Raw genomic sequence first — 57671 nt, 5'->3', positions numbered from 1 at the left:
GCGCGCCGGGCCGTAGCTGATATACTTGGCCTGATCCGCCAGACGCTGCGTGTCCGTGGCGAAATAGAGATATTCCATCACCGTATCCAGATTCGGCCCGTCTGCGGGCACGACCCAGCCGTCCCATTCGACGATCTGGCCGTCCCAGATAATATCAGCGGCCATACCTTCTTCTTCGATCGCGGCGAACATCCGGCCGTTATAGCCCGTGGCGAATGCCACTTCACCATCGGCCAGAAGCTGAGGCGCCTGAGCCCCTTCGGTCCAGAAGATGATGTGATCCTTGATCGTGTCGAGCTTGGCGAAGGCGCGATCTACGCCCTCAGGGGTGGCCAGCACATCGTAGATGTCCTCAAGAGCGACGCCATCGGCATAGAGTGCCCATTCCAGATTGGTGCCCGGACGATCCTGCAGGGCGCGGCGACCGGGGAAATTATCGACATCGAACAGATCCGCGATGCTTGAGGGCTGCTTGTCATCGGGGAAAGCCGCCGGACGGTAGGTCAGAACCGTCGAATAGACGATCTGCGGGATAAAGCACTCACCCAGCGAGCCGGGCAGGAAATCCTCGCTCGCAGGCGTGCCATCGGGCGCAGCGGCGAGCATGGCATCATGATCGATCTGCATGATGATGCCTTCATCACAGGCAAGCTGCGCATCGGAGGGCAGCATGTCCACCAGATCCCAGGTCACGTTTCCGGCCTGAGCCTGCGCCCGCAGGCCCGCCAGCGCATTCGCCGAACCGTCATCATTGACGATCGTGACATGCGGATTGGCTTCCATGAAGGGCTCATGGTAGGCGCGTTGCTGGCTGGCGGTATAGGCCCCGCCCCACGACACGATCGTCAGCGAGACCGGATCATTCGCCGCAGCGCTTAGCGCCATGACGCTGACAGCCGAGCTCAGCGCGATCAGTTTGACTTTGGATGACATTCGTAACCTCCTTGGTTGGTTCTGACGGCGCATATTACGCATACACCGTATCTGGCAGTTCTGTCCCCCGAACGCCTCGCCGCATTGCGGAGTATTGTCACTGCGGACAATCGAGAGCGCGGCAGTCTTTCGGCAGCCAGCCGATTTCGATCATGTCCCCCGGCTTGTGACGCACCTGATCGGGCGCGTTGCGGGTTTTCATGATGAAATTCTCGTTCCCGGCCACTTTCAGCCGGGTGCGGAAGACATCGCCCATATAAATGAACTCCATCACTTCCGCGCGGATCAGATGAGCACCGGGATCAAGCCGGTCCTTGTTGGCCTCGACCCGCTCCGGGCGGATCGACACGCGGGTGCGCTCGCCAACCTTGCTCACATTCACGGGCTTGGCGTCGATCAACTCTCCGCCATCCAGTTTCACGACACAGGTTTCGCCCCGGATTTCCTTGATGACACCATCCAGCGTGTTGTTTTCGCCGATGAACTGGGCCACGAAGCTGTTGCGCGGCTCTTCATAGAGCACATCGGGCGGATCAAGCTGCTGGATGCGGCCATCCTCGAACACGGCCACATTGTCGGACATGGTAAGGGCTTCGGTCTGGTCATGGGTCACATAGACTGTGGTAATCCCCAGATCATGCGCCAGTCGAGTGATCTCGAACTGCATATGCTCGCGCAACTGCTTGTCGAGTGCGCCAAGCGGCTCGTCCATCAGGACCAGTTCCGGCTCGAACACCAGCGCGCGGGCCAGGGCGATCCGCTGTTGCTGCCCGCCTGAAAGCTGCGCAGGGCGGCGATTTACGAATCTGCCCATCTGCACCATGTCGAGCGCGCGCATGATCTTCTTCTCGCGATCGGACTTGCCCATGCCGCGCACTTCCAGCGGGAAGGACAGGTTCTCGCCCACGGTCATATGCGGGAACAGAGCATAGTTCTGAAACACCATGCCAATGCCGCGCTTATGCGGCGGGACCGAGTTGATCGGGCGCCCATCCAGCATGATCTCGCCATGAGTCGCGGTTTCAAACCCGGCCAGCATCATCAGGCAGGTGGTCTTGCCCGACCCGGACGGCCCGAGCATTGTCAGAAACTCACCCTTGCCGACCGAAAGGTTGAGGTCTTTGACGACCAGTGTTTCGCCATCATAGCTCTTTTGGACTCCGTCAAATACGACGAAGCCGTCGCGCGTGTTTGCTGCGACCACGATTATCTCCCCGTGTCTCGGCGGTAATCCGCTCTTGTCATAGGTTCAGTAAAACCAAGCGCACCCGGCAATGCAACAAATAAGTTGATTGCGGACGATAAGATGCAGATTACGCAAATATTTCCCGCACCGCTCCTGATTTGCGGCGTTTGATCCCGTGATTGCGACACATTCAGGCGATCCGACTGCAGGCGTTTTCCGAGCGAAAAATGGCGCATTGCCAGAGCAATGCGACACATGCATGACCAGATGAAAGGAGAATGGTGCGGTCGAGAAGACTCGAACTTCCACGGGAGTTACCCCACAGCGACCTCAACGCTGCGCGTCTACCAATTCCGCCACGACCGCACGTGCCAGATGCGGCGTCTTTACTCGCCCGGTTCGCGGTTGTGAAGGGGGAAATCACGAAAAAACGCAACGGGCTGAAAAAGACAGGGCGCGGGGCCCGAAGCTATGGCCATCCCGCGCCCGGAGAGGGTAAATACACTGACGGAGATAGTGAGAATGACGCGCCGATGAGCCCGCACCCGCAACACAGACCCGAATGGCGCATCCTGCCCGGATTGTCGGATTATGCCGAAACGCTGGCCGCGATGGAAACCACAGTCGCCGCCATCAGCCGTGGGGACGCGCCGGAAGCGATCTGGCTGCTGGAACACCCCCCGCTCTATACCGCCGGGACCAGCGCAAATCCGGCCGATCTGACCGCACCGGACCGCTTCCCGGTCCATGCTGCCGGACGCGGCGGGCAATACACCTATCACGGCCCCGGCCAGCGCGTCGTCTATGCGATGCTCGATCTGAACCGGCGCGGGCGCGATGTGCGCTGTTTCGTGCATCAGATGGAAGAGTGGGTCATCGCCACCCTTGCGGAATTCGGCATTCGCGGCGAGCGGCGCCAGGGTCGGGTGGGCGTCTGGGTCACGCGGCCCGACAAGCCCCCCCTGCCCGATGGCAGCCCGCGCGAGGACAAGATCGCCGCCATCGGCATCAAGCTGCGCCGTTGGGTCAGCTTTCACGGGCTCTCGATCAATGTCGAACCCGATCTGAGCCATTTCGAGGGAATCGTCCCCTGCGGGATCCGCGATCACGGCGTGACCTCGCTGGTGGATCTGGGGCTGCCCGTGACGATGGAGGACGTGGATCTTGCCCTATTGCGGGGATTCGAGATTGTTTTCGGTGAGCAGGCACGCCCTGACACGCCAACAGCCTGCGCGGGCAATGCGTCCTGCGAAAAATTACCTTGATCTGAATCAAAAAAATCGCTGCCTGCGACAACTGGAGCATTGCCCTGCAAAAAGACACATTCTAGAAGCTGAGTATACTGCGGAACACTGCTGCGTGAGCGCCACGCCACTTCCGCAGGCCGCATAGCCGGGCAGGTCAGCTGATTCCGGCGAACGACAAGAACAGTTGCAGCCATTGCAACGGGAACCGGGAACTGGAGTAGCCTATGGCCGACGCAGCCACCCATGATCACGGGCACGAGGACAAACGGTCCTTCTTTACCCGCTGGTTCATGTCCACGAACCACAAGGATATCGGGATCCTCTATCTTTTCACGGCCGGGATCGTCGGCTTCATCGCTGTGGCCTTCTCGGTCTATATGCGCATGGAGCTGATGGAACCGGGTGTGCAGTATATGTGCATGGAAGGTGCAAGCTTCACCGCACAGGACGATTGTACCCCCAACGGCCATATCTGGAACGTGCTCGTTACCGCGCATGGTATCCTGATGATGTTCTTCGTGCTGATCCCGGCGCTGTTCGGGGGCTTCGGCAACTATTTCATGCCGCTGCATATCGGCGCACCCGACATGGCTTTCCCGCGTCTGAACAACCTCAGCTACTGGCTGTTCGTGGCAGGTTCCTCGCTGGCTGTCGCCTCGGTCCTGTCGCCGGGCGGCAATGGCCAGCTTGGTTCGGGTGTGGGCTGGGTGCTCTACCCGCCGCTTTCGACCAATGAGGCCGGATATTCCATGGATCTCGCGATCTTCGCGGTCCATGTCTCGGGCGCCTCGTCGATTCTGGGGGCGATCAACATCATCACCACCTTCCTGAACATGCGCGCGCCGGGCATGACGCTGTTCAAGGTGCCGCTCTTTGCCTGGTCGGTCTTCATCACCGCCTGGATGATCCTTCTGGCGCTGCCGGTTCTGGCTGGGGCCATCACCATGCTGCTGACCGACCGCAATTTCGGCACGGCCTTCTTTGATCCGGCAGGGGGTGGGGATCCGATTCTCTACCAGCATATCCTGTGGTTCTTCGGCCATCCGGAAGTGTATATCATCATCGTTCCGGGTTTCGGGATCATCAGCCACATCATCGCGACCTTCTCGCGCAAACCGGTCTTCGGCTATCTGCCGATGGTCTGGGCGATGATCGCGATTGCCGCTCTGGGCTTCATCGTCTGGGCGCACCACATGTACACGGTGGGCATGTCGCTCACGCAGCAGACCTATTTCATGCTGGCCACGATGACGATTGCCGTGCCCACGGGTATCAAGATCTTCTCCTGGATCGCCACCATGTGGCGCGGCTCGGTCAGTTTCGAGACGCCCATGCTCTGGGCGTTCGGCTTCCTGTTCCTGTTCACTGTGGGCGGGGTTACGGGGATCGTGCTGTCGCAGGCGCCTATCGACCGGGTGTATCATGACACCTATTATGTTGTGGCGCATTTCCACTATGTGATGTCGCTCGGTGCGGTCTTTGCGCTCTTTGCGGGCATCTATTACTGGATCGGCAAGATGTCGGGGCGCCAATACCCGGAATGGGCCGGCAAGCTGCATTTCTGGGCCATGTTCATCGGTGCGAACATCACCTTCTTCCCGCAGCACTTCCTCGGCCGTCAGGGCATGCCGCGCCGCTATATCGACTATCCGGAAGCCTATGCGCTCTGGAACTACATCTCGTCGATCGGCGCGTTCATCAGCTTTGCGTCCTTCCTGTTCTTCCTCGGGGTCATGTATTACACGCTGCGCCACGGCGCGCGCATTACCGAGAAGAACTACTGGAACGAGCACGCGGACACACTGGAATGGACCCTTCCCACGCCCCCGCCCGAACATACGTTCGAGCAACTGCCCAAGCGCGAGGACTGGGACAGGCAGCACGCCCATTGATGTAAGACTGGCATAATTCATGCCCGCTTACTGGACCATCACACCAAAGGCCCCGGGCGTTCCGCCCGGGGCCTTTGCCTTGGCGAGGACTGAGGCTGCCGAATACCATCTTGCCCTGACCCCTAACCTGTCTATGGGAAACAGGGGCTTTGCGCGGGTTATCGCGATCAGCGCGGGGTTTCTTGCATTGCCGCTGCTGGCTGTGCTTGGCACGCCGATCCTGTGGGGGCTGCTGCCCTTTGCAGGGCTGGCGCTCTGGGGGCTGTGGTATGCGCTTCGGCGCAACAGCCGTGAACGCCGGATCCTGCGCGAAGACCTGCATCTGACCTGCGACAAGATCGAGCTCCGGCGGACCAATCCACGACAGCCAGCGCAACATTGGGAAGCCAATCCCTATTGGGTACGTCTGAAGCTGACGGAAAAAGGGGCGCAGGTCGAGAATTACCTGACATTGCAGGGCGCGGGGCGCGAGGTCGAATTGGGGGCCTTCCTGAGCCCCGAGGAGCGCGTGACGCTCTATGACGAGCTCTCGCTTGCCTTGCGGCATCTGACCTGAGCGCATGTCAGGACGCGCCCTCCCCCTCGTGCCGCTATCCGGGGCGGCGCGGAAATCAGGAAAGCTGCCTCATGGCGCGCGCAACGCAATCCGCGCGGCGGCGGTCGGTCTCGGTTTCCGGGCCCTGCCCGGCGGGCAGGAACCGGTAGCGGAAGGCTTGCAGGCGTTTCGCGGCCTCTGCAGGCGGATAGCCAATCGCGTCAAGACTGTCACCAAGCGGGGCATCCGCCCCGAAACCCTCGGGCCAGAGCGCCAGCCCCTGCCGCGCCAGGCGGGCCCAGTCGAAACGCGGGCCGGGATCTTCCTTGCGCTCGGGCGCCATGTCGGAATGCGCGATTACCCCATGGGCAGGGATCGACCAGCGCGCCATGACCGCGCGCAGCAGCTGCTCCAACACGCTGATCTGCGCTTCGGGAAAAGGCTGCGCACCGGTATTGACCAGCTCGATTCCGATCGAGCGGGAATTCACATCCGCCGCGCCCTGCCAGGCCCCCGCCCCCGCGTGCCAGGCGCGCATCTCTTCCGCAACAAGCTGCCAGAGCGTGCCACAGCTGCCGATCATGTAATGCGCCGAGACTTCCGCCGACGGATCACATAACCTGTCCAGCGCATCCGCAGCCCCCCGCATGCCGGTATAATGCAGGACAACGATCGAAGGAATAAGCCCCGCGCGGCGTGGGCCGAAATTCGGCGACGGATGCCAGAGCGGTTGCACCTTCGGGATTATTGGCGCGCGCGCACGGTCCGGGCGGCCTGACGGAAGGGCGCAGGATCCCACCAGCAGGCAAAACCATCACCATCCGGGTCAAGATGGTTGGGATCGTTCGCCGGCCCACCCGCCGCAAGAAAGGCTTCCTGAGCCAGATCCTGACTTGGATACTGCGCGCAGGCCGATTCCCAGCGCCGCCAGCGCAACGGGTGCGAGCGCTTGTACCGCGCCTCACCGACATTATGCTGGGTGGACAACGCATAAACAAAGAGGTTCGGACCGCTGCTTCCCTGCATCAGCTCCGATTCTGACACATGCACCTGCGGCACGAAATCGCGCTCGACAAGCCGGTTCTGCTGCGGAGTGCCAAAAGGCTGCGGCGTGAAAGTCTGCTCGCTCACGCCCGCGGCGCGCGGTGCGGGGGCATTCTGTTGCGGCGTCGCGCCAAGGGCGGCGGTCTGAACCGGGGCCATCGGCTGAGCCATTGACGCGGGCTGTTGCTGCCCGACCGGGAAAGGCTGCGGCGCGGTTTGCGGGGTGCCGCGCACGGCAGCGACCGCCTCCTGACCGATGGTGGCGGGTTGCGCAGCAGCCTGTGGGCCAAATTGCGGCGCCCCTTGCGGCGCGGCCTGAACACCGCGCGCCTGCGCCACTTCGGAACGCCGGATGCGCGAGAGTTCTTCCTGCGCGCGCAGATATTGGGCGTAATCGCTGAAACCGACCCCGCGCCCGGTGGTGTCGATGACGTTGGAATAGGGGGCAGATGTATCACAGGCGGTCAGCAGGGTCATCGACCCGGCCAGCGTCAGGGCAGTCACTACACGCATTTCACTCTCGGCCTCATGCCATTTTCCCGCGACATTACCACCATTTTGGAGGTTTGGAAACAAAGCCTGTCGCCGATTCAAGAACATGTGCTGTTCTGAGCAAGGCACCCTCTTCCCAGGGCCGCCCGATCAGTTGCAACCCCAGTGGCAGCCCCTTCGCATCCAGCCCGGCAGGCACCGAAATTCCGGGCAATCCCGCAAGATTGACGGTCACGGTAAAGACGTCATTGAGATACATCTGCACCGGATCGGCATCAAGCATCTCGCCCAGCCCGAAAGCGCTGGAGGGCGTGGCAGGGGTCAGGATCGCGTCGATCCCGGCGGCGAAAGCCTGTTCGAAATCACGCTTGATCAGCGTGCGCACCTTGCGGGCACGGTTGTAATAGGCGTCATAGAACCCAGCCGAGAGGACATAGGTGCCGATCATCACGCGGCGCTGCACTTCCGGCCCGAAGCCTTCGGCGCGGGTTTTCTCGTACATCTGCGTGATCCCGTCACCCGGCCCCAGCTTGGCGCGATGCCCGTAGCGCACTCCGTCATAGCGCGCGAGGTTTGACGAGGCTTCCGCCGGTGCAATCACATAATAGGCCGGCAGCGCGTATTTCGTATGCGGCAGCGAGATATCCACGATCTCGGCCCCCGCATCGCGCAGCATCTCGGCGCCCTTGTCCCACAGCGCCGTGATCTCGGGGTTCATGCCCTCCATCCGGTATTCGCGCGGGATGCCGATCTTTTGCCCGCGAATATCGCCCGTGAGCATGGCCTCAAAGTCCGGCACCGGCAGATCGGCGCTGGTCGAATCCTTCGCATCATGCCCGCACATGGCTTCCAGCATGATCGCCGCATCGCGCACGGTCTTGGTCATCGGCCCCGCCTGATCGAGCGAAGAGGCGAAAGCCACGATCCCCCAGCGCGAGCAGCGCCCATAGGTGGGCTTGATCCCCACAGTGCCGGTGAAGGCTGCGGGCTGGCGGATCGAGCCGCCGGTATCCGTGCCGGTCGCCGCCAGACAGAGATCCGCCGCAACCGCCGCCGCCGATCCGCCCGAAGAGCCGCCCGGCGTCAATTCGCGCGCGCCGTCTTTCCATGGGTTGACCGCATTGCCATAGACCGAGGATTCGTTGCTCGATCCCATGGCGAATTCGTCCATGTTCAGCTTGCCCAGCATCACCGCGCCCGCATCGCGCAACTGCGCGGAAACGGTCGATTCGTATTCCGGTTTGAACCCTTCCAGAATCCGGGACGCGGCTTGCGAGGCCACGCCTTCGGTGCAGAACAGATCCTTGATCCCCACGGGGATGCCGCACATCGACGGCGCATCGCCCGCCGTGATCCGTGCATCCGCAGCGCGCGCGCGCTCCAGCGCCAGATCGGGCGTGTGGTGCACAAAAGCATTCAGCTTGCCTGCGCCCTCAATCGCCGTCAGACAGGCTTCGGTCAGCGCCACTGATGTCACATCGCCCTGCCGCAGCAGGTCGCGTGCCTCGGCAATCGTCAGTTTGTTCAGATCGCTCATTCCACCACCTTCGGCACCGCAAAGAACCCCTCGCGCGCATCCGGCGCATTGGACAGGATTTTCGCCTGCATATCCCCGTCCGTCACCCCGTCCTTGCGCCGCTTCAGGCGCATCGGCGTGACCGAGGTCATCGGCTCCACGCCCTCGACATCAACCTCGTTCAGTTGCTCCATGAAGGTGAGCATCTGGCTCAACTCCTGCGCCAGAGCGGGCAGATGGGCATCGGGCACGGCAATACGGGCCAGATGGGCCACTTTGCGCGCGGTGTCTAAGTCGATCTCGGACATGGGCTCTCCGGTGACTGTCAGAGGATTTCCCTGCGCGTTTATCGGGATGGTCGGAAAGGTGCAAGCTTGCGCAGGGTTTCGCGCGCCTGGACTGCGCTCACGCAAGCGTCATGGGCAGTTTGTCCGATCCTGCGGCAAGGTAGAGGTCAATGTCTCAGGAGGGTGCGCATGCTACGGATTCTGGCGGTCTGCGGTGCAATGATGGGTGGCACGGCACTGGCTTGCAGCCCGCCGCCGCAGGTCGAACTGGATATCCACCTTGCCGCTGTGAATGCCGAACGCGCCAAGGCCGGGCGCCCAGCGCTGGCCCTTTCGCCAGAGCTGAATGCGCTGGCGCAGGCCCATGCCTGCGACATGGCGCGGCGGGGCTATTTCAGCCATACCACGCCCGAGGGGCGCAGCATGATGGATCGCGCACGCCGCGCAGGCGCCAGCGGCTACTGCACGATGGGCGAGAATATCGCACGCGCCCCGCGCGATGTGCCCTCAGCTGTTGCGGGCTGGATGCGCTCGCCCGGTCACAGACGCAATATTCTGGATGCGGATTTCCATCTGGTCGGCTTCGGGCGTGGACCGGGGCCGCATTGGGTGCAGGTCTTTGCAAGCCCCTGCTGATTGCCGCGCCGCGCTGACTGGTCTAGATCAGGGGCAGGACTGACCCAGAAGGAGTGCCCCATGCGCGACACCAGCCCGCAACCGATCCATCTGGCCGAATACCAACCCCCCGCCTATCTGGTGGATCAGGTGGATCTGACCTTTCGGCTGGCGCCACGAGCGACGCGGGTTCTGTCGCGGATCCACTTCCGGCCCAATCCCGGCATCCATGCCGGGCATGATCTGCGGCTCGACGGCGAAGGGCTGCGCCTGATCTCTGCCACGCTGGACGGGCAGCCGATTGAGGCGCAGCCCGATGCCACGGGCGTGACCATCCCCGCAACGGCCTTACCGGACGGGGCGTTCCTTTGGGAAGCGGAAGTCGAGATCGCGCCCGAGGGCAACACGGCGCTGGAAGGGCTTTACATGTCGCGCGGCATGTATTGCACCCAATGCGAGGCCGAGGGCTTTCGCAAGATCACCTTCTACCCCGACCGGCCCGATGTGATGGCCCCTTTCCGGGTGCGGATCGAGGCCGATCTGCCGGTGCTTTTGTCCAATGGCAATCTTTCGGCCAAGGGGCCGGGCTGGGCGGAATGGCATGACCCGCATCCGAAACCCAGCTACCTGTTTGCGCTGGTCGCGGGCGATCTGGTGGCCACGTCCGATCAGTTCCGCACGATGGAAGGGCGCGATGTGGCGCTCAATATCTGGGTGCGACCGGGCGATGAGGGCAAGACGGGCTATGCGATGGACGCGCTCAAACGCTCGATGATCTGGGATGAACAGGTTTATGGCCGCGCCTATGACTTGGAGATTTTCAACATCGTGGCCGTCGATGACTTCAATATGGGCGCGATGGAGAACAAGGGCTTGAACATTTTCAACTCTGCCTATGTTCTCGCCTCGCCCGAGACCGCGACGGATGGCAATTACGCCGCCATCGAACGGATCATCGCGCATGAGTATTTCCACAACTGGACCGGCAACCGCATCACCTGCCGCGACTGGTTCCAGCTTTCGCTGAAAGAGGGGCTGACGGTCTTTCGCGACCAGCAATTCATGGGCGACATGCGCAGCCATGCGGTGAAGCGCATTGAGGATGTGCTGACGCTGCGCGCGCGGCAGTTCCGCGAGGATGCAGGGCCGCTGGCCCATCCGGTGCGGCCCGAAAGCTATGTCGAGATCAACAATTTCTACACTGCGACCGTCTATGAAAAAGGCGCGGAACTGATCCGCATGTTGCAGCTTCTGGTGGGCGAGGATTGCTACAAAGCCGCGCTGGATCTCTATTTCACGCGCCATGACGGGCAGGCCTGCACCATCGAGGACTGGATCGCCGTTTTCGAGGAAAGCGCAGGCCGCGATCTGTCGCAATTCAAGCGCTGGTATGAACAGGCGGGCACCCCGCGCATTGATGTCACCGAGGATTGGCGGGACGGAAGCTACACGCTGACCCTGCGCCAGCACACGCCCCCTACCCCCGGCCAGCCGCTGAAAGAGCCGCTGCTGATCCCGGTCGCGATGGGGCTGATCGGCCCGGATGGTCAGGAGTTGCTCGCGACACAGGTACTGGAACTCGACAGAGCTGAGCAGAGCTTCACCTTTGAGGGGCTGGCTGCCAGGCCTGTGGCCTCGCTCCTGCGCGGGTTTTCGGCCCCGGTGATCCTGAACCATGCCCTCACCAGCGAGGAACGCGCGCTGCTTCTGGCCCATGACACCGACCCGGTGAACCGCTTTGAGGCCGGGCGCGCGCTGGCCCGCGATATCCTGCTCGCCATGATCCGCGAGGGTGCAAAGCCCGGCCCGGTCTATCTGGACGCCCTGCGCCAGATGCTGCGCGATGAGGCGCTTGACCCGGCCTTTCGCGCCCTCGCGCTTGGCCTGCCCTCGCAGGATGATCTGGCCAGCGCGCTTCATGACGCGGGCGACACGCCGGACCCGGATGCGATCTACCTTGCCCGACAGGAGGCGCTGCAGATCATCGCCGAGGCGCTTGCCCCGGATCTGGCCACGGTATTCGCCGGGATGCAGACCCCCGGCCCCTATAGCGCCGATGCCCGCGACGCCGGTCGCCGCGCGTTGCGGGTACAGGCCGTCAGCCTGCTTGCGCGTGTCGATCAGGGCGCAAAGGCGCGCGAGATGTTCGCCCGCGCCAACAACATGACCGAGCAACTGGGCGCCTGGGGGGCGCTGCTTGCGATCAACGCGGGTGAGGCAGAGACCGCGCAATTCTATCGCCAATGGTCCGGGGATCGGCTGGTGATGGACAAATGGTTCGCAGCACAGGTCTCACATGCGGAACCGGATCAGGCCGCCGGTCTTGCGCAAGACCTGACCGGGCACCCCGATTTCGACTGGAAGAACCCCAATCGCTTCCGCTCGGTCATTGGGGCATTGGGCATGAACCCGGCAGGTTTTCACGCGAAGGGCGGTGCAAGCTACCGGCTGGTGGCAGACTGGCTGATCCGGCTGGACGGCGCCAACCCGCAAGCGGCGGCGCGGGTCTCGACCCTGTTCGAGACATGGCGGCGCTATGACAGCACCCGCCAGAAGCTGATCCGCAGTGAGTTGGAACGCATCATGGCGCATCAGGGCCTGAGCCGCGATATGGGCGAAATGGTCGGCCGGATGCTGGAGTGAAATGCCCCGGCGCGCGGCCGGGGCAAATCTGGTTCAGTCAAAGGCCGCGTCGGTCACGACCGTCGTGGTCGCCCCTTCGGGCGCGGCGGTGATCACAGGGTCAGACCCACCGCCCAGAAGCGTGGCCACGGTGCGCTCGTAATCCTCCATATCCAGCGTGCCGTTCGAGCCTTCGATCAGCTTGGCCACTTCGCCCATCATGCGGATCTGATGCTCTTCGGTCTGCGCGCCGGTATCATCATATTCCAGAACGATCATCGCGGCCTCCTCGACATTCTCGGCGGCCCATTCCCAGCCGCGCATCGACGCACGCACGAAACGCGCCATCTTGTCGACGAAAGCTTCGTCCTCCAGATTGCTTTCCAGCACATAGAGCCCGTCTTCCAGCGTGGCGACGCCCTGATCTTCGTACTTGAAGGTCACGAGCTCATCCTCGCCAATGCCTGCATCAATGACCTGCCAGTATTCGTTATAGGTCATGGTCGAGATGCAATCGGCCTGACGCTGCAACAGCGGATCCACATTGAAGCCCTGACGCAGCACTTCCACACCATCCGCGCCGCCCTCGGTCGGGATGCCCAGCGTGCTCATCCAGGACAGGAACGGATATTCATTACCAAAGAACCACACGCCCAGCGTGCGGCCGGGGAAGTCATCGGGGCTGGTGATCCCGGTCTCGGCCAGACAGGTCAGCATCATGCCCGAGGATTTGAACGGCTGCGCGATATTCACCAGCGGCAGGCCATTCTCACGCGCGGCAAGGGCCGCAGGCATCCATTCGACGATCACATCGGCCCCGCCGCCCGCAATCACCTGCGGCGGCGCGATATCCGGGCCACCGGCGCGGATCGTGACATTCAGCCCCTCTTCTTCGTAGAAGCCGTTTTCCAGCGCGACGTAATAGCCTGCAAACTGCGCCTGCGTCACCCATTTGAGCTGCAGGGTCACATCATCCAGCGCCCATGCTGCGGGCGCGAAACCCAGACCAAGGGCCGCCACCGATCCGAATACTGTTTTCTTCATTTTCACCTCCATGTTGCCTGGCCCATGCTTGGGTCACAGGGGGTTATCGCCCGCGTTGCGACGGGTGCCAGAAGGTCACCCCGCGCTCTGCAAGCGCAATCACGCCGTAGAACAGCGACCCCGCAAGGGCTGCCACGGCAATTTCGGCCCAGACCATATCCAGTTGCAAGCGCCCGACCTCGGTCGAGATGCGAAACCCCATACCGCGTGTCGGAGAGCCGAAAAATTCAGCAACAATCGCCCCGATCAGCGCCAGCGTGGAGGCGATCTTCAACCCGTTGAAGATGAAGGGCATAGCGGCGGGCAGACGCAGCTTGATCAGTGACTGGCCCCAGCTTGCATTATAGGTGCGCATCAGATCGCGCTGCATCGCATCGGTTGCGGACAGCCCCTGCACCGTGTTCACCAGCATCGGAAAGAACACCATCGCGACCACAACCGCCGCCTTGGACGGCCAGTCAAACCCGAACCACATGACCATGATCGGCGCGGTGCCGATGATCGGCAAGGCGGCCAGAAAATTGCCCACCGGCAGCAAGCCCCGGCGCAGGAAATCGCTGCGGTCCACCAGCAGGGCAAAGACGAAAGCCGCTCCAACCCCAATGGCAAAGCCCGAGAGCGCGCCCTTGACGAAGGTCTGCACGAAATCCACCCAGAGCACATCGGTCGAGCGCAGGATGCGCCCCCAGATCAGCGATGGCGCAGGCAGGATCACGCGCGGCACATCGAGCGCGCGCACCCCGACTTCCCAGAGCCATAGCAGCGTGGCGCCGAAGGTGAGCGGTGCCAGCAGGGCCTGCAGGCTTCCCAGGGGACCGGCCATGCGCGGTGTCGCGGCCATCTGTGCAACCAGCATCCACGCCCCGAGCCAGATGGCCACCACTGCGCCCCAGACCGGCAGGCTTGCGCTTGCATAGGGCAGAAGCGTCCCGGCCGCGACCCCCAGCGCCAGCACAACCGCCAACATCCAGAGCCACCCCTTGCGGCGCTGTGGAATCCCTCCCAGCAACACCGCGGCAAGCAGCGCGAGCATGGTGGCAAAAGCCAGCTCCCCTGTCACCCCCAGACCCGCAGCGAGAAGAAACGCCAGAGCCATGCCAGCCCACTGCACCCCACCTGTTTCGCGCAGGATCATCATGCTGCCATCCCCATGCGCCGGAGTGTGACACGCTGGATCAACCCGATGATCGCCACCATGCTGGCGGCCAGAATGGCGGCGGCGAAAAGTGCCGACCATATCTGCACGGTCTGACCATAATAGCTGCCCGACAGCAGCCGCGCGCCAAGCCCCGCCACCGCCCCCGTGGGCAGTTCCGCCACAATCGCGCCCACCAGCGCCGCCGCAATCGCCACTTTCAGCGAGGCAAACAGATAGGGCATGGCCGACGGCCAACGCAGTTTCGCAAAAACCTGCCCCCCGGTCGCGCTATAGGTCTTCATCAGGTCAAGCTGCATCTGGTCCGGTGCGCGCAGCCCCTTGACCATGCCCACCACGACCGGGAAGAAGCTGAGATAGGTCGAGATGATCGCCTTGGGGATCAGCCCGGTGACGCCCACCGCATTCAGCACCACGATGATCATGGGCGCAATCGCGAGGATCGGGATGGTCTGGCTGGCAATAGCCCAGGGCATGACCGACGCATCCATCGCACGGTTATGCACGATGCCCACTGCCAGCGCGATACCAAGCGCCGAGCCGATGGCAAAGCCCAGAAGCGTGGCCGAGAGCGTCACCCAGCCATGATAGATCAGGCTGCGATTGGACAGGCTCCCTGTGTTCCACCAGCCCCGTCGCCCGGTCATTTCCTCGACCACAGTCGAGTTCCAGAGCTCCCCGGCGACCTGATGCGGCGCGGGCAGGCGCGGGCGCTGCTGGCGCATCGTATCGGCAACAAGCGCGCTGAAGGACAGATCCTGCCCAGCGCGACGGGCCTGATCCTGCGCCCATTGCGCATTCATCGGGATCACAGCGGCATACCAGAGCGCGATCAGGAAAGCCGTGACAATGAGAACGGGAAAGAGGTTGCGCATGCCTGTCACCGCTGTTGGGGGGGCGTTGCCCCCCGGTCCCTTCGGGCCCTCCCCCCGGAGTATTTTTCGCAAGAAAATGAAGGATCAGTCATCCAGATGCCCCGCCCTGAGCCCCTCGCGCACGCGATGGGAGATCTCGATGAATTCCGGGCTGTCGCGGATGTCCAGCGGGCGCTCGCGCGGCAGCGGGCTGTCGATGATATCCGTGATGCGACCGGGGCGCGGCGACATGACGACGATCTTGGTCGAGAGATAAACGGCCTCGGGGATGGAATGGGTGACAAAACCGATGGTCTTTTCGGTGCGTGCCCAGAGCGCAAGAAGCTGTTCATTCAGCCGGTCGCGCACAATCTCGTCCAACGCGCCGAAAGGTTCATCCATCAGCAGGATATCGGCGTCGAAAGCCAGCGCCCGCGCGATCGAGGCGCGCTGCTGCATTCCCCCGGAAAGCTGCCAGGGAAACTTGCGCGCAAAGCCCGAGAGTTCCACCAGCTCTAGCACTTTTTCAACACGGGCTTGCTGATCGGCTTTGGAATAGCCCATGATTTCAAGCGGAAGTTTCACATTTCCTGCAATCGTGCGCCAGGGATAGAGGCCCGCCGCCTGAAATACATAGCCATAGGCGCGCGCCTTGCGGGCGGCCTCTGGCGTCATACCATTGACGGTGATCGTGCCGGAGCTGGGCTGTTCCAGATCGGCGATCACGCGCAGGAAGGTGGTCTTGCCGCAGCCCGAGGGACCGATGAAGCTCACGAACTCACCCTTGGCAATATCTAGCGTCACGTCCTTGAGCGCGTGCACAGGGCCGTCATTGGTCTGGAAGGTCAGGTTCAGGCCCTGCGCCGAGATCACCGGCGCGGTCGTGGTATCGCGCATCACACCCCCGTCGCCGGGATGCCGGAGCGCTGCACCGGACGCGGCGCGGTCAGGTCTTTCCATTTCGAGAGCGCCTGATTGACCGGACCATTGGGGTCACGGGCCACGAATTCGCCATGCCCTTCCTGCCCGTCAAACGCGCCGTCCTTGACCATCACCCGCCCGCGCGAGAGCACATAGCGCGGCAGGCCCGTCACCTCGTGGCCCTCGAACACATTGTAATCAATCGCGGATTGCTGGTTGCTGGCGGTGATGGTCTTCGATTTTTCCGGATCCCAGACCACCAGATCGGCATCCGCCCCGACAGCCACCGCGCCCTTCTTCGGATACATGCCGAAAATCTTGGCGACATTGGTCGAGGTCACGGCGACAAATTCATTCATCGTGATCCGCCCCGTGCGCACGCCCTTGGTCCAGAGCATGGGCATCCGGTCCTCCAGCCCGCCGGTGCCATTGGGGATCTTGGTGAAATCGCCCAGACCGAACCGCTTCTGATCGGTGGTAAAGGCGCAATGATCTGTCGCCACCACCGAGAGCGTGCCCGAAGCCAGCCCCGCCCAGAGACTGTCCTGATGCGCCTTGTTGCGAAAGGGGGGCGACATGACACGGCGCGCGGCATGGTCCCAGTCGGGATGGAAATATTCGCTCTCATCGAGCGTCAGATGCTGGATCAGCGGCTCGCCCCAGACGCGCTTGCCCGCCTGTTTGGCGCGGCGGATCGCTTCATGCGCTTCCTCGCAGGAGGTATGCACCACATAAAGCGGCACGCCAGCCATATCGGCGATCATGATCGCGCGGTTGGTGGCCTCGCCTTCGACCTGAGAGGGGCGCGAATAGGCATGCGCCTCGGGCCCGCTATTGCCCTCGGCCAGAAGCCGCGCCGAAAGCTCGGCCACGACATCGCCATTCTCGGCATGGACCATCGCGATCGCGCCCAGTTCCCGCAGGCGCTGGAAAGAGGCGAACAACTCATCGTCATTGACCATCAGCGCGCCCTTATAGGCGAGGAAATGCTTGAAGCTGGTGATCCCGCGCTTCACCACCTCGGGCATCTCATCAAAGACCTGCTGCGACCACCATGTGACCGCCATGTGGTAGCTGTAATCGCAATGCGCGCGGCCAACCTTGTTGTCCCACATCTTCAGCGCATCGAGCAGACCCTGACCGGGCGAGGGCAGTGCGAAATCAATCACCATCGTCGTGCCGCCCGAGAGCGCCGCGCGGGTGCCGCTTTCGAAATCATCGCTGGAATAGGTGCCCATGAAGGGCATTTCCAGATGCGTATGCGGGTCGATCCCGCCGGGCATGATATAGCACCCGGTTGCATCCAGCGTGGTGTCGCCGGAGAGACTTGGGCCGATTTCGGTGATCCTGCCGCCCTCGACCCGGAGATCGGCCTTGTAGGTCAGGTCATGGGTGACGATGGTGCCGTTCTTGATGACGGTGGTCATGGTTCAACTCCCCGTTCTGCAAATCAGCCTTGCGCGGCTGCGTCATCCGTAGGGTGCGTGCTCATGCACGCACCACCTCTGCCGTTTCCAGCACCGCATGCAAGAGCACATTCGCCCCGGCCTCTGCCCATTCCGGGCTGATTTCCTCGGCCTCATTATGGCTCAGACCATCCACGCAGGGACACATGATCATCGCGGTCGGATAGAGCCGGTTGATCCAGCAGGCATCATGCCCCGCCCCCGAGACAATATCCATATGGCTGTAGCCCAGCCGGTCGGCAGCGTCGCGGATACGCCCCAGCAGGGTTTCGTCAAAGGCGGGCGGGTCGAACTGCCCCACCACTTTTGCTGCGAACTTCACCCCGATATCGGCGCAAATCCCCGGTGCGCGGGCGTTGAATTCCTCGACCATCGACAGCAGCACATCCAGCTTATGCGAACGGAAATCGACGGTGAACACCATCTTTTCCGGGATCACATTGCGCGAGTTCGGGAAGACATCAATATGCCCGATTGCGCCCACCGCATCGGGCTGGCGGGCCATGGCGATCTCATGCACCAGTTCCGTCACCCGCGCCAGACCCCGCCCGGCATTGCGCCGCAGATACATCGGCGTGGAGCCGGTATGCTGGCCCTTGCCGGTCACGGTGCATTCGATCCAGCGCAGCCCCTGCCCATGGGTGACGACGCCGATATCCTTGCCCTCGGCTTCCAGGATCGGCCCCTGTTCGATATGCAGTTCCAGAAAGGCATGCATCTTGCGCGCGCCCACAGGCTCGTCTCCCTTCCAGCCGATGCGCTCCAGCTCGTCGCCGAAGCGCTTGCCCTGAGCATCCACCCGGTCATAAGCCCAGTCGCGCTCCAGCACACCCGCGAAGACGCCCGAGGCCAGCATGGCCGGTGCAAAGCGCGTGCCCTCTTCATTCGTCCAGTTCGTCACCACTATCGGGCGACGGGTCTTTATGCCCAGATCGCGGATCGAGCGCATGACTTCCAGCCCCGCCAGAACCCCCAGCACCCCGTCATATTTGCCGCCCGTGGGCTGGGTGTCGAGATGACTGCCCACATAGACCGGCAGCGCGTCCGGGTCGGTGCCCTCGAACCGGGCGAACATCGTGCCCATCTCATCCACGCCCATCAAAGCCCCGGCCTGCAGGCACCAGGACTGGAACAGGTGGCGGCCTTCGCTGTCCTCATCCGTGACCGTCTGGCGATTGTTGCCGCCTGCAATACCAGGGCCGATCTTCGCCATCTCCATCAGGCTGTCCCACAGCCGTTCCCCGTTGACTTTCATATTCGGGCCCGGTGCCGACATCTTCTATCTCCCTGTCATGGCAGCGTTTCTCTGCTGCTCTTATTGGAACGGGACATGCTGCACCCCGCGCCAGTTTGCGCAGCAGCCTTGCACTCGTCCCGTCTCGACGCTATCAAGTTTGACCATCCAGTCAAGAACCAACTCAGCCCATGCCCGTGCCGAAAAAATCTGCTGCTGAAAAACCCGGCACGCCCCCGCGCGGCCCCCGCTCGCGCATCCAGAAGCGCAACCGGCAGATCATTCTCGACGCCGCGCTCGAAGTCTTCTCGACCCATGGGTTTCGCGGTGCGACGCTCGACCAGATCGCCGCCGAGGCGGGATTGTCCAAGCCCAATCTGCTCTATTATTTCGACAGCAAGGATGCCATTCATCGCGATCTGCTGACGCGGCTGCTGGACACCTGGCTCGACCCGCTGCGCATGCTGGATGCGCAGGGCGAGCCACAGGCCGAGATCATGGCCTATATGCGCCGCAAGCTGGAGATGGCCCGCGATTTTCCGCGCGAGAGTCGCCTGTTTGCCAATGAAATCCTGCAAGGTGCGCCGCGTATCGAACAGTTCATCCGCAACGATTTGCGCCAGCTTGTCGATGAGAAAGCGCAGCTTCTCGCGGATTGGTCCAGAACCGGGCGCCTTGCCCCTGTCGACCCCTATCATCTGATCTTCTCCATCTGGGCGCTGACCCAGCATTATGCGGATTTCGCGGCCCAGATCGGCATGATCCGGGGCGCGGGCCATGATCCGCTGGACGGGGCAGAGCCATTCCTTGAACAGCTCTACACCCGCCTGCTGGCGCCCTGACGGATCACTCCGCCGCCTTGGCCATCGGGTTATTGGGATGCGTCGTCCAATTGGCATAATCGCCGACTGTCTCGCCCGTGCGCGGATCGACACTACCCTTGGCCATCGGCTCCATGGTGATGCAATCGGCAACCGGGCAGACATTCACACATAGGTTGCAGGCGACGCATTCATCATCCATCACCTCGAACTTGCGGTCGGGGGACATGGAAATCGCCTGATGCGAGGTATCCTCGCAAGCCGCATAGCAGCGCCCGCAAGAGATGCAGAGATCCTGATTGATCTTTGCTTTCGCGACATAATTCAGGTTGAGATATTGCCAGTCAGTGATATTCGGCACCGCCCGGCCCACAAGCTGGTCAACCGAGGTAAAACCCTTCTCATCCATATATTGCGACAGGCCCGCGGTCAGTTCCTTGATGATCCCGAAACCATAGGTCATCGCCGCCGTGCAGACCTGCACCGTGCCCGCACCAAGGGTCATGAACTCGACCGCGTCGCGCCATGTGGTGACGCCGCCAATGCCGCTGATGGGCAGGCCATGCGTCTCGGGACTGCGTGCGATCTCGGCCACCATGTTCAGCGCGATGGGCTTGACGGCAGGACCGCAATAGCCGCCATGTGCGCCTTTTCCGTCGATCATCGGCTCGGGGCTGAACGTGTCGAGATTGACGCTCGTGATCGAATTGATCGTGTTGATCAGGCTGACCGCATCCGCCCCGCCCCGTTTCGCGGCCTCTGCCGGTTTGCGGATATCGGCGATATTGGGCGTGAGCTTCACGATGCAGGGCATGCGCGAGTGGCTCTTCACCCAGCGCGTGACCATCTCGATATATTCCGGCACCTGCCCCACGGCGGATCCCATCCCGCGTTCGGACATGCCATGCGGGCAGCCGAAATTCAGCTCTACCCCATCGGCTTCCGTATCCTCGACATGGCGCAGGATCGCTTTCCACGATTCCTCGTCGCAAGGCACCATCAGGCTGACGACCAGCGCCCGGTCGGGCCAGTCGCGCTTGACCTGCTTGATCTCGCGCAGGTTCACCTCCAGCGGGCGGTCGGTGATCAGCTCGATATTGTTCAGCCCCAGCAACCGCCGGTCCGCGCCCCAGACCGCGCCGTAGCGCGGGCCGTTCACATTCACCACCGGCGGGCCTTCGGCGCCCAGCGTTTTCCAGACGACCCCGCCCCAGCCCGCCTTGAAGGCGCGCACCACGTTATATTCCTTATCCGTGGGCGGGGCCGAGGCCAGCCAAAAGGGGTTGGGGGATTTGATGCCGATGAAATTCGTGGTCAGATTTGCCATTATGTTCACTCCGTAGGGTGCGTGCTTGTCACGCACCTGCCCCCGTCAACGCCGCATGGATGCTCTCGGCGGCATCGCGCCCCTGCGCCACAGCCGTCACCGTCAGATCCTCGCCGCCGCCCGTGCAATCGCCCCCGGCCCAGACGCCCGCAAGCGTGGTGCGCCCGTCCGCGCCCACCGATAGCTTGCGCCCGTCCAGCGCCAGCCCCTCCGGCACGCCCTCCAGCTTCTGCCCGATCGCCTTGAACAGATGATCGGCCTTCACGCGGAAGGTCTCGCCCGAGGGCTCCAGCCCGGTCGGCCCCTGACGGGTATAGGCGAATTCCACCTCGCGCAGTGCGCCATTGGCATGGATCGCCACCGGCATCGCATTGGTGATGATCTTCACCCCTTCATTGGCGGCATGGCTCAATTCATAATCGGATGCCCCCATCTCTTCGCGTCCGCGCCTATAGACCATCGTCACATGCTCGGCCCCCAGGAGGCGCGACTGCACCGCCGCATCCACCGCCGTCATGCCGCCCCCGATCACCACCACATGCCGCCCGATGGGCAGGGTGGAGAGATCCGTCGTCTGGCGCAGTTCGGCAATGAAATCGACCGCATCGCGCGCGCCCGGCGCATCCTCGCGTTCAAGGCCCAGCGCATTCACGCCCGCAAGCCCGATCCCGAGAAACACCGCATCATATTCCGCCTGCAGATCGGCAAGCGTGCCATCGGTGCCCAGTTTCCAGCCCTGCCGGAGCGTGATCCCGCCGATCTGCATCAGCCAGTCCACCTCGGCACGGGCGAAATCATGCGCCGCCTTATAGGCCGCAATCCCGTATTCATTCAGTCCACCGGGCTTTTCGCGCGCCTCGAATACCGTGACATCATGACCATGCAGTGCCAGCCTGTGCGCACAGGCAAGCCCGGCGGGCCCGGCGCCCACCACCGCCACGCGCTTGCCACTCGCGGCGGCGCGCGTGAAAGGATGGGCATTCCGCGCGATCAGCCGGTCCGTCGCATAGCGCTGCAGCCGCCCGATCTCGACCGGCTTGCCCTCTGCCGCCTCGCGCACGCAGGCGCCTTCGCAAAGCGTCTCGGTCGGGCAGACGCGCGCGCACATGCCGCCAAGGATATTCTGGCTGAAAATCGTCTTGCCTGCCGCTTCCGGCTGACCCGCCTGTATCTGGCGGATGAAGAGGGGAATGTCGATTTCCGTGGGGCAGGCCGTGATGCAGGGGGCATCATGGCAGAAATAGCAGCGATCCGCCGCGACCATCGCTTCATGCGGATCATAAGCGGGATAGAGATCGTCGAAATGGCGCGCATAGTCTTCGGCATGAAGACGGCTTGCCGCGATTCCGGGGGTGGTGGGGCTGTTGGACATCTGGCTGGCCTTTTGATGACTGGCTCTTGTGGCACTCAGGAAACCACGCTTCCGATTTTTTATCAATTAGTAAAATTTTTATCCGGGTGAAAAATCGCGCGCTGCTGAAATTTCGGACAATCCCCGATCTATTCCGCCGCTTCCGCCTGCGGGCTTGTCGGCTTGCGCCCCCCGGCATGGCGCGACAGCACGCGCGGGAAACTCACGCGGAACGCGGCACCACCCTGCCCCGGCACATAGGCAATATCGCCCCCGAGATTGTGCATGATCTCGCGGCAGATCGCGAGACCCAGGCCCGCCCCGCCCGCATGCATCGAATCCGTCAGTCGCGAGAATTTCTCGAAAATCAACGCCTGCTTGTCGCGCGGGATGCCCGCGCCATTATCGATGAAATCGACCTCGACCATCCCCTTGCGCTCGCGCACCTTGATCTGCATCTGCGGATCATCGGCGATGCAGTATTTGCGGGCATTGGACAGGATATTGATGAAAACCTGTGTCAGACGGCCCGCATCGGTCGCGATCTCGATCCCTTCGGGATCACGGCTGCGCAGGATACGGAACTTGCGATCCGCCTGCACCGATTCCGAAGAGCGGATCGCCTTGTCGATCAGATCGCGCAGTTGGACCGGCGCGATATTAAGCTGCACCTGCCCATGTTCCAGCACGCTCAGATCCAGCAGATCATCCAGCAGCCGGGTCAGCCGGATCGATTCGTCATGAATGATCTGGGCGAAATGGGTGCGCTCTTCGGGTGACATCGAATCGCTGTCCATCATGATCTCGGAAAACGCCCGGATCGAGGTCATGGGCGTGCGCAATTCATGGCTGATCTGGCTGAGAAACGCATCCTTCTGCACCGAAAGCTTCTGCAGCATCTCATTCGCTTCGCGCAGCTTGCGCGCGGTCCGGCTGAGTTCCTCGGATTTGGCCTCAAGCTGGGCGGAATATTCCATGATCTGCGCCGTCTCCGAGGCCACGGCCATCAGATCCTCGACCGAGACAACCGCCGTGCCCACGCTCTGCGCCAGCATCGCATGCGCGGTCGCAGCGCCCACCGAGCCGGAAAGCTTCAACTCCAGCGCTTCCAGAAATTCCGGCGTGATATCGGGCAGGAAACCCTGCTTGCCCTGCAGTGCAGCTTGGGCGCGAAAGAAATTCTGCCCTTCGCTGGCACCCAATATGCGCTGCGCGATGGGCAGCAGATCCTCGGCCTCGGCCACAGGCCGGGTCCAGCTGCGCGCGGGGCCGGTACGGTCATAAATATTCACGAAGAGCGCGCCCTGAACCCGCTCCATCGGACTGGGGAAGCTCAGGAAAGACCCCAGGCAGAAGATCAGCACATTCAGAAGCAGCGACCAGAACAGGGAGTGCAGGAGCGGATCAAGCGTGGTCAGACCGAACAGGCTGTAGGGGCGCAGCCAGGACTGGCCGAAGAGCCCTGCCTCCATCACCTGCGCCGACAGGAACACGCCGGGCCCGAAACTGGGCAGGAACAGCGTGTAGAACCACAGTGCCATCCCCGTGATCAGCCCCAGCGCGGCACCCGTGCGGCTTGCCCCGCGCCAGAAGAGCGCGCCCAGAAGCGCAGGCAGCATCTGCGCCACGCCCACAAAAGAAATCAACCCGATGGCCGCCAGTGCAGCCGACCCGCCGGTGATGACATAATAGAGATAGCCCAGCCCCAGCACGAGCGAGATCGACAGCCGCCGGACACTCAGGACCAGCAGTCGCATATCTCCCGAATCAAGATTGCGCGCGGCACGGAGCTTCAGCCAGAGAGGCACGACGATGTGGTTCGAGACCATCGTGGCCAAGGCAAGCGAGGCCACAATCACCATCGAGGTTGCCGCCGAAAACCCGCCGAGGAAGGACAGCAGCGCCAGCCCGTCCTGCCCGAGATGCAAGGGCAGTGTCAGCACGAACATGTCCGGGTTGCTGCCCGCAGGCATCAGCTCCATGCCGATCACCGCAATCGGCAGCACAAAAAGGCTGATCAGGAACAGATAGAGCGGAAAGGCCCAGCTCGCCGTGGCAAGATGCTGGTCATCGGTATTCTCGACCACCGTCACCTGAAACATGCGCGGCAGGCAGATGATGGCGATGGCCGACAGCAGGATCAGCCCGGTCCAGCGGCCCGGCTGGATCTCCCATTGCGGCAGCGCCTGCGCATCGATCCGTGACAGGATATCTGCGGGCCCGGCGGCCACGACCCAGACGACAAAGACCCCCACCGCCAGAAGCGCGACCAGCTTGACCACAGCCTCGACCGCAATGGCGGTCACAACACCGGGGTGCTGTTCATTGGCATCCAATGTCCGCGTGCCGAAAACAATGGTGAAAAAGGCCAGACCGATTGCCACCCAGAAGGCAATCAGCGTGGGATTGCCCGCAAGGCTCATACTGGCGGGATCGGTCACGAAAACCGTGAAGGATTGCGAGATGGATTGCAGTTGCAGCGCGATATAGGGAGCGCCTGCGGATATGCACAGCAGCGTCACGATCACGCCCAGCAGGTTCGACTTGCCATAGCGTGCCGAAATCATGTCGGCGATCGAGGTGACGCGGTTCTCGCGCCCGATCCGCACCAGCTTGCGCAAGAGCACCCACCAGCCCACAAAGACCAGCGTCGGGCCGAGATATATCGTCATGAATTCCAGACCAGAGCGCGCAGCAAAGCCGACCGCGCCGTAAAAGGTCCATGCAGTACAATAGACCGAGAGCGAGAGCGTGTAGATCATGGGAGAGCGCAGCCAGCCCGCGCGCCCCTCTGACGCCGCCCGCTCAGCCGCCGAGGCCACGACAAACAGCAAGATGACATAGGCCAGACAGGTCAGGACAAGCATATTGAAGGACATGGGCTCAGTCCTCCGGCGGTGTGATGCGCTCTTTGGACGAATCGAGCGCGCGACGCAGGCCCAGCGACATCAGGAAGGCGGCAAGTACGAGGCCGAACCAGACCAGAAAAAGATACACGCCCTCGCTGGCAGTCGGCGGCGCCTCGGTGTCAGAGCTGTGCCGCATCAGCGGCAGCAGCAGGAGCACGAAGCCGAAGACCGGCAGAAACCGCGCCGCATCCATCAGGCGGCGGACCCGGTAGCTGTCACGCGCCAGAAACTGCGGGCGTGGCGGGCGGCTCATGGCGCTGTCATTTCCCGCACCGCGGCAATCACTTCGGCATTCGCGAAGGGTTTGGTCATGAAGCGGGTCACGCCCAGACGTTCGGCCTCGACCCGGTCGGCAGACTGTCCCTTGGCGGTCAGCATCAGGACAGGCAATTCACGCGTTCCCTCGCCCGCGCGCAGGAATTTCAGGATATCGAAACCACTCAGATCCGGCAGCATCAGATCAAGGATCAGCAGATCCGGCGGATCGGCCTGCAAGGTGCCCAGCATGGATTTTCCGTTTGCCGATACATCCACCTTCCAGCCTTCGCGCGTCAGGATGAAGCGCAGGGCTTCCGAAATATTCGGCTCATCCTCGATCACAAGGACGCGCTTCTCCATCGCAAACCTCCTCCACCCTTGCGGGGATCGGGGCGCGCAAGCACTTTTGGCGCCAGGCGCCAATGGGCGCACCCCGACCGATATGCAAGGCGACCCAGTTCCTCCCGCCGCCTTACACGATTTGTTTACACAGCTTATCGCCCGCCTGTCAAAGCGCGTTTCATACAGCGGTCATCAGAATGGACGGTTCCCGGCGGGCCGCACAATCCAGTTGGGGGCAGGTCCGACAGCTTGCCCCGACCGCGAGCAAGGCGCGCTCGGCCTCTTCGGTCAGGTTTTCGGCCGGCAGGATCAGCATCGTGGCCTGCAGGACACTCGGCATCCCGAATCCAAGCTCTGCGCGTGTCGCAGCACAGGCATAGGTCACAAAACGCCGCCCTAGCCGCCCCGCCGTCGCCAGCGGCATGCGCAGCCGCACGAAAGGCCGCTGCAGCGCCTGATAGAGCGGCCAGAGCGGGCAGGCGCCACCAAAGCGCGGCAAGGCGAAACCATCAATCCCACGCCGGAACAGGATCGTGCCGGAATTGTCGCAGATCACCAGACCGGGAACCGGGAGCCCGCGCTCGACCAATATATCGCGTGGTAGCAACGCAAAGCGGCGCAGCACCTGATCGAAGGGGATACCGAACTCATCCGCAAGGATCTCGGGCGCGATACCCACCCGATCCAGCGCAGGCAGCAGACGCGCCAGCGGCAGCGCCCGGCTGTCGGCGTGAAATTGCGTGACCCATTGCAACGCAAGCGCGCGCGACGCTTCCGAGGATAATTCCACCTGCCCGGCGACAAGCCGCGCCGGGTCAAACGTCTCGGCCTCCAGCTCCGGCAGATGGAAATCGTGTTGCGCCAGCCAGGCCTCGACCTCTTCCTGCGGCGCGGCAAGCCCGGTCTCCTCGCTCTTGCCCGCATCCAGATAATTGACCAGCGCCACGGCACCTTCTGCCAGCCGCGCACTGTCCTGCAGGATATTCTGGTGAAACCGCGCCTGCCAGTCGGGCTCGATCTCCTGCGCATCGTTCAGGATGGTTGCTGTCGATTGCACCGAGGTCACGGCGGAAATGATCTCATGCAGCGCTTCGCCCATATAGGGGTCATGGGTCATGCGGTCATTCAGCTGTTCGACAACCCGCTCCAGCCGCTCCACCCGTGACTGGGTTTCGGCCAGAACCTTGGCCCAGCCCGGAAACCGCCCCGTGAACTCGTCGATCCGCTCCAGTTCCGCCGGATCGAGATTGCACCGTTCCGCTGCTGCGCGCGCGCCTTCAACCAGCCGGGAATCGCCATCCTCGATCAGCGCATCCACCGAGACCCCGAGCGCCTGAGCCAGCGCGCCCAGAAGATCGGGGCCGATATTGCGCCGGTTATGTTCGATCAGATTGAGGTATGACGCCGACACCCCCACTTCGCGCGCAAGTTCGGCCTGTCGCATCCCGCGCAGGTTGCGGCGCGCACGAATACGGGTTCCGGTCAAGGCGGGACGTACCATGGGAAACTCCTCTCGCGACGGAATTTACAGAAATTTACAGGCGCGCAAACCGGTTTCTTGCCGATACGAGCCAGAAAACAGAGGGACGAAAACGCGGCTTCACACCGAGGGCCCTCTCCAGTATAAGGCAGCGCCAAGGTTCAGGGCATAGGCTCTGGGCAGGAAGCAACCATAATAACGCCCCTGTGTTCGAGGAATGAGATGACGCAAAGCCGCAATGATGCCGATGTCGCTTTTATCAAAGCCCTTGCGGAACTTCTCAACGAGAACGACCTCTCCGAGCTGAGCGTGAAGCGCGACTATGGCGACAATGACAGCCTGAATGTGAAAGTCTCGAAACTCGGCAACCAGCCGGTTTTCCAGCAGGTCGCCGCGCCAGCCCCGGTCGCCGCAGCCCCTGCGCCTGCCACATCCGCCACCGCCACCACGAAAACCGAGACGCCTGCCGATCCCGCCCAGCACCCTGGCGCCGTGACCTCGCCCATGGTGGGCACGGTCTATCTTGCCGCCGAACCGGGCGCCGCGAATTTCGTGAGCGTGGGCGCGCAGGTGGCCGAGGGCGATACGCTTCTGATCATCGAAGCGATGAAGACGATGAACCACATCCCCGCCCCGCGAGCAGGCACGGTCAAGCGTATCCTGATCGGCGATGGCAGCCCGGTGGAATTCGGCGCCCCCCTGATGATCATCGAATAAGGCGGCGCAGGCATGTTCAACAAGATCCTGATTGCCAATCGCGGGGAAATCGCGCTGCGCGTGATCCGCGCCTGTCGCGAAATGGGGATCGGCTCGGTTGCCGTGCATTCGACCGCAGATGCGGACGCCATGCATGTGCGCATGGCCGATGAGGCGATCTGCATCGGCCCCGCCCCCTCTGGCCAAAGCTATCTGCATGTGCCCGCGATCATCTCGGCCTGCGAGATTTCGGGCGCCGAAGCGATCCATCCGGGTTACGGCTTCCTGTCGGAAAACGCGGCTTTCGTGCAGGTGGTCGAAGATCACGACATCACCTTCATCGGGCCGTCGGCGGAGCATATCCGCATGATGGGTGACAAGATCACCGCCAAGGACACGATGAAAGCCCTTGGCGTGCCCTGTGTGCCCGGATCGGCTGGCGGTGTCGCACATTTCGAGACCGCCCGCACCGTGGCCGCCGAAATCGGCTATCCGGTAATCATCAAGGCGACAGCAGGCGGCGGCGGGCGCGGCATGAAACTCGCGCGCTCGGCGGCCGAACTGGAAACCGCCTTCCGCACTGCGCGGGCCGAGGCCAAGGCCGCTTTCGGCAATGATGAGGTGTATATCGAGAAATATCTCGGTCAGCCGCGCCATATCGAGATTCAGGTCTTTGGCGATGGCAAGGGCAATGCGGTGCATCTGGGCGAACGTGACTGTTCACTCCAGCGCCGCCACCAGAAAGTTCTGGAAGAAGCCCCCGGCCCGGTGATCGATTCCGAGACCCGCGCCCGGATCGGCCAGACCTGCGCCGAGGCCGTGGCCCGGATCGGCTATCGCGGGGCCGGTACGATCGAGTTTCTCTATGAGAACGGCGAGTTCTATTTCATCGAGATGAACACCCGGCTTCAGGTCGAGCATCCCGTGACCGAGGCGATTTTCGGGGTCGATCTGGTGCGCGAGCAGATCCGTGTGGCAGCGGGCCAGCCGCTGTCTTTCACCCAGGATGAGCTGCAGGTGAACGGGCATGCGGTCGAAGTGCGCATCAATGCCGAGAAACTGCCGAATTTCACCCCCTGCCCCGGTCGCGTCGAGACCTATCACGCGCCCGGCGGGCTTGGGGTGCGCATGGATAGTGCGCTTTATTCCGGCTACACGATCCCGCCCTATTACGACAGCCTGATCGCCAAGCTGATCGTGCATGGCCGCGACCGCCCCGAGGCGCTTGCGCGCCTCAACCGTGCCTTGGGCGAATTGATCATCGACGGGGTGGACAGTTCCGTGCCGCTCTTCCGCGCGCTTCTGGCAGAGCCGGATGTGCAGGCCGGGAATTACGACATTCACTGGCTGGAGAAATTCCTCGCCCAGCCGCAGGAAATCTGATCCTGCACAAGGGTGAACCGGGCGGCAGACGGGAAAGGGGCTCGCGCAGCCCCTTTTTCATGTCTGGCTCACCGCCTCACGCATGGGCCTGTGCCCAACGCCGCAACAGATCCTGCTGCATCTGCCGCGCATTCCCGGCCCAGGCTGCGGTGCCGTCGGGCCGGTCCGACCCGGACCCCGCCACCCGCGCCCGCCGCGCCAGATCGGCGGAACAGATCGCGAAAGCCAGATCACGCCCGCCCGGTGAGGACAGATACCCCCCCAGCGCCGAGACAAAATAGAGCGTGCCGGTCTTGGCGCGCACGTCGAAACCGGGATTGTTTATCACATTGCCATTGCGGTCCCGGAACGGATGCTCGCGCAACAGCGCGCGCAAAGTGCCCGCCCCCCCGGCCTGCCGGAACATATTGGCCAGATCACCCATCGACACGCGCGAATTCGCGCCCAGCCCGGAATGATCGACCAGCCGCGCGCTCGACATGCCATAGCGCGCACGCGCCCAATCCGACATCGCAGCGCCAGAGGCCGCCAGCCCCCCCGGACGACCGCTGCGCATGGTGGTCGCCATCAGTCCCACGGCCTCGGCGCTGATATTGGTGGAGAAACGCAACAGGTCGCGCAGCACCTCTTGCAGGGCCTGCGAACGATGCGTCACCAGATCCTGCCCGACCGGGGCGGCTTGCGTCACCACCGGGGCCTGCAGCGCTATTCCCTGCGCGGTAGCGAAGCTGCGGAACACTTCGCCCGCATAAAGTTCGGGATGGCGTACCGGCAACCAGCGCGACCCGCTATTGCCCAGCGCCGAGCGCGCGACGGTCCAGTCATCCGCGCCCGCGCTGCGCCGATAGGTGTAAAGCGGCGTGCTGCGACTGGCGAGTTGCATCCGCGCCATGCTGACCGCCGGGCGGTGCCGGTTCGAACGCGCATCCATGGTCACGGTGTAGTCATTGCCCGCGCGCCGCCATTCGAAATGCACGCGGTTGAAATTCAGGTTCAGCCCCGAGACAGCGGGATTGTAGCCCGCTTGCGGCGACTGATCATCGGTGATTTCCGGCACAAAAGGCAATGCCCCGCCCCAGACAAGGAACCGGCCCGTCACCTGCCGCACGCCCCCGCGCGCAAGCGCGGCGGCCATATCGGCCAGATGATCCGTCTCCAGCGTCGGGTCGCCACCACCCGCAAGCACCAGATCCCCGCGCAGCACGCCCTCGACCACCGGCCCGGTTGCCACCAGCCGCGTGCGGAACTGATAGCCCGCGCCCATCGCCTCCAGCGCATAGAGCGCGGTCACGGCCTTGGCGACGCTGGCGGGCGGCAGAGCCGTGTTCGCGCCCTGCCCTTCCAGCAGATTGCCCCCGCGCATATCCATCACCGCGAAAGCGATATCGCCACCAAGACCCGCGCGCGACACGATCCCTTCGACAGGCTGCGCGGGTCTGAGAGCGGGGCGCAGCGAGCGTTCCGGCGCACCCGCGCAGGCGGGCATGGCGGCAAGCGCCGAGCCACCCAGCAACAGATTGAGAAACCTGCGCCGCGCGAAGCTGCTGTCGGTCATATTCCAAGCCCCCGTCCCTGGCGCAGCAGCATGGCCATCGCGCCGCATCGCCGTCTTATGCAGGATATTAACTCCGTTTGACACAGGTCAGGCAAGGGACTTCAAACATGGGGGCGGCTAACAACACTGTGTTTCGCATCTGTGATCAATGCTTTGAGATCACATGCCGCCCCAGTCCCCTCGCGCGCGCAGGTGACTGGAAGAGATGTTGCGCAGGGGCAGACGCAGGAAACACCATGCCGGGGGCGGCAGTGTCGCCAGCCGTCCCGCCTGCGCCTCGGGCAGTTGCGCCGCCGCAAATCGGCGCGCGGCGAGTGATCCCAGCGCGGCACGCTGCTGGCCCGGACGCGCAAAGACCGCGACGGGCATCAGCGCCATGATGCCGCGCCAGTTTTCCCAGCGATCAAAGCTTGCGAGATTGTCGGCCCCCATGACCCAGACAAAATGCCGCTCCGGATAGAGCCGTTTTATCTCCGTCAGCGTATCGGCACTGTAGCGCGTGCCGAGTCGTGCCTCGACCGGCGTGATCTGAACGCGTGGATGGTGCATCAGCGCATGCGCGCGCGAAAGCCGTGCCTCCAACGGGGCCGGACCATGTGCTTTCAACGGGTTGCCGGGCGTGACCAGCCACCAGATCTGATCCAGCCGCAAGCGGCGCAGCGCATGGTGGGTGACATGCACATGCCCGTCATGCGCCGGATCGAAAGACCCGCCAAACAATCCGATTCTTGTGCCCTTGGGCGCATAGGGAAGAGCATGTCGCGGCAGAACAGGCACGGGGTGCACGGACCTTGTGATGAAAATCAGGCTGTCAGTTACGCCCGCAAGGTTGCCTTGGCAAGAGAGTGCCGGAATGTCCGAGGAAAATGGTACCGCCTCCCCGGCTTGAACGGGGGACCTCTGGATCCACAATCCAGCGCTCTAACCAACTGAGCTAAGGCGGCACTTGAGGGGCGATTTAACCCCCGGCGCAAATGAATGCAAGAGCCCGCACGCTTGAATATTGCACCGCTTCGCCGTAACCGGGGAAGAAGAGTTCAACCACGCCAGCAAGGGGCCCGCCATGGGAATCAATTCAGAAAGCGAAATCGCGGCCAATCTGCAGATCGGGCCGACCAGTCTGGGAATGGTGCGCATCTATATCGCGGGCGACGGGCTGGATCTGCCGCTGGATTTCGACCCGGACGAGGCGGAAGAGATTGCCGAAGAGTTGCGCGCCGCCGCTCAGGCCGCCCGCAAGATCATCCAATCCTCGAAAGACAAGAAACGCTGAGCCGTCAGATCAGCATGATTCGCGCCATGCGGGTCTCGGTGACATAGTTGCAGCGCACCTCGATTTCCGCACCGGACCTGCGGACACGCAGCATGACATCGCGCGCGGCTTCGCCATTCGTGCCGTTGACCGAACGCGATCCGACCACGCCCATGACATCCAGACCGCGCTCGCGCCCGGCTGCGATACAGGCCTGTTCGGCACCGGATGCCGATGCGTCCGGCGTCATCGCCTCGGGGGCGGGGGTCGCGGTTCCGACAGCCGCCGGGGGCGCTGATGGCGCGGGGCGCGCGGCAGGACCAAGCGGCGCCATGGCGCAGCCCGCAACAAGGACCACAGACAACAAGGCAGGCACCACCCGCCACGGCCGAAGACCCGTCACCAGAGCATGCATCGCGGCTTCCTCCCTCTTTGCTGGCGCAGCTTCAACGCGCCTTCTTATACTTGCGCCCTAAACGCGCGTGACCTGTTCTGGTTCCGTCATGTCACAGACAAGTCGCCAATAGATCGCTGGCCGCCGCACGGGCCGCGTCTGAAATGGTATCACCAGAGATCATTCTTGCAATCTCTTCAATGCGCTGATCGGCGGAAAGCGGCACAACACGGGAGAATGTGCTTTCATCCACCACCTGTTTCTCGACCCGCCAATGGTGTTGGCCAAGCGCTGCAACCTGCGGCGAATGCGTCACCACCAGCACCTGCGCGCCCTGAGCCAGCGCGTGCAGCCTGCGCCCCACCGCATCCGCCGTGGCCCCGCCCACACCGCGGTCGATCTCGTCAAAGATCATCGTCACGCCGGACACGCCCCGCGCGAGGCAGACCTTGAGCGCCAGCAGAAAGCGCGACAATTCCCCGCCCGAGGCAATGCGCGACAACGGGCCCGACGGCGCGCCGGGATTGGTCGCGACCTCGAAACTGACGGCATCCGCGCCCTCCGGGCCTGACTCTGCCGGTGTGATCGCGGTGCGGAAGGCGGCGCGCTCCATTTTCAGCGGTGCAAGTTCCTGCGCCATCTCGGCATCGAGCTTCGCGCCCGCCTCTTGCCGCGCGGCGGTCAGCGCCTGTGCACAAGTGTCATAGGCCGCCTGTGCCTGACGCTCGGCCTGCGCCAGATCCGCCAGCAGCCGCGCCCCGTTGTCCAGACGCGTCAGCCGCGCCCGCAACTCATCGGCGAGGCTCGCCAGATCATCGGGCAGGCAACCATGTTTGCGCGCCAGACCGCGCAGCGCGAAAAGCCGCTCCTCGACGGTTTCCAGTTCTCCCGGCGCGATATTCAGCGTCTCGGCGGCGGCCTCGACCCCCTGCTGCGCCTCGCCCAGCGCGTCCAGCGCGCGGCCCAGCGCCTCCAGCGGCGCATCCAGCGCGCCCTCGAACCCCTCTGCCGCCGTTTCCAGCCAGCGTGTCGCATCAATCAGCAGGCGCTCGGCCCCTTCCTCAGACAGCGCCGCATGGGCGCGCGCCACATCCGCGCGCAACCGCTCGGCGGCCTGCATCCTGCGGCGGCGCGAATCCAGCGCCTCTTCCTCGCCCGGTTCCGGGGCCAGCTTGTCCAGCTCGCTGACCGCGTGGCGCAGATAGTCCTCTTCCGCGCGCGCCGCCTCCAGCCGGGCGATTTCCTCGGCATGCGCCTTGCGCGCCACGCGCAGATCGCCCCAGGCGGCTCGGGTACGCTCCAGCAATGCTGCGTCCACGCCATAAGCGTCCAGCAGCAACCGGTGCCCGCGCGGGTTCAGCAAGCCACGATCATCCTGCTGGCCATGCAATTCGACGAGAACTTCCGACAAGGCCCGCAGTAACTCACCCGACGCACGACGGTCATTCACCCATGCCGTCTTGCGCCCGTCACGGCTGTTCACACGGCGCAGCAGCAATGTGTCAGAGACAGGAAATCCGGCCTCTGACAAAACCGCCTGCGCCGGGTGATCGGGCACAAGCGCGAATTCGGCGATCACCTCGCCCTGATCTGCGCCCTGACGCACCAGATCCGCGCGCCCGCGCCAGCCCAGCACAAAGCCCAACGCATCCAGCAGGATCGACTTTCCCGCCCCGGTCTCGCCCGTCAGCACATTCAGACCGGGCCGGAAGCGCAGTTCCAGCCGGTCGATGATCAGCACATCGCGAATGTCCAGCGACAGGAGCATCACTGCTCACCCGCGCGCATGAGCATGGTCAGATCCAGTCACCGCGCACAGCCTGCCGATAAATCGTGCGCAACCAGCCTTCGCCACGCGCCTCGGGCTGCAGCCCCTGTCGGGAAAGCAGGCGGAACGTATCCTGATAGAAGGGATTGGCCTCGAAGTTATAGCCCAGAAGCGCCGCCGCCGTCTGCGCCTCATCGCGCAGCCCGAGCGAAAGATAGGACTCGACCAGCCGGTGCAGCGCTTCGGGCGTATGGGTGGAGGTCTGGAAATCCTCGACCACGACGCGGAAGCGGTTGATCGCAGCGTTGTAATTGCCCCGACCTAGATAATACCGCCCGATTTCCATCTCCTTGGCCGCCAGATGGTCAAAGGCCAGCTCGAATTTCAGGATCGCCGAGCGGGAATAATCGCTGTCGGGATAATCCTCGATCAGGCGGCGCAGATGCTGGAGCGCCTGAAAGGTCACGCCCTGATCGCGACCGATATCATCCACCTGATCATAGAAGGACAGCGCCAGCAGATAGGCAGCGTAGGGCGCATCCTCGTCATTGGGATAGGTGTCAAGGAAACGCTGCGCCGCGGCACGGCTTTCCTCGTATTCCCGCGCGCGGTGATGCGCATAGGCCTGCATGATCAGCGCCCGGCGCGACCATTGGGTATAGGGATAAAGACGCTCGATCTCCTGAAAATACCGCAGCGAGCTTGCACTGCGGCGCGAGGTCTCCAGCTCATATTCACCGCGCTGGAAAATTTCCTCGGGTGAGAAGGCGGCCAGCGACTCGTCGGGACCAGTGTTGCGATTGCAGGCCCCCAGAGCGACAACCACCCCTATGACAAGGCCCGCATGCCGGATCCCAGCCTTCGAAATCATGTCCTGCCACCCCATAGCATCAATGCCTTTCCGATCTGTTAGCACAGAAAAAACCGGGGCGCAAAACGCCTTTTGCCGAAAACAGGGAACATGGGCCGAAGCGGCCTGTCAGGCCGAAAGTGACAGGTCGGACAGGGAAATATCGGTGCCCGGAAGACGCTTCCGGGTCATTCCTTCCACCGGGACGATTTCATAGGCCGAAGGATCTGCAAAAAGCGCCTGCAACAGACGTCCCGTCAGGGCATGACCGGCGCGCACGCCATCATAGCGCCCAAGGACCGGCAAACCGGCGACATAGAGGTCGCCCATCGCATCCAGCATCTTGTGGCGCACAGGCTCATCCGCGCGCCGCAGCCCGCCGGGGCTGAGCACCTCACCCTCGTGGAACACTACCGCATTGTCGAGCGTGCCGCCCAGCGCCAGCCCGGCGGCCTGCATCCGCTCCACATCGCGGCGCAGGCAAAAGGTGCGGCAGTCGCTCAACTCGCGCAGAAAGGCACCGTTGCACATAGCCATCTGACGCCGCTGATGCCCGATCGCCGGTTCCGCGAAATCGATCTCGAAGGCCAGTTCAAGCTGCGGGGCCGGGCTGAGGCGCGCGCGCGCGCCATCCTTCTCGACCTCGACGGCCTTCAGCACGCGCAACACCTGCAAGGGCGCATCCAGCGATTTGATGCCGGCAGCCAGGATCTTGCGCACGAAAGGCGCCGCGCTGCCATCCAGGATGGGCACTTCCTCGCTGTCGAGTTCAATGATCACATTGTGAACACCACAGCCATGCAACGCCGCCAGAAGATGCTCTATCGTCGTCACACGCACGCCATATTCATTGGCAAGAACCGTGCACAGGCTCGCCTCAATCCAGTTCTCGGGGCTGACACGAATGTCGCGGCGCGCCTTGGGCTGGTCGGTACGCCGGAACACAAGGCCCGAATGCGCAGGTGCCGGACGCATGCGCATACGCACGGGCTTGCCGCTATGCAGCCCTGTCCCCGAAATCGAGCACTGAGTAGCGATGGTGGTTTGCATGATCTGCTTCGTGCGTTGCTGCCTGTTTGGCTAGCAGATAGGGGCCAGCCCGGCCCGGATGCAACTCACAGATTATGTCTCTTTGTAACACAACCCCATATCTTGAGCGGAAAGGCGCGGAACTCACGCGATTTTGGGGAAGATACCTGATACGGGCACATCGCGCACCGGGCGGTTCAGTCCGTATCCGAAGGCACCTCGCCCAGCAGCGCGCGAAAAGCGCGCTTCTGTCGGGCGGTCCAGTTCACCTGCAACCGGGTCTGCGCCTCTTCAACCGTCTCGGCCTCAACCACAGATTGCGCATAGAGCCAGGCCCGCGCCCGCCCCGCGCTGTGATCGAGCACCACCTCGTCACTGTGGCGCACATCATCCAGACGCGCCGTCATCGCCGCAAAAAGCGCATCCAGCCCCTGCCCGGTGACCGCGGATCCCAGAAACACGGCCTCGCTGCCCGAAGCACGCGCGGCCAGCCCGGTCTGCTGCACCTCTGACAACAGATCGGCCTTGTTCCACAATTCGATCAGCGGGCGCTGCTCATCGACGCCCAGATCGCCCAGAATACTGCGCACATTGCGCGCCTGCTCTTCGGTTTCGGGATGGGCGATATCACGGACATGGATGATCAGATCGGCTTCCAGCACCTCTTCCAGCGTCGCGCGAAACGCCGCAACAAGCTGGGTCGGCAGATCCGAGATGAACCCCACCGTGTCGGACAGGATCACATCCTTGCCGGTGGGCAGCGTGACCGCGCGCATCGTCGGGTCAAGCGTCGCAAACAGCATGTCCTTGGCCAGCACCTCGGCCCCGGTCAGACGGTTGAACAGCGTCGATTTGCCCGCATTGGTATAGCCCACCAGCGCCACGACCGGGAACGGCACCTTGCGCCGCGCCGCGCGGTGCAATTCGCGCGTCTTGACAACTTTCGAGAGTTGCCGACGCAGCCGCACCATCTGCGTATCAATGGCGCGACGGTCGGCCTCAATCTGGGTTTCCCCCGGACCGCCGACAAAGCCAAGCCCGCCGCGCTGCCGCTCAAGATGGGTCCAGGCGCGCACCAACCGCGTGCGCTGATAGCTCAGCGCGGCCAGTTCCACCTGCAGCACGCCTTCGCGGGTCCGCGCGCGATCCGCAAAAATCTCCAGGATCAGCCCGGTCCGGTCCAGCAGCTTCACATTCCAGGCGCGTTCCAGATTGCGCTGCTGCACCGGCGTCACCGGCCCGTCGATCAGCACCAGCGCCACCTCGGCCTCCTCAATCAGCGCGGCCAGTTCCTCGACCTTGCCAGAGCCGAACAGCATGCCGGGTTGCGCCTTGGGCAGACGCACGACCAGAGCGTCCACGACCTCCAGCCCCGGCAGCGCATGCGCAAGCGCGACCGCCTCGGCCAGAGCAAGCTCGGGCTCACGCGGTTGATGCTGCGCCTTGATATCAGGATGAATGACCAGAGCGCGCGTCGGCCCGGCCTGCGTTTCAGTCGTCATATGCCCCTTGTCGCTTCTGGCTGCGCAAGGTCAGTTTTCACCCTCATAGAGCGAAATCGGCTGGCCCGGCATGATCGTGGAAATTGCATGCTTGTAGACAAGCTGGCTTTGGCCATCGCGGCGCAACAACACGCAAAAGTTGTCAAACCAGGTGATCACGCCCTGCAGCTTGACCCCGTTGATCAGGAAAACCGTTACCGGAACCTTGTTCTTGCGAACATGATTCAGAAATGCGTCTTGCAGATTTTGTTTGTCACTGGCCATGCGTTTGCCTTTTTGTCAGGGCGTGTTTGATCTACGCAGGAAGCCTACTCTCCCTATTGATCCAGTATGAAACGGGTTCAACGAAACTTCCAGCCCTGAAAACCGATAAATCGCGACCATGCGCAATTTTGTGTCAAGGCCGGGTGTGGGTGATGTGCTGGCCGAAAATCAGCGTCGCCAGAAAACCGACAGCAAGAGCAAGAGTTCCAGCCGCCCCAGCACCATCCCGAAGGCCAGAACCGCCTTGGCCCCATCCCCGAGCGCGGCCCAGATCAAAGGCTCGGGTCCGGTCATCTGCGCCACCGGCCCCGTCGTCGTCAGCGCGGCCGTCGCGAAGATCATCCCATCTTCCATGGTGACACCCGACAGGGTCAGTGCGGCGGTAAGCCCGGTCAGCGAGAAGATGAAGATCATCACGAAGAGCCATGCCGCATGCGCCCCTTCGCGACGCAGATCGCGCAGCCGCGCGCCGTCACCACCAACACTGGCAGGATAGACCAGCTTGTCCATCTCGCGCCGCGCCTGCCACATCAGCGCGAAAACCCGCATCAGTTTCATCCCGCCTGCCGTGGTCGCAACGCCCCCGCCGCAGAGCGCGAGCGCCAGCAGAACCACGCCGGCGGCGCCGAAAAACGCCCCTTCCGCCGAACGCCCGACCTCGCTGACAAAACCGGTCGTGGTCAGAAAAGACAGGCCGGTGAACAGGATCCCCCACAGTTCGCCCAGTCGCGCGCCCAGGCCAGGGTCCAGCGGCCCCAGCATCGCGCGCATCCCCAGCAGCGCCACCAGCGCGCTCAGCAGCACGGCGGCAAGCCACAATTCCGCATTGCGCAGCGCATTATGGGCACCATGCCGCATTACCTGCGCCCCCGGCCAGAAACTGCGGCTCAGCGCCAGGAGCAGCCCTGCGGCGATCAGGATTTCCGCCGCCAGCCCCCCCAGAGCCCCGTCCGGCGCAATGCCTGATGTGGAAACGGTCGACATCGCGAGCATCAGCGCCACGACCGGCGGATTTCCGGCCAGCGACAACCCCACCCACAGAGCAAGCGTCACCCCCAGATAGACCGGAGCGATCAGCGCCACCTGCTGGGCCATGCGCTGCAGGCTCTTGTCAGGGTCGCCGACATCACTCTGGGTCGGTTCGCGGGGCGAGCTCCAGCCCTTCGCCTCTGATCCACTCAAATCAGCCGCCCCGTAAAGCTCGAACCCGCCCAGCCGCAAGGGGGCCAGCAGCGCCATGGCCGAGACCATCAGGAACAATCCCCCGCCCCAGGCAACCGTCGCCCGCCACAGGTTCAGGCTGCGCGTCACCTCGCCTTCAAGCAGGCTGGCCCCGGTTGTGGTAAAGGCCGAGACCATCTCGAACCAGGCATGAAAGAACCGCATCCCCGGCACCGCTTCGGTCAGCGGAATGGCCATCAGTGCGGGCAGGACCAGATAGGCGGCGGTCAGATAATAGAAAGGATGCGAAAACGTCCCCCCACGCGCCGGGGAACCGCGATTGGCCAGATGTACCAGTCCGGCCAAGCCACCCAGCAGGGCCGCGGAATAGAGAAAGGCGCGGGCCAGCACATGTTCGCGCAGCGTAAAGCCCACTGCCGCGGGAAGCAGCATGGCCAGCGCCGTGGCCGCGATCAGCACCACAAGGATCACCGTTCCGCGCGATCTGCGCTCCATGCCCGCTCCCATCGCCGCTCTTGTCCGGCTTTCAGAAAAACTCGACCGCGACCTGCAGCAGTTCATCGACCTTGGGTACATCTTCGGTTAGCGAGAAGATCACCACCAGATCGCCCTCGCGCAGTACGATATCGCCGGTCGGACGCATGAATTCGCCCTTGCGCGAGATTCCGATCAAAAGCGCGCCCTCGGGGAACTCGATATCCCGCACGCGCAAATTCGACAGTTTCGACGTGCCCAGAACCTGCGCCTCGATCACTTCGGCTTCGCGGTCGCCCAGCAGATAGACCGAGCGCACCCGCCCGTGCCGGACATGGCGCAGGATCGAGGAGACGGTCAGCGCGCGCGGGTTGATATGCGCATCAATCCCCATCGCGCCCGCCAGCGAGACCATGCCGGGATCATTGATCAGCGATATCGCCAGTTTCGCCCCCGAGGTCTTGGCCCGCACCGCCGCCAGCAGATTGGTGCGGTCATCATCGGTCAGAAGCAGCACCGCATCGGTTTTGCGAATCCCGGCCTCGTCCAGAAGGTTCGCATCCATCCCGTCGCCATGCAGCACGATGGAACGCTCCAGCGCATCAGCGGCAAGCTCGGCGCGGGCGCGGTTGCGCTCGATCATCTTGACGCGCACCCTGTCCGGCTGGTTTTCCAGTATCCGCGCAACCGACAGGCCGACATTGCCGCCGCCGATGATCAAGACACGCTCCTGCCTTGTGGGGGTCTTGCCGAAAACCTCGAAGCTGCGGGCCACATCGCGCGCATCCACCAGAATATAGATACTGTCGCCGACATATAGCTGATCCTCGGCTTCCGGCGCGAACATCCGCTTGCCGCGCCGCACCCCTGCCACCATGATCCTGAGCGTCGGGAACAGGTCGGAAAGCTGCCGCAAGGACGTGTTCAGAACCGCGCAATTCTCGTCCAGCGTCAGTCCGATCAGCAGCGCCTTGCCCTGAAAGAACTCATGCACATCAAAAGCTTCGGGATAGGCCACGCGCTTCAGCGCAGCTTGGGAAACCTCGCGCTCGGGGCTGATGATCACGTCAATCGGCAGATGCTCGCGCCGGAACAGATCCGAGAAACGCGGATCCAGATAGGATTGCTCGCGCAGGCGCGCGATCTTGCGGGTCACGCCGAACACCGAATGCGCGACCTGACATGTGACCATATTCACCTCGTCCGAATAGGTCGCGGCGATCACCATATCCGCATCTTTGGCCCCGGCCTGCTCAAGGATCGGGGGATAGCTGGCAAAGCCCACCACCCCCTGCACATCCAGCGCATCGGTCGCGCGGCGCACGAGTTCGGGCTGGCTGTCCACGATGGTCACATCATTGCGCTCACCCGAAAGATGCCGGGCAATCTGCCAGCCCACCTGCCCCGCGCCGCAGACAATCACCTTCATCGCGCCATGCTCCTTGCTGCGCCCGTCAGGGCGCCCTACCTGTCTGTGCCAGCCCCGCTGCGCGAGTTCAAGCCGCGACGCGGCAGCTCAGCTTTTCATCTCCGAGAGTTTCGCGGTGTTCACGCCCAGGGATTTCAGCTTGCGGTGCAGCGCCGAGCGTTCCATGCCCACGAATGTCGCCGTGCGCGAGATATTGCCGCCGAAACGCTTGATCTGTGCCAGCAGATATTCGCGCTCGAAAAGCTCGCGCGCCTCGCGCAGCGGCAGGGTTGTCAGCGTTCCCGAGAGCACGATCTGCGCCTCCTCGATCTCGGCACCGGGTCCAGCATCGGCCTGAAGGTCGCGTATCTCGATGGGCCGTCCCGCTTCGCCCAGAATCATCGCCCGCTCGATCATGTTGCGCAACTGGCGGATATTGCCCGGCCAGCGCATGGTCTGCAGATGCGCGCGCGCCGCCTCGGACAATTCGCGTCTGGCCAGCCCCTGCGCGCGGTGCAACTCATCGAGGAAATACTCGGCCAGAACCGGGATATCCTCGCGCCGGTCCTCCAGCCCCGGCACGGCAATCGGCACCACGCTCAGCCGGTCATACAGCTCCTGCCGGAACTGCCCGTCGCGAACGCGCTGGGTCAGATCCTGCGTCGTCGCGCTCATCACCCGCAGATCGACCCGCACCTTGTCCGTGCCCCCCAGCCGGGTGAATTGCTGCTCGACCAGCACGCGCAGGATCTTCGACTGCGTGCCCATCGGCATATCGGCCACTTCATCGAGGTAGACGACCCCGCCATGCGCCTGTTCCAGCAACCCCTGCTCGACCCCGCGCTCTGGGCTCTCACGCCCGAACAGCACCTCTTCCATGCGCTCGGGCTCGATCATCGCCGCCGAAACACAGACAAACGGGCTGGCCGCGCGATCCGAATGTTCATGGACATAGCGCGCGGCGGCTTCCTTGCCGCAACCGGCGGGCCCCGTGAACATGACCCGCGCATTGGATTGGGTGACTTTCTCAAGCTGCGCCACCATATGGCGAAAGGCATGGCTCTCCCCCAGCATCTGCGCGCTCGACACATCCCGCCGCTTGAGCGCCTGATTCTCCCGCCGCAGCTTTGACGCTTCCATCGCGCGGCTGATCACCACCATCAGCTTGTCGATATTGAAGGGCTTCTCGATGAAATCATAGGCGCCCTGCTTGATCGCCGCCACCGCGATTTCGACATTGCCATGGCCCGAGATGATCACGATCGGAATATCCGGGTTCGAGCGCTTGACCGTCATCAGAATATCGATCCCGTCCATCTTGCTGTCCTTCAGCCAGATATCCAGAATCATCAGCGCGGGCGGCGTGGCATTGACCTCGGCCATCGCCTCGTCGGAATTGGCCGCGCGACGGGTGGCAAAGCCTTCATCTTCCAGAATGTCAGAGATCAATTCGCGAATATCGCGTTCGTCATCCACGATCAGAATATCACTCATGCTGCATCACCTGTTACCTTGCTCATGTCGTCCTCAATCTCGGATCTCGGTGCCAGAAGCGGCAGCCGGATGACCGCCATCGCCCCGAAATGCGTGTTGCCGTCGAATACCGGCGCATCCTCCAGCCGCAGGCTGCCGCCATGTTCCTCGATGATCTTGCGCACGATGGACAGGCCCAGCCCGGTGCCTTCGGCCCGCGTCGTCACATAGGGCTCGAACAGCCGCGCGCGATCTTCGGGCAGGCCAATGCCGTTATCGGCAATCGTGATCCGCAGATCGACCTCGCCCACCTCAAAACCGATCCTGATCTCGGGCACCAGCCCCTCACCGAGACCAGCATCGATACGCGACTGGATCGCCTCGCCTGCATTCTTGATCAGATTGGTGAAAGCCTGCGCCAGCATGGTCTCATCAACCTCGACCACCACCGGCACCGCAGGCAGATCCGCCACAAAACGCACATCCGGCTGCCCGCTTTCCTGCAACAGCACGCAATCGCGCAGGATCGCCGCCAGATCATGCGGGCGACGGTCCGGTTCCGGCATCCGGGCGAATTTCGAGAACTCGTCGACGATGCGCCGCAGATCATTGGTTTGGCGCACGATCACCGAGGTCAGTTGCGACAGGCTTTCTGCATCCGCTGCCTCCAGCTTGCGGCCGAACTTGCGCTCGATCCGCTCGGACGAAAGCTGGATCGGCGTCAGCGGGTTCTTGATCTCATGGGCAATCCGGCGCGCGACATCGCCCCAGGCGGCCATGCGCTGCGCCGAGACCAGTTCGCTCACATCGTCGAAAGCCACCACATACCCTTCCAGCGTCCCATCGCTGCGCCGCCGTTCCGCCACGCGCACCAGGAGCGTTTCCAGCCGCCCTGCGCGCGACAGCTTCAGTTCCTCCTGCATCCGCCCCATGGCAGAGGGCGTCCCGCGCAGCCGCTCCAGAAGCGGCAGGAATTCCGGCGCCACATCCGCCAGCCCGGCATCCACTGCCGGATGATCCGCAAGCTCCAGCATTCTTTCAGCCGCGCGGTTGATGAACTCGACATGACCCGCAGCATCCAGCCCGATCACACCGGCTGTCACCGAGCCGAGCACTGAGTCAAACAACCGCCGCCGGGTTTCGATCTGGCGATTATTCTCCAGCAATGTCTCGCGCTGGCCCTTGAGTTGCTGCGTCATCTGATTGAAGACCCGCCCCAGAAGCGCGATTTCGTCATCATCGCGGGCCACTGCGACGCGCACATCCAGATCGCCCTCGCCCACGCGCCCGGCGGCTTCGGCCAGACGCCCCACGGGCCGCGCCAGACGCTCGGCGAAGCTCAGCCCCAGCCAGATCGCGGCCAGAATCAGGATCAGCGCAAACCCGAGATAGAGCGCCCCGAACTGGAACAGCAGTTGCCCCCGTTCCCGTTCGAGTTGCTGATAGAAGGACACGGTTTCGCGCGTCTCGTCCAGCAGGCTCAGGATACTGCCATCCACTTCGCGCGCGACATAAAGATAGCGGTCGAAATAGCCATCCAGCCCGACCAGCGCGCGAAACTCGTTATTGGGCCAGTCGCGGATGATCACCATCTCCTCGCGCGCCCGCACGATCTCTTCCGGCTCCGGCGGGGTGAAATTGAACCGATAGGACCGCTCACCCCGCGCGCGAATATCCCCTGCCCCGTCGATGATGAAGGCCACCCGCAGGCCCCGCTGCACCTGCGCCTGTGCCTCGGACAAAAGGTTGCGCAACTCGCCTTCCTCGATCAGCGGAAAGACCCGGCGCACGGTTTCGAGGTAAGCCGCCAGTTCCCCGGCATCGGTGCGCAGATCGCGTTCCTGTTCGAATTGATAGGCTTCCGCAGCGGCGAGCGACGTGCCCACCACGCGCTGCACCCGGTCCGAAAACCAGCCTTCCAGCCCCACATTCAGCGACAGCGTGGCAAAGATCGCGACTGTCACGGTCGGCACCAGCGCGATGGTGGCAAAGAGCGTGGACAGTCGCAGATGCAGCTTCGAGCCCGCCGACTCCGATCGCCGCGCCGCGACCAGCCGCGCCACGCGCATGCCAACCAGCGCCGCCACGATCAGGATATAGACAAAATCGGCCAGCAGCACGAGCAGCAGCGCGCGCGAATCGACATTCTGCCCCAGCGGCCCCAGTACCAGCAAAGTCAGCAGCACCAGCGCAGGGCCGGTCAGGACCAGAAACAGCGTCATCCAGTTGGTCATGCGCCGGTCAATCATCCCGGTAAGGACGGCCTTTAGCAACAGCCCCCTGCTTGCCGATACTCGCGCCACTGTGCTCCCGCTCTGTCTGTTTGCCAGACTCTGTTCCGCCCTGATTTGCGGCGAGTTTGCCACAGGGGCTGTGGTATATCTACATCAAATCACGGAAAAATGTTACACTGGCAAAAACCGGCGCATTCCCTCAGACCGACTGCCCGGCGACCCAGCCCGAGGACCAGGCCCATTGGAAATTATATCCCCCCAACCAGCCGGTCACATCGACGCTTTCGCCAATAAAATAAAGCCCCGGCACCGCGCGGGCCTGCATGGTACGGGCCTCCAGCGCGCGCGTGTCAACCCCGCCCAATGTCACTTCGGCGGTACGATAGCCCTCGGACCCCACCGGCTTCACGCGCCAATGCTGCACCTTGTCGGCCAGAACCAGCACGGCTGATTTCGACAGATCCGCCAGATTGCCCTGCACCCCGGAGCGCGCCACGATCTGCCGCGCCAGTTTTTCCGGCAGCCAGGCACTCAACGCCGCCGCCACAGCCTGCCGTCCCCGCGCCTGTTTCTGCGCCATCAGCTCCGCGGCCAGATCCACACCCGGCGCGAGGTCAATCACGATCTCCTCGCCCTCACGCCAATAGCTGGAGATTTGCAGGATCGAGGGGCCGGAAAGGCCCCGATGCGTGAAAAGAAGCCCTTCCTGAAAGGCAGCGCGCCCGCAACGCACCACCGCCGGAACCGATACGCCCGCAAGCGCGCGCATTTCCTCCAGCGCGCTCGCGGTAAAGGTCAGGGGCACAAGCGCGGGCCGTGTCTCGATCACATTCAGCCCGAATTGCTCGGCGATCTGATAGCCCAGCCCCGTGGCCCCCATCTTCGGGATCGACTTGCCCCCCGTGGCCACGACCAGCGCCGGGGCCGCGAACACCCCGCCAGAGGTCTCGACCCGATACAGGCCATCCCGCACCACAGCGCTGATCTGCGTATTGAGCCGCAGATCAACCCCGGCCTGCGCCATATCCCGCACAAGCATCGCGATGATCTCGCGCGCAGAGCCGTCGCAGAAAAGCTGCCCCAGTGTCTTTTCATGCCAGGCGATCCCGGCAGCCTCGACCCGCGCGATGAAATCATGCTGGGTGTAGCGCGACAGCGCCGACCGCGCGAAACGCGGGTTTTGCGACAGGAAAGCTTCGGGGCGGATATCGAGATTGGTGAAATTGCACCGCCCGCCGCCAGAGATCCGGATCTTCTCGCCCGGCGCTTTCGCATGGTCCAGAAGCAGAACACGCCGCCCCCGCCGCCCGGCCTCGATGGCACAGAACATGCCGGCGGCGCCCGCGCCCAGGATGATGACATCGAATTCTGGCATCACATCCCCCGGATGCCCGCCTGTGCCCCGCACAGGCACGCCTTGCCGCGCGCACCCCCGGACTGCCCCATCCCCCCGGCGCAACCCCCGCCGGGGGTGCCAAAGGCAAGGCGACCCCCGCCCGCAGCCTTATTCCGCATCAGAACTCTGCCGCGCCCACATGGCCGCATATTTGCCGCCCTGCGCCAAAAGCAGGTCATGCGGGCCTTCCTCGACGATGCGTCCGTCCTCCAGCACGATAATCCGGTCCGCATCGACCACAGTCGACAACCGGTGCGCTATCGTCAGCACCGTCCGCCCCTGCCCCATCGCGCGCAGGCTTTCCTGAATGCTCTGCTCGGTCTGGGTATCCAGCGCGCTGGTCGCTTCATCCAGCAGCAGGATCGGCGGGTTCTTCAGCAGCGTCCGTGCAATCCCCACGCGCTGTTTCTCGCCGCCCGACAGCTTCAACCCGCGCTCGCCCACCGCCGTCTCATACCCCTCCGGCAGGGACAGGATGAACTCATGGATCCGCGCGGCTTTTGCCGCAGCCTCGATCTCGGCCTGAGTTGCCCCCTCGCGCCCATAGGCGATGTTATAGGCAATCGTGTCATTGAACAGGACCGTATCCTGCGGCACCACCCCGATCGCGGCATGCAGGCTGGATTGGCTCACGCTGCGCAAATCCTGCCCGTCAATGCGGATCGCGCCCCCGGTCACATCATAGAAGCGGAACAAGAGCCGCCCGATGGTCGATTTCCCCGAGCCCGAGGGGCCGACAATCGCCACAGTCTCGCCGCCCCGCACCCGCAGGCCGATGCCCTTGAGAATGGGCCGCGCCGCATCATAGCCGAATTTCACATCCTCAAACACGACTTCGCCCGACGCGACCGTCAGTTCCTCAGCATCCGGCGCGTCGCGCACATCGGGCGGCTGGTCCAGCAGATCGAACATTTCGGCCATATCCACCAATGCCTGCCGGATCTCGCGATAGACCGTGCCCAGAAAGTTCAGCGGCATGGTGATCTGGATCATATAGGCATTGACCATGACGAAATCGCCCACGGTCAGATCGCCCCGCTGCACGCCGATTGCGGCCATGACCATCACCACGACAAGCCCGGTCGTGATCAGCAGCGCCTGACCGAAATTCAGGAAGGCCAGCGAATAGTTGGTCTTGACCGCCGCTTCCTCATAGGCCGCCATCGCGCTGTCATAGCGCCGCGCCTCCATCGCTTCGGCATTGAAATACTTGACCGTCTCGAAATTCAGCAGGCTGTCGATGGCCTTCTGGTTCGCATCCGTATCCTGCTGGTTCATGATCCGGCGCTGAGTCACACGCCATTCGGTCACGCGGAAGGTGAACCAGACATAGAGGCTGATCGTCACCACGACCGTGACCAGATACCAGACGTCGAACAGCCAGAAAAACACCGCCGCGATCATCAGAAGCTGCAGCAGCAGCGGAAAGATCGAAAACAGCAGAAAGCGCAGCAGGAAATCCACGCCCTTGACCCCGCGCTCGATGATCCGGCTCAGGCCGCCAGTCTTGCGGGTGATATGGTAGCGCAGGCTCAGGCGATGGATATGGCCGAAGGTTTCCAGTGCCAGCTGGCGCAGCGCCCGCTGGCCGACGCGGGTGAAGAGCACATTGCGCAATTCCTGAAAGCCGATCTCCATCAGCCGCGCAACACCATAGGCCACGGTCAGCCCGACCGCCCCCAGCGCCAGCATCCAGCCAGTGCCTTCGCCTGCCAGTGCATCCACCGCAGCCTTGTAGAAAAACGGCGTGCCGACAGCGATGATCTTGGCCAGAACCAGCATGACCAGCGCGAAAACCACCCGCTGCCGCACCCAGCCCGGCGCCGCAGGCCAGAGATAAGGCACCACCCGCCGGATGGTGCGCCAGCCACTGGCGCGTTCCTGTGTCGCTGTCGGAACGGGCGCGGCAGGCGCGGTCGGATCGAGTGCAGTCATGGCGGGCTTTCTTGCTTGCGTCCCTGCTATCTAGGACCGCGCCCGCGAAATGACCAGTGGGCGCGTCTCAGCTCTCGCCCGTGCCGGAAAGCTTCATCAGGACAAGCCCGCCCACGATCATCGCCGCCGCCATCACGCGCATAGGTGTCACCGCCTCGCCCAGCGCCATGATCCCTACGGTAAAGGCCCCCACAGCCCCGATCCCGGTCCAGACCGTATAGGCCGTGCCCAGGGGCAGGGTTTTCATCGCCACCGCCAGCAGCGCGAAGCTGCCCAGCATCGACACCCCCATGATCACGGTCGGCACCATCCGCGTGAAGCCCATCGACTGCTTCATCGCGAAAGCCCAGACCACTTCAAGCACACCCGCAATCGCCAGATAAATCCAGGGCATCTGATCCTCCTGTCGGACCAGGTCGTCCTGGCAATGAAGGGAATTGGGCGGGGTCGTCCCCGCGTGCTCAAAATATAGGCGGTGCGCCGGACGGGTCAAGCATCCTGCAGATCTGCACCAACAGGGGTTGCCCGAGGGCCACCCTCGCGCCCCGCGAAGGTGCTCAGTTGCTGTCGCCCGGCAGAATGAACACCTGCCCCGGATAGATCAGGTCCGGGTTGCGGATCTGGTCGCGATTGGCGTCGAAAATCCGCATATAGCGGGCACCATCCCCAAAGCGTTCGCGCGACATGCCCCAGAGCGTGTTGCCGGGCTGGACGATCAGCGCCTGCGGGCCTGCCGCCTCGCGCGCGATCTGGGGCGTTGCCCGCTCGAAGGGGATCTCCGCGCGCGACGTCACCTGCGCGGCCTCGTCCAGCTCATCGACGCGCAGCCGGTAGACACCGCGCTCGATCCCCTCAAGCTGCGCCTGCCAATTGCCATCGGGCGCCGCGCGGGCGCGCAGGATCGGCTGATTGTCGATATAGATCTGGATATCGGCAGAACCCGTCGCCGTGCGCCCGCTCACCGAAACCTCTCCGCCCGCGTCATAGCTCACCGAGTCGATACTGACATTGCCACTGCGCCCGCGATGGGGCAGCGTCGCCACCTCACCCAGCAATTGCACGGTTCCGTCCGGGCGCACCAAGACGGCAAGGGGCGCCTGCGGATCCACCGCGTCCGCGTCGCGCGCGGCAAGCTCTGCACCCTCGGGCTGCGGCTCGGCCTCCATTGCGTCGGAGGATCCGACCTCGGCCATGACCTGCGGATGCTCCGGTGCAGAAGGCGGCGCAAAAAGCGGCTCCACCGCAACCTCGCGCGCCGCAGCCTGCGCGACCGCCGGTCCCCCGGCAGGCCCCGAAGCAAGCATCTCGCTGCGCGGCGCCAGCATCAGCGTGTCGACCGAGCGCACCCTGTCACCGCTGGGCAGACGCACCTCCAGTTCCAGCACACGCGGCATCGGCGCGGGCACGACCTCGAACATCAGCACGAATTCCCCCGCCGGGGTGCTGATCGTCTGGGCGACCGGTTCTTCATCGATCAGCGCGGCAACCGCACTCGTGGCCGGGGCCTTGCCCGCGATCAGCACATCGCCGAGATCGGTCACGCGCACCAGATCGAAACTCGGCGCATAATCCGACTGCACCGGGGCCATGGCGATCTGAACCTCCGGCGCGGGTTCGTCCCGCGGCACGCTCACCGCATGCGGTTCGGTCTGCACAAACTCGGGACGCGGCAAATCGGGCGCGGGCCTGTCGGAGGGAAAAACCACGACATAGGCCACGCTGGCCGCACCTGCGACAGCGACAGACCCGATTGCCCATTGGGCAAGCACGTCTTTGGGCAGATATTTCAGCATCCCGGTTCTCCAGCGCGCGGATCCCGGTTCGGGACAAACGCGGCTTGCGTGAGTCTAACAATCCCGTTAGCGCGTGGCAAAGCAATTTGAAATATGGTGTGGCAATGTCAGAGCTTCGTCCCTCGATCTGTGTCTTTTGCGGCTCGCGCGCGGGTCTCTCCCCGGCCTATGCCGGGGCCGCCCGCGATCTGGGGCAGATGTTCGCCGCGCGCGACTGGCGGCTGGTCTATGGCGCGGGCGATATCGGCATCATGGGCGAGGTCGCGCGCAAGGCGCAGGGCGCGGGCGCGCAGGTCTTCGGGGTGATCCCCACACATCTGATGCAACTGGAGGCGGGCAAGCGCGATCTGAGCACGCTGGTCGTGACCGAGACGATGCATGAGCGCAAGAAGGTCATGTTCACCAATTCCGACGCGATTGTCGTGCTGCCGGGCGGCGCGGGCACGCTGGACGAGTTTTTCGAAGTGCTGACATGGCGTCAGATCGGGCTGCATGAAAAACCGATCTTCCTTTTGAACACCGAAGGGTTCTGGGATCCGCTGGTCGCGCTGGTGGAGCATGTGATCGCGCAGGGCTTCGCGGCACCGTCGCTGCGGGAGTTTTTCGTGGTGGTGGAGACGGTTGAGGCGCTGGAGGGGGCGCTGGGGGCGGTGGTTTGACAGCGGGCGAGGCGAGTCACGCCTGCTCGCGGGCCGACACAGGGAAGAGGGGATACTGGATGCGCACGTTGCCATGAGCCGGACAACAATTGAGTCCGTCGCAGCATCGGATTTTGACCTGCAGCGCATTCTTAGGCCTGATGAGCGGCTGCTGTGGACGGGACATCCTGAACATGGCCGCAGCTTCTTTCAGCCCATGGGGGCTGAGAAACTTTATCTGGTGGCGATGATTGCGGGCGCCATCGTGCTCTGGGCGCTGGTCCCATGGACGATTTCGAGCGCATCATTCCGCCCCTTGAGTATCGGCTTTGCTTTCGCGGGTTTGACACTCGCCTTTCTGCTGTCCGCGTATTGGATCGCCATAGTTCGTCAGCATGTCCTGTCGCGCCTTTTCTACGCCGTCACGAACAAACGCGCCATCGTCTGTCGGCGCGGGCGCAACTGGCGGTTTGCGGACCGGATCTACATTGTCGCAAATCCCCACTACGACTCTTATCCTTATGCACTGCTGCCGACACGGCCCTACCCGTCATTGCAGATTGGCACATTGATCGACCAGAACGAGCTTCAGCCTTTCGGCGCCGGGCTGTCGCATCCGGGCCAGCCGCCTAGCTGGGGGCATCTGACCGTGCCGGTTACGTTTGAGCAAATCGCGGATGCAGATGCAGTGCTCAAACTCATCCGTTCCTGTACGAGATAACGCCCCCCTACTCCGCCGCCACCCGACGCGGCTTCAACAACGGCCCCAGATAGCGCCCCGTATGGCTGGCCTCGACCGCCGCCACCTGCTCCGGCGTGCCGACCGCGACCACCTGCCCACCGCCGTCACCGCCCTCGGGCCCGATATCGATGATCCAGTCGGCGGTTTTCACCACATCCAGATTATGCTCGATCACCACCACCGTATTGCCCTGATCCACGAGTTCATGCAGCACTTCCAGCAGCTTCCTCACATCCTCGAAATGCAGCCCCGTGGTCGGCTCATCCAGAATATAGAGCGTCCGCCCGGTGGAGCGCCGCGACAATTCCTTCGACAGTTTCACCCGCTGCGCCTCGCCCCCCGATAGCGTCGTCGCCTGCTGGCCCACCTTGATATAGCCCAGCCCCACGCGCATCAGCGCATCCATCTTCTCGCGGATCGAGGGCACCGCCTCGAAAAACCCCTGCGCTTCCTCGACGGTCATATCCAGCACATCGGCAATGGATTTCCCCTTGAACAAGACCTCCAGTGTCTCGCGATTATAGCGCTTGCCCTTACAGGTCTCGCAGGTGACATAGACATCGGGCAGGAAATTCATCTCGATCTTCAACACGCCATCGCCCTGACAGGCCTCGCAGCGCCCGCCCTTGACGTTGAAGCTGAAACGCCCCGGCTTGTAGCCGCGCGCCTTCGATTCCGGCAGCCCCGCAAACCAGTCGCGGATCGGCCCGAACGCCCCGGTATAGGTCGCCGGGTTCGAGCGCGGCGTGCGCCCGATGGGCCGCTGGTCAATGTCGATCACCTTGTCAAGCTGCTCCAGCCCCTTGATCGTCTCGCAAGGCGCAGGCGTCTGCCGCGCCCCGTTCAGCCGCATCGAGGCGGTCTTGAACAGTGTCTCAATCGTCAGCGTCGACTTGCCGCCGCCCGAAACCCCGGTCACGCAGACGAACTTGCCCAGAGGGAATTCCGCCGTCACATCGCGCAGATTGTTCCCGCTCGCCTTGACCACGGTCAGCTTCTTTCCATTCCCCTTGCGCCGGGTTTTCGGCACCGCAATCTCGCGCGCACCGCTCAGATATTGCCCGGTCAGACTGGCCGGGTCCGCCATGATCGCCTCCGGCACCCCCTGCGCGACGATCCGCCCGCCATGCACCCCGGCACCGGGACCGATATCCAGCACGAAATCGGCGGTGCGGATCGCTTCCTCGTCATGCTCGACCACCAGCACGGTATTGCCCTGATCGCGCAGATTGCGCAGCGTCGTCAGCAAGCGGTCATTGTCGCGCTGGTGCAGCCCGATCGAGGGCTCATCCAGCACATAAAGCACGCCCGTCAGCCCCGAACCGATCTGGCTGGCCAGCCGGATCCGCTGGCTCTCGCCCCCCGAAAGCGTGCCCGCATGCCGCCCCAGCGTCAGGTAATCCAACCCCACATTGACCAGAAAGCCCAGCCGCTCGCGGATTTCCTTCAGGATCGCGCGGGCGATCTCGTTTTTCTGCTTCGACAGGCTCTCCGGCACAGTCTCGACCCAGGCCAACGCCTCGCGGATCGCCATTTCCGTGACCTGCCCGATATGCAGAAGCTTGTCTGGCCCGCCTTTGGCGGGACCGATCTTCACCGCCAGCGCCTCGGGCCGCAAGCGATGCCCCTCGCAGGTGCCACAGGCGCGCTGGTTCTGATAGCGCTCGAATTCCTCGCGAATCCAGGCACTGTCCGTCTCGCGATAGCGCCGCTCCATATTCGGGATCACCCCCTCGAAAGCGCGGGTCACATTATAGACCCGCCCGCCCTCGTCATAGCGAAACGGCAATTCCTCACCGTTTGATCCATAAAGAAACACCTGCTGCACATGCGCAGGCAGGTCTTTCCATGGTGTCTTTGCATCAAACTCATAATGCTTCGCGAGCGACTCAATCGTTTGCAGGAAATAGGGCGACTTGCCCTTGCGCCATGGCGCAATCGCCCCGTCCGCCACCCGCAGCGCATGATCCGGCACCACCAGCCGCTCGTCAAAGAACAGCTCGACCCCCAGCCCGTCACAGGCCGGACAGGCCCCCGAGGGCGCGTTGAAGGAAAACAGCCGTGGTTCGATCTCGGAGATGGTGAAACCACTGACCGGGCAGGCGAATTTCTCGGAAAATGTGATCCGCTCGCCCTCTTCGGCAGCGACCTCCAGCACCGCGATCCCATCCGCCAGATCAAGCGCCGTGCGCAGACTATCCGCCAGCCGCGTCTCGATGCCTTCGCGCACCACGATCCGGTCGACCACCACATCAATGTCATGGCGGAATTTCTTGTCCAGCGTGGGCGGCTCGTCGAGGTCATGGAACTGCCCGTCCACCTTGACCCGCTGGAACCCCTGTTTGCGCAGTTCCAGAAATTCCTTGCGATACTCGCCCTTGCGGTCGCGCACGATGGGCGCCAGCAGATAGGCCCGCGTCCCCTCCTCCAGCGCCATGATCCGGTCGACCATATCCTGCACCTGCTGCGCCTCAATGGGCTGACCAGTCGCCGGGCTGTAAGGAGTGCCTGCACGGGCAAAAAGCAGACGCAGATAATCATAAATCTCGGTCACGGTACCCACGGTCGAACGCGGGTTCTTGCTCGTCGTCTTCTGCTCGATGGAAATCGCGGGCGACAGGCCCGAGATATGGTCCATATCGGGTTTCTGCATCATGTCGAGAAACTGGCGCGCATAGGCGCTTAAGGATTCGACATAACGCCGCTGCCCTTCGGCATAGATCGTGTCAAAAGCCAGCGAGGACTTGCCCGAGCCTGACAGCCCGGTAATGACCACCAGCTGGTCACGCGGGATCGTCACATCGATATTCTTCAGATTATGCTCGCGCGCCCCGCGCACCTCGATGAATTTCTGCTCGGACATCCCGACCCCCACGGCTCACATCGGGCAACATAGTCTCTGCCGGGCGAGTCTCCAAGCAAAAATAGTGAACATTTGATGAACAAAATCGCTTCGGCTTCATCTTGCCCAAAATACTCAAAATGCGGAACGCCCTGCCGCAAGGCAGGGCGTGACAGATACTCTTGCGGCGCCGCCGCTCAATCTGAAACCGTCAGAAATGCAGCGCGCGCCCGTAAGCATCCAAGACCGATTCATGCATCATCTCGCTCAGGGTCGGATGCGGGAAGACCGTGTTCATCAGATCTTCCTCGGTCGTCTCCAGCTGACGGCCCACGACATAGCCCTGAATCAATTCGGTCACTTCCGCACCCACCATATGCGCGCCCAGCAACTCTCCGGTTTTCGCGTCAAAGATCGTCTTGATCATGCCCTCGGGCTCGCCCAGCGCAATCGCCTTGCCATTGCCGATGAAGGGGAAACGCCCCACCTTGACCTGATAACCCGCCTCTTTCGCCTTGGCTTCGGTCAGCCCGACCGACGCCACCTGCGGATGGCAATAGGTGCAGCCCGCAATCGAGCTTGGGTCCACCGCATGCGGATGCCCCCCCGCGATCAGTTCCGCCACCATCACACCCTCATGGCTGGCCTTATGCGCGAGCCAGGGACCATTGGTCGCATCACCGATCACATAGAGCCCCTCGACCCCGGTGCGGCAATACTGATCGGTCACCACGAAAGAGCGGTCGATCTTCGCGCCCAGCGCTTCCAGCCCCAGCCCTTCGGTATTCGCGACGATCCCGACCGCGGAAATCACCGTGTCGAATTCCATCGTCCCGGTTTTGCCGTCCCGCTCGATATGCGCCGTCACTTTCGGCGCCGCGCGATCGAGCTTCTTGACCATCGCCTTGGCAATGATCTTCATGCCCTGCTTTTCGAACTGCTTGCGGGCGAAATTGCTGATTTCCTCATCCTCGACCGGCAGGATACGGTCCATCACTTCAACAACCGTCACATCCGCGCCCAGCGTGTTGAAGAAACTCGCGAATTCGATCCCGATCGCGCCCGAGCCGATCACCAGCAGCTTTTTCGGCATCCGCTTGGGCTGCAGCGCGTGTTTATAGGTCCAGACCAGATCGCCATCCGCCTCCAACCCCGGCAATTCGCGCGCCCGCGCGCCGGTCGCCAGAATGATATTCGGCGCGCTCAGCTCCTCGGTGCCCTTGTCGGTCTTGACCGAGACCTTGCCCTTGGCCGGCAGTGTCGCCGCGCCCATGACCACCGTGATCTTGTTCTTCTTCATCAGATGACCAATGCCGCCCGAAAGCTGGCCCGCGACCTTGCGCGAGCGCTTCACCACGGCATCCAGATCATAGCCGATATTCTCAGCCTTCAGCCCGAATTCCTTGGCGCGGTGCATCAGATGGAACACTTCGGCCGAGCGCAGCAGCGCCTTTGTCGGGATACAGCCCCAGTTCAGACAAATGCCGCCCAGATGCTCACGCTCGACGATGGCCACAGACTTGCCAAGCTGTGCTGCGCGGATGGCGGCAACATAGCCCCCCGGACCGGCCCCGATGACGATCACATCAAAACTCTTGGCGGCCATGCGGAACCCTCCCTTGCGTGGCATCTGGAATATAGTTTGCCATTAAACTATTTTTTCCAACCTCGCAACGCATGGGACAGAACCCCGCCATGCGTTTTTTGCATGGCGCGTTCTCAGGCCGCCCGTTGCAGCGCCCCGACAGCCACGCTGTAGCCGCCTTGATCAAGGAACTCCTGCTCGCGATCGGTCGTCGCGCGCCCCAGCGCATCATTGCGATAGGGAAACCGCCCGAATTCGCGGATCACGGCGCGATGCGCCCGCGCGTGGAGCAGATTCTCCGCCCCGGTTTCCGGCATCCGCAACAGGAACATGCGCACGGCACGATCCTGATCCATCAGGCTTTCCGAATGCATCAGCGGCAGATAGAAGAACTGACGCTGCGGCTCTGCGATATGGCGGTCAAACCCCAGATGGCAGGCCCGCGCCGCAACCTGGCGTGCCAGGTCATCCGTCGCGAAAGCCCGCGCATCGCCGCGGAACATGTTGCGCGGGAACTGATCGGTGACGATGATATAGGCCAGCGCGCCCTTGGCGCAGGAGGCCCAGCGCGACAGCCGCCCGGCGCGCGCCTTTTCCCACAGCCCGCCAAACCGCTCGCGCACCTTGGCATCCAGCGCGTCATCCACCGCGTACCAGCCTGCAGGTCCGACCTCGTCAATCCAGAACGAAAGCACTTCATCAACTGTCGACATAATGTCACCTGTTCATCGTATCGTTACAGAATCGTGCCAGTGATTCGTTTTGCGCACAAGTTTTTCGCAATCACGCCTGCTTGAGGCTGAAAATAAGTGCGAAACTGCAACGCAATCATGTTGCGTCGCCCTTTTGCTCTGCCAGTTCGGTATAGACGGCCTCGACCGTCGCCGCCGAAACCACCGGGGAGACCGGCGCAAAAGGTCCGCTTTCCGCCACGGACGGCGCGGGACGCTGTGTCATGCGATAGAGCGCATAGGCCGCGAGCAGCGCGGTCAGCATGATGATGAACAGGAAATAGCCCGGCGGCCCGATCAGGCTCATCAGCCAGCCGATGGCCAGCGGCCCGATAATCGCCCCCAGACCATTGACGAATAACAACCCGCCAGAGACCGCCGCCATCTGATCCGTTTCCACATAGTCATTGGTATAGGCCACCAGCAGCGAATAAAGCGGGTTCGAAATACCCCCGATGACCAGCGCCACGCCCAGAAGCCAGACAAAATTCAGCGGGAACACCACAGCCAGCGCCCCGGATACTGTGCCGATCAGCGCGACCACGATCAGCAGTTTCCGGCGGTCCATCCGGTCCGACAGCCAGCCGATCGGATACTGAAAGATCAGCCCGCCCACATAGATCGCCGCGGTGAAGACCGAGATCTCAAGAATACTCAGCCCGGCCTCGGTGCCCCAGACAGCGGTCATGCCAAAGAGCGCGGAAAAGACACCGCCCATCAGGAAAATGCCCACCACCCCCAGCGGCGAGACATCATAAAGCTGCCGGATCGACATGGATCTCGTCGTCCCGAATGTGGGCGCCGGGCTGATCGACAACAGGATCGGCGCAAAGGCCAGCGACACCAGCACGGAGGGGATGATGAACAAAAGGAAACCCGCCGGATCGGCGAAATTGATCAGCGCCTGCGCCGAAATGATCCCCAGCATCTGCACGATCATGTAAAGCGACAGCGCCTGTCCGCGATTCTCATTGCTGGCGGTGTTGTTCAGCCAGCTTTCCGCCGTGACATAG

The 57671-nt window shown here is 63.1% G+C and carries 49 protein-coding genes and 2 tRNA genes (2 of these 51 only partly in view); 11 read left to right on the top strand and 40 right to left on the bottom strand.

The window, feature by feature from the left end:
• The 3 genes from BG457_RS14675 to BG457_RS14665 all read right to left on the bottom strand — a co-directional run.
• Positions 1-933, bottom strand: partial view of an ABC transporter substrate-binding protein gene (locus BG457_RS14675; protein ID WP_071797987.1) — the 5' portion only. Its footprint begins 171 nt before the window's first position; only the first 933 of its 1104 coding nucleotides appear in the window; its start codon is at positions 931-933; its stop codon lies off the left edge, out of view.
• Positions 934-1030: 97 nt separating this feature from the next.
• Positions 1031-2137 (bottom strand): ABC transporter ATP-binding protein, encoded by a 1107-nt coding sequence (locus BG457_RS14670; protein WP_071797985.1) that lies wholly within the window; start codon positions 2135-2137, stop codon positions 1031-1033.
• A gap of 261 nt (positions 2138-2398) precedes the next feature.
• Positions 2399-2485, bottom strand: a tRNA-Leu gene (locus BG457_RS14665).
• A 167-nt stretch (positions 2486-2652) separates the two neighbouring features.
• Between BG457_RS14665 and lipB the strand changes: the two genes are divergently transcribed.
• From lipB to BG457_RS14650, 3 genes are all read left to right on the top strand, one after another.
• Positions 2653-3384 carry a lipoyl(octanoyl) transferase LipB gene (gene lipB, locus BG457_RS14660; protein ID WP_084657658.1) on the top strand — a complete coding sequence of 244 codons (732 nt, stop codon included), beginning with the start codon at positions 2653-2655 and terminating at the stop codon, positions 3382-3384.
• Positions 3385-3590: 206 nt separating this feature from the next.
• Positions 3591-5258, top strand: a complete 1668-nt coding sequence (ctaD, locus tag BG457_RS14655) for a cytochrome c oxidase subunit I (protein WP_071797983.1) — start codon at positions 3591-3593, stop codon at positions 5256-5258.
• A gap of 19 nt (positions 5259-5277) precedes the next feature.
• On the top strand, positions 5278-5814 hold the full coding sequence (locus BG457_RS14650) for a DUF2244 domain-containing protein (protein ID WP_071797981.1): 537 nt from the start codon (positions 5278-5280) through the stop codon (positions 5812-5814).
• A gap of 55 nt (positions 5815-5869) precedes the next feature.
• On the opposite strand, the gene BG457_RS14645 is transcribed toward BG457_RS14650, so the two are convergent.
• Genes BG457_RS14645 through gatC form a run of 4 tightly spaced genes read right to left on the bottom strand, consistent with a single transcriptional unit; the run spans position 5870 to position 9153 of the window.
• Positions 5870-6529, bottom strand: coding sequence for an N-acetylmuramoyl-L-alanine amidase (locus tag BG457_RS14645; RefSeq protein WP_084657657.1), 660 nt, complete (start codon positions 6527-6529; stop codon positions 5870-5872).
• A gap of 8 nt (positions 6530-6537) precedes the next feature.
• Complete coding sequence (locus BG457_RS14640; protein ID WP_071797979.1) at positions 6538-7350, bottom strand: hypothetical protein; 813 nt, start codon at positions 7348-7350, stop codon at positions 6538-6540.
• A gap of 34 nt (positions 7351-7384) precedes the next feature.
• Positions 7385-8866 carry an Asp-tRNA(Asn)/Glu-tRNA(Gln) amidotransferase subunit GatA gene (gatA, locus tag BG457_RS14635; RefSeq protein ID WP_071797976.1) on the bottom strand — a complete coding sequence of 494 codons (1482 nt, stop codon included), beginning with the start codon at positions 8864-8866 and terminating at the stop codon, positions 7385-7387.
• Positions 8863-9153, bottom strand: coding sequence for an Asp-tRNA(Asn)/Glu-tRNA(Gln) amidotransferase subunit GatC (gene gatC, locus BG457_RS14630; RefSeq protein WP_071797974.1), 291 nt, complete (start codon positions 9151-9153; stop codon positions 8863-8865). The genes gatA and gatC overlap by 4 nt, the downstream gene beginning before the upstream one ends.
• Positions 9154-9321: 168 nt before the next feature.
• On the opposite strand from gatC, the gene BG457_RS14625 reads away from it, so the two are divergent.
• Together BG457_RS14625 and pepN are read left to right on the top strand one after the other, a co-directional pair.
• Complete coding sequence (locus BG457_RS14625; protein ID WP_071797972.1) at positions 9322-9768, top strand: CAP domain-containing protein; 447 nt, start codon at positions 9322-9324, stop codon at positions 9766-9768.
• A gap of 60 nt (positions 9769-9828) precedes the next feature.
• Positions 9829-12390 (top strand): aminopeptidase N, encoded by a 2562-nt coding sequence (gene pepN, locus BG457_RS14620; protein ID WP_071797969.1) that lies wholly within the window; start codon positions 9829-9831, stop codon positions 12388-12390.
• 33 nt (positions 12391-12423) lie between these two features.
• Here the strand turns inward: pepN and BG457_RS14615 are convergent, their stop codons facing one another.
• The 6 genes from BG457_RS14615 to BG457_RS14590 form a co-directional block, all read right to left on the bottom strand.
• Positions 12424-13413, bottom strand: coding sequence for an ABC transporter substrate-binding protein (locus tag BG457_RS14615; RefSeq protein ID WP_071798032.1), 990 nt, complete (start codon positions 13411-13413; stop codon positions 12424-12426).
• 43 nt (positions 13414-13456) lie between these two features.
• Positions 13457-14254 carry an ABC transporter permease gene (locus BG457_RS14610; RefSeq protein ID WP_071798030.1) on the bottom strand — a complete coding sequence of 266 codons (798 nt, stop codon included), beginning with the start codon at positions 14252-14254 and terminating at the stop codon, positions 13457-13459.
• A 293-nt stretch (positions 14255-14547) separates the two neighbouring features.
• Positions 14548-15444 carry an ABC transporter permease gene (locus BG457_RS14605; RefSeq protein WP_071797967.1) on the bottom strand — a complete coding sequence of 299 codons (897 nt, stop codon included), beginning with the start codon at positions 15442-15444 and terminating at the stop codon, positions 14548-14550.
• 84 nt (positions 15445-15528) lie between these two features.
• On the bottom strand, positions 15529-16320 hold the full coding sequence (locus BG457_RS14600; protein WP_071797965.1) for an ABC transporter ATP-binding protein: 792 nt from the start codon (positions 16318-16320) through the stop codon (positions 15529-15531).
• Positions 16320-17771 (bottom strand): dihydropyrimidinase, encoded by a 1452-nt coding sequence (gene hydA, locus BG457_RS14595; RefSeq protein ID WP_071797963.1) that lies wholly within the window; start codon positions 17769-17771, stop codon positions 16320-16322. Before hydA ends, BG457_RS14600 begins: the two co-directional genes overlap by 1 nt.
• A gap of 61 nt (positions 17772-17832) precedes the next feature.
• The gene (locus BG457_RS14590; RefSeq protein WP_071797961.1) at positions 17833-19086 is read right to left on the bottom strand and encodes a Zn-dependent hydrolase; all 1254 of its coding nucleotides are present in this window, start codon (positions 19084-19086) and stop codon (positions 17833-17835) included.
• Between the two features lie 149 nt (positions 19087-19235).
• Between BG457_RS14590 and BG457_RS14585 the strand changes: the two genes are divergently transcribed.
• Positions 19236-19886, top strand: coding sequence for a TetR family transcriptional regulator C-terminal domain-containing protein (locus BG457_RS14585; protein WP_071797959.1), 651 nt, complete (start codon positions 19236-19238; stop codon positions 19884-19886).
• Between the two features lie 4 nt (positions 19887-19890).
• Here BG457_RS14585 and preA read toward each other — a convergent pair whose 3' ends face one another.
• The 6 genes from preA to BG457_RS14555 form a co-directional block, all read right to left on the bottom strand.
• Positions 19891-21192, bottom strand: a complete 1302-nt coding sequence (gene preA, locus BG457_RS14580) for an NAD-dependent dihydropyrimidine dehydrogenase subunit PreA (protein WP_071797957.1) — start codon at positions 21190-21192, stop codon at positions 19891-19893.
• A 28-nt stretch (positions 21193-21220) separates the two neighbouring features.
• Positions 21221-22564: an NAD(P)-dependent oxidoreductase gene (locus BG457_RS14575; RefSeq protein WP_071797955.1), complete on the bottom strand. Its 1344-nt coding sequence runs from the start codon at positions 22562-22564 to the stop codon at positions 21221-21223.
• Between the two features lie 128 nt (positions 22565-22692).
• Positions 22693-25422, bottom strand: a complete 2730-nt coding sequence (locus BG457_RS14570) for an ATP-binding protein (RefSeq protein ID WP_071797953.1) — start codon at positions 25420-25422, stop codon at positions 22693-22695.
• Between the two features lie 4 nt (positions 25423-25426).
• Positions 25427-25705, bottom strand: a complete 279-nt coding sequence (locus tag BG457_RS14565; RefSeq protein ID WP_071797951.1) for a hypothetical protein — start codon at positions 25703-25705, stop codon at positions 25427-25429.
• Positions 25702-26070, bottom strand: coding sequence for a response regulator transcription factor (locus tag BG457_RS14560; protein WP_071797949.1), 369 nt, complete (start codon positions 26068-26070; stop codon positions 25702-25704). The genes BG457_RS14565 and BG457_RS14560 overlap by 4 nt, the downstream gene beginning before the upstream one ends.
• 160 nt (positions 26071-26230) lie before the next feature.
• On the bottom strand, positions 26231-27553 hold the full coding sequence (locus tag BG457_RS14555; protein ID WP_071797947.1) for a helix-turn-helix domain-containing protein: 1323 nt from the start codon (positions 27551-27553) through the stop codon (positions 26231-26233).
• A 201-nt stretch (positions 27554-27754) separates the two neighbouring features.
• Between BG457_RS14555 and accB the strand changes: the two genes are divergently transcribed.
• Entirely contained in the window at positions 27755-28249 is a 495-nt protein-coding gene (gene accB / locus BG457_RS14550) for an acetyl-CoA carboxylase biotin carboxyl carrier protein (protein WP_071797945.1), read from the top strand.
• Positions 28250-28261: 12 nt separating this feature from the next.
• The gene (gene accC / locus BG457_RS14545) at positions 28262-29611 is read left to right on the top strand and encodes an acetyl-CoA carboxylase biotin carboxylase subunit (protein WP_071797943.1); all 1350 of its coding nucleotides are present in this window, start codon (positions 28262-28264) and stop codon (positions 29609-29611) included.
• 76 nt (positions 29612-29687) lie between these two features.
• Here the strand turns inward: accC and dacB are convergent, their stop codons facing one another.
• From dacB to BG457_RS14530, 3 genes are all read right to left on the bottom strand, one after another.
• Positions 29688-31166, bottom strand: coding sequence for a D-alanyl-D-alanine carboxypeptidase/D-alanyl-D-alanine endopeptidase (dacB, locus tag BG457_RS14540; protein ID WP_071798028.1), 1479 nt, complete (start codon positions 31164-31166; stop codon positions 29688-29690).
• 159 nt (positions 31167-31325) lie between these two features.
• Positions 31326-31943: a nicotinate-nucleotide adenylyltransferase gene (locus tag BG457_RS14535; RefSeq protein WP_245771013.1), complete on the bottom strand. Its 618-nt coding sequence runs from the start codon at positions 31941-31943 to the stop codon at positions 31326-31328.
• 90 nt (positions 31944-32033) lie between these two features.
• A tRNA-His gene (locus tag BG457_RS14530) sits at positions 32034-32110 on the bottom strand.
• A gap of 119 nt (positions 32111-32229) precedes the next feature.
• Between BG457_RS14530 and BG457_RS14525 the strand changes: the two genes are divergently transcribed.
• On the top strand, positions 32230-32439 hold the full coding sequence (locus BG457_RS14525) for a DUF6324 family protein (RefSeq protein WP_071798024.1): 210 nt from the start codon (positions 32230-32232) through the stop codon (positions 32437-32439).
• Positions 32440-32443: 4 nt separating this feature from the next.
• On the opposite strand, the gene BG457_RS14520 is transcribed toward BG457_RS14525, so the two are convergent.
• The 14 genes from BG457_RS14520 to BG457_RS14455 all read right to left on the bottom strand — a co-directional run bounded on the left by BG457_RS14520 (position 32444) and on the right by BG457_RS14455 (position 50120).
• Positions 32444-32833: a hypothetical protein gene (locus BG457_RS14520; RefSeq protein WP_139257776.1), complete on the bottom strand. Its 390-nt coding sequence runs from the start codon at positions 32831-32833 to the stop codon at positions 32444-32446.
• A gap of 91 nt (positions 32834-32924) precedes the next feature.
• Positions 32925-34580, bottom strand: a complete 1656-nt coding sequence (recN, locus tag BG457_RS14515; protein WP_071797939.1) for a DNA repair protein RecN — start codon at positions 34578-34580, stop codon at positions 32925-32927.
• A gap of 28 nt (positions 34581-34608) precedes the next feature.
• Positions 34609-35451, bottom strand: a complete 843-nt coding sequence (locus BG457_RS14510) for an outer membrane protein assembly factor BamD (protein WP_071798022.1) — start codon at positions 35449-35451, stop codon at positions 34609-34611.
• 108 nt (positions 35452-35559) lie between these two features.
• A complete protein-coding gene (gene lpxC, locus BG457_RS14505; protein ID WP_071797937.1) occupies positions 35560-36480 on the bottom strand; it encodes a UDP-3-O-acyl-N-acetylglucosamine deacetylase in 921 nt (306 codons plus the stop codon).
• 176 nt (positions 36481-36656) lie between these two features.
• Positions 36657-37961, bottom strand: a complete 1305-nt coding sequence (gene hflX / locus BG457_RS14500) for a GTPase HflX (RefSeq protein ID WP_071797935.1) — start codon at positions 37959-37961, stop codon at positions 36657-36659.
• 30 nt (positions 37962-37991) lie between these two features.
• Positions 37992-38225, bottom strand: a complete 234-nt coding sequence (gene hfq, locus BG457_RS14495) for an RNA chaperone Hfq (RefSeq protein WP_071797933.1) — start codon at positions 38223-38225, stop codon at positions 37992-37994.
• A gap of 168 nt (positions 38226-38393) precedes the next feature.
• Complete coding sequence (locus BG457_RS14490; RefSeq protein ID WP_071797931.1) at positions 38394-39902, bottom strand: TrkH family potassium uptake protein; 1509 nt, start codon at positions 39900-39902, stop codon at positions 38394-38396.
• A 31-nt stretch (positions 39903-39933) separates the two neighbouring features.
• On the bottom strand, positions 39934-41310 hold the full coding sequence (gene trkA, locus BG457_RS14485) for a Trk system potassium transporter TrkA (RefSeq protein WP_071797929.1): 1377 nt from the start codon (positions 41308-41310) through the stop codon (positions 39934-39936).
• Positions 41311-41397: 87 nt separating this feature from the next.
• The gene (gene ntrX, locus BG457_RS14480; protein WP_071797927.1) at positions 41398-42783 is read right to left on the bottom strand and encodes a nitrogen assimilation response regulator NtrX; all 1386 of its coding nucleotides are present in this window, start codon (positions 42781-42783) and stop codon (positions 41398-41400) included.
• Positions 42780-45011 carry a sensor histidine kinase NtrY-like gene (locus BG457_RS14475; RefSeq protein WP_425434933.1) on the bottom strand — a complete coding sequence of 744 codons (2232 nt, stop codon included), beginning with the start codon at positions 45009-45011 and terminating at the stop codon, positions 42780-42782. The genes ntrX and BG457_RS14475 overlap by 4 nt, the downstream gene beginning before the upstream one ends.
• 184 nt (positions 45012-45195) lie before the next feature.
• A complete protein-coding gene (locus BG457_RS14470) occupies positions 45196-46371 on the bottom strand; it encodes a BaiN/RdsA family NAD(P)/FAD-dependent oxidoreductase (RefSeq protein WP_071797925.1) in 1176 nt (391 codons plus the stop codon).
• 129 nt (positions 46372-46500) lie between these two features.
• Positions 46501-48327: an ABCB family ABC transporter ATP-binding protein/permease gene (locus BG457_RS14465; RefSeq protein ID WP_071797923.1), complete on the bottom strand. Its 1827-nt coding sequence runs from the start codon at positions 48325-48327 to the stop codon at positions 46501-46503.
• Positions 48328-48394: 67 nt separating this feature from the next.
• Positions 48395-48721 (bottom strand): DMT family transporter, encoded by a 327-nt coding sequence (locus BG457_RS14460; protein ID WP_071797920.1) that lies wholly within the window; start codon positions 48719-48721, stop codon positions 48395-48397.
• 163 nt (positions 48722-48884) lie between these two features.
• Positions 48885-50120 (bottom strand): LysM peptidoglycan-binding domain-containing protein, encoded by a 1236-nt coding sequence (locus BG457_RS14455; RefSeq protein WP_071797918.1) that lies wholly within the window; start codon positions 50118-50120, stop codon positions 48885-48887.
• 104 nt (positions 50121-50224) lie between these two features.
• Between BG457_RS14455 and BG457_RS14450 the strand changes: the two genes are divergently transcribed.
• Complete coding sequence (locus BG457_RS14450) at positions 50225-50779, top strand: LOG family protein (RefSeq protein WP_071797916.1); 555 nt, start codon at positions 50225-50227, stop codon at positions 50777-50779.
• Positions 50780-50852: 73 nt separating this feature from the next.
• Positions 50853-51479: a hypothetical protein gene (locus tag BG457_RS14445; protein ID WP_139257774.1), complete on the top strand. Its 627-nt coding sequence runs from the start codon at positions 50853-50855 to the stop codon at positions 51477-51479.
• 7 nt (positions 51480-51486) lie between these two features.
• Here the strand turns inward: BG457_RS14445 and uvrA are convergent, their stop codons facing one another.
• The 4 genes from uvrA to BG457_RS14425 all read right to left on the bottom strand — a co-directional run.
• Complete coding sequence (gene uvrA, locus BG457_RS14440; RefSeq protein WP_071797912.1) at positions 51487-54363, bottom strand: excinuclease ABC subunit UvrA; 2877 nt, start codon at positions 54361-54363, stop codon at positions 51487-51489.
• Positions 54364-54553: 190 nt separating this feature from the next.
• Positions 54554-55948 (bottom strand): dihydrolipoyl dehydrogenase, encoded by a 1395-nt coding sequence (lpdA, locus tag BG457_RS14435; RefSeq protein ID WP_071797910.1) that lies wholly within the window; start codon positions 55946-55948, stop codon positions 54554-54556.
• 113 nt (positions 55949-56061) lie between these two features.
• The gene (locus tag BG457_RS14430) at positions 56062-56640 is read right to left on the bottom strand and encodes a DUF924 family protein (protein ID WP_071797908.1); all 579 of its coding nucleotides are present in this window, start codon (positions 56638-56640) and stop codon (positions 56062-56064) included.
• Positions 56641-56755: 115 nt separating this feature from the next.
• On the bottom strand, positions 56756-57671 hold the 3' portion of the coding sequence (locus BG457_RS14425) for an MFS transporter (RefSeq protein WP_071797906.1). The gene runs 332 nt beyond the window's last position; only the last 916 of its 1248 coding nucleotides appear in the window; the start codon falls outside the window, past its right edge — the gene reads right to left on this strand; its stop codon occupies positions 56756-56758.

The sequence above is a fragment of the Natronohydrobacter thiooxidans genome (genome assembly GCF_001884735.1).
GTDB lineage: Bacteria > Pseudomonadota > Alphaproteobacteria > Rhodobacterales > Rhodobacteraceae > Roseinatronobacter > Roseinatronobacter thiooxidans_A.
This window is presented reverse-complemented; position numbering and strand designations above follow the sequence as displayed.

What these genes read in the sequence shown, in the direction of transcription:
- lipB (WP_084657658.1), top strand. Translation starts at nt 2,653, where the DNA reads ATGAGCCCGCACCCGCAACACAGACCCGAATGGCGCATCCTGCCCGGA.
- ctaD (WP_071797983.1), top strand. Translation starts at nt 3,591, where the DNA reads ATGGCCGACGCAGCCACCCATGATCACGGGCACGAGGACAAACGGTCC.
- BG457_RS14650 (WP_071797981.1), top strand. Translation starts at nt 5,278, where the DNA reads ATGCCCGCTTACTGGACCATCACACCAAAGGCCCCGGGCGTTCCGCCC.
- BG457_RS14640 (WP_071797979.1), bottom strand. Translation starts at nt 7,350, where the DNA reads ATGCGTGTAGTGACTGCCCTGACGCTGGCCGGGTCGATGACCCTGCTG.
- gatA (WP_071797976.1), bottom strand. Translation starts at nt 8,866, where the DNA reads ATGAGCGATCTGAACAAACTGACGATTGCCGAGGCACGCGACCTGCTG.
- gatC (WP_071797974.1), bottom strand. Translation starts at nt 9,153, where the DNA reads ATGTCCGAGATCGACTTAGACACCGCGCGCAAAGTGGCCCATCTGGCC.
- BG457_RS14625 (WP_071797972.1), top strand. Translation starts at nt 9,322, where the DNA reads ATGCTACGGATTCTGGCGGTCTGCGGTGCAATGATGGGTGGCACGGCA.
- pepN (WP_071797969.1), top strand. Translation starts at nt 9,829, where the DNA reads ATGCGCGACACCAGCCCGCAACCGATCCATCTGGCCGAATACCAACCC.
- BG457_RS14615 (WP_071798032.1), bottom strand. Translation starts at nt 13,413, where the DNA reads ATGAAGAAAACAGTATTCGGATCGGTGGCGGCCCTTGGTCTGGGTTTC.
- BG457_RS14610 (WP_071798030.1), bottom strand. Translation starts at nt 14,254, where the DNA reads ATGGCCGCGACACCGCGCATGGCCGGTCCCCTGGGAAGCCTGCAGGCC.
- BG457_RS14605 (WP_071797967.1), bottom strand. Translation starts at nt 15,444, where the DNA reads ATGCGCAACCTCTTTCCCGTTCTCATTGTCACGGCTTTCCTGATCGCG.
- BG457_RS14600 (WP_071797965.1), bottom strand. Translation starts at nt 16,320, where the DNA reads ATGCGCGATACCACGACCGCGCCGGTGATCTCGGCGCAGGGCCTGAAC.
- hydA (WP_071797963.1), bottom strand. Translation starts at nt 17,771, where the DNA reads ATGACCACCGTCATCAAGAACGGCACCATCGTCACCCATGACCTGACC.
- BG457_RS14590 (WP_071797961.1), bottom strand. Translation starts at nt 19,086, where the DNA reads ATGTCGGCACCGGGCCCGAATATGAAAGTCAACGGGGAACGGCTGTGG.
- BG457_RS14585 (WP_071797959.1), top strand. Translation starts at nt 19,236, where the DNA reads ATGCCCGTGCCGAAAAAATCTGCTGCTGAAAAACCCGGCACGCCCCCG.
- preA (WP_071797957.1), bottom strand. Translation starts at nt 21,192, where the DNA reads ATGGCAAATCTGACCACGAATTTCATCGGCATCAAATCCCCCAACCCC.
- BG457_RS14575 (WP_071797955.1), bottom strand. Translation starts at nt 22,564, where the DNA reads ATGTCCAACAGCCCCACCACCCCCGGAATCGCGGCAAGCCGTCTTCAT.
- BG457_RS14570 (WP_071797953.1), bottom strand. Translation starts at nt 25,422, where the DNA reads ATGTCCTTCAATATGCTTGTCCTGACCTGTCTGGCCTATGTCATCTTG.
- BG457_RS14565 (WP_071797951.1), bottom strand. Translation starts at nt 25,705, where the DNA reads ATGAGCCGCCCGCCACGCCCGCAGTTTCTGGCGCGTGACAGCTACCGG.
- BG457_RS14560 (WP_071797949.1), bottom strand. Translation starts at nt 26,070, where the DNA reads ATGGAGAAGCGCGTCCTTGTGATCGAGGATGAGCCGAATATTTCGGAA.
- BG457_RS14555 (WP_071797947.1), bottom strand. Translation starts at nt 27,553, where the DNA reads ATGGTACGTCCCGCCTTGACCGGAACCCGTATTCGTGCGCGCCGCAAC.
- accB (WP_071797945.1), top strand. Translation starts at nt 27,755, where the DNA reads ATGACGCAAAGCCGCAATGATGCCGATGTCGCTTTTATCAAAGCCCTT.
- accC (WP_071797943.1), top strand. Translation starts at nt 28,262, where the DNA reads ATGTTCAACAAGATCCTGATTGCCAATCGCGGGGAAATCGCGCTGCGC.
- dacB (WP_071798028.1), bottom strand. Translation starts at nt 31,166, where the DNA reads ATGACCGACAGCAGCTTCGCGCGGCGCAGGTTTCTCAATCTGTTGCTG.
- BG457_RS14525 (WP_071798024.1), top strand. Translation starts at nt 32,230, where the DNA reads ATGGGAATCAATTCAGAAAGCGAAATCGCGGCCAATCTGCAGATCGGG.
- BG457_RS14520 (WP_139257776.1), bottom strand. Translation starts at nt 32,833, where the DNA reads ATGCATGCTCTGGTGACGGGTCTTCGGCCGTGGCGGGTGGTGCCTGCC.
- recN (WP_071797939.1), bottom strand. Translation starts at nt 34,580, where the DNA reads ATGCTCCTGTCGCTGGACATTCGCGATGTGCTGATCATCGACCGGCTG.
- BG457_RS14510 (WP_071798022.1), bottom strand. Translation starts at nt 35,451, where the DNA reads ATGATTTCGAAGGCTGGGATCCGGCATGCGGGCCTTGTCATAGGGGTG.
- lpxC (WP_071797937.1), bottom strand. Translation starts at nt 36,480, where the DNA reads ATGCAAACCACCATCGCTACTCAGTGCTCGATTTCGGGGACAGGGCTG.
- hflX (WP_071797935.1), bottom strand. Translation starts at nt 37,961, where the DNA reads ATGACGACTGAAACGCAGGCCGGGCCGACGCGCGCTCTGGTCATTCAT.
- hfq (WP_071797933.1), bottom strand. Translation starts at nt 38,225, where the DNA reads ATGGCCAGTGACAAACAAAATCTGCAAGACGCATTTCTGAATCATGTT.
- BG457_RS14490 (WP_071797931.1), bottom strand. Translation starts at nt 39,902, where the DNA reads ATGGAGCGCAGATCGCGCGGAACGGTGATCCTTGTGGTGCTGATCGCG.
- trkA (WP_071797929.1), bottom strand. Translation starts at nt 41,310, where the DNA reads ATGAAGGTGATTGTCTGCGGCGCGGGGCAGGTGGGCTGGCAGATTGCC.
- ntrX (WP_071797927.1), bottom strand. Translation starts at nt 42,783, where the DNA reads ATGAGTGATATTCTGATCGTGGATGACGAACGCGATATTCGCGAATTG.
- BG457_RS14475 (WP_425434933.1), bottom strand. Translation starts at nt 45,011, where the DNA reads ATGATTGACCGGCGCATGACCAACTGGATGACGCTGTTTCTGGTCCTG.
- BG457_RS14470 (WP_071797925.1), bottom strand. Translation starts at nt 46,371, where the DNA reads ATGCCAGAATTCGATGTCATCATCCTGGGCGCGGGCGCCGCCGGCATG.
- BG457_RS14465 (WP_071797923.1), bottom strand. Translation starts at nt 48,327, where the DNA reads ATGACTGCACTCGATCCGACCGCGCCTGCCGCGCCCGTTCCGACAGCG.
- BG457_RS14460 (WP_071797920.1), bottom strand. Translation starts at nt 48,721, where the DNA reads ATGCCCTGGATTTATCTGGCGATTGCGGGTGTGCTTGAAGTGGTCTGG.
- BG457_RS14455 (WP_071797918.1), bottom strand. Translation starts at nt 50,120, where the DNA reads ATGCTGAAATATCTGCCCAAAGACGTGCTTGCCCAATGGGCAATCGGG.
- BG457_RS14450 (WP_071797916.1), top strand. Translation starts at nt 50,225, where the DNA reads ATGTCAGAGCTTCGTCCCTCGATCTGTGTCTTTTGCGGCTCGCGCGCG.
- BG457_RS14445 (WP_139257774.1), top strand. Translation starts at nt 50,853, where the DNA reads ATGAGCCGGACAACAATTGAGTCCGTCGCAGCATCGGATTTTGACCTG.
- uvrA (WP_071797912.1), bottom strand. Translation starts at nt 54,363, where the DNA reads ATGTCCGAGCAGAAATTCATCGAGGTGCGCGGGGCGCGCGAGCATAAT.
- lpdA (WP_071797910.1), bottom strand. Translation starts at nt 55,948, where the DNA reads ATGGCCGCCAAGAGTTTTGATGTGATCGTCATCGGGGCCGGTCCGGGG.
- BG457_RS14430 (WP_071797908.1), bottom strand. Translation starts at nt 56,640, where the DNA reads ATGTCGACAGTTGATGAAGTGCTTTCGTTCTGGATTGACGAGGTCGGA.